The following is a 57671-nucleotide window of genomic DNA, read 5'->3' on the forward strand; positions in this document are numbered from 1 at the left end:
CGATGGTACTGCAGGGGGGACCCTGTGGGAGAGTAGGACACCGCCGAACAATTTTTGAGAAAGGGCTCACACCTTACGGTGTGGGCCCTTTCTGCATTTCCGGACCGTGTGTCAGGCCCTTTCTGGTGTCAGAAAGGGCCTTTTCTCTTTTTTCTTTGCCGCTGTCGGCTACAGGCGGCCGGCTGTTTTGAGGGCCAGGTAGGCGTCGGCAAGGGCCGGGGCCAGGTCGTCCGGTGTCGCGTCCACGACGGTCACGCCGTGGCGGCGTAGTTGTTCCGCCGTGCGGTGGCGTTCGGTCTGGGCCTGGGCCGCCGACGCCGCCTCGTAGACGGCGTCCGTGCGACCGCGGGCTTCCGCCATGCTCGCGATGTGCGGGTCGGCGACGGAAGCGAGAAGGACCGTGTGGCGCCGGGTCAGTTGAGGGAGGACCGGGAGCAGGCCCTCCTCGATGGGGGCCGCGTCGAGTGCCGTGAGCAGCACGATCAGGGAGTGGCGGGGAGCCGTACGCAGGGCTGTGGACGTGAGTCCTCGGGCGTCGGTCTCGAGCAGTTCCGGCTCCACCGTGGCCATCGCGTTGACCAGGGCGGGGAGGACGTCTCGGGCTGTGCGGCCCTGGACGAGGGCGCGGACCCGGCGGTCGTAGGCGAGGAGGTCGACGCGGTCGCCGGCGCGGGAGGCCAGGGCGGCCAGCAGGAGGGCGGCGTCCATGGAGGCGTCGAGCCGTGGGGCGTCGCCTACGCGGCCCGCCGACGTGCGGCCGGTGTCCAGGACGAGAAGGATGTGGCGGTCGCGTTCGGGGCGCCAGGTGCGGACGGCGACCGCGGAGTGGCGGGCGGTGGCCCGCCAGTCGATGGAGCGGGTGTCGTCGCCGGGGACGTACTCGCGCAGGCTGTCGAACTCGGTGCCCTCGCCGCGGGTGATCAGGCTGGTGCGGCCGTCGAGTTCGCGGAGGCGGGCCAGCTTGGAGGGCAGGTGCTTGCGGCTCGTGAAGGGCGGGAGCACCCGGACGGTCCAGGGGACCTTGTGGGCCCCCTGGCGGGTGAACAGACCCAGGGGGCCGTAGGAGCGGATGGTGACGCGGTCGGCCTGGCGGTCGCCTCGGCGGGTGGGGCGGAGGCGGGTGGTCAGGCGCCGGCGTTCGCCCGCGGGGATCCTCACCTGGTGGCGGGAGGACGTGACCTCGGTGCCGGGCTGCCAGCTGCTCGGGGGCCAGGCGTCGCGGAGGTGGGCGCGGAGCGGGCGGTTCGACGGGTTGGTGACCGTCAGGGTGACGTCGGCCGTGTCGCCCAGGCGGACGGAGGTGTCGCCCGAGCGGGTCAGGCGCAGTCGCCGTACGGGGGCCGCCAGGGCGAAGTCGCAGGCGCAGGCGGCGGCCAGGGGGGCGTTGACCGCGAGGATGCCCGTCCAGCTGGGGTCCCAGATGCCGACGGGGAGCGAGGCCAGGGCCGCGAGGAGCGCGGCGCGTCCGGTGAAGGCCATCAGCGCGGGACGGGGACGTGGGCGAGGATCGCGTTGATGACGGAGTCGGCGGTGACGCCCTCCATCTCGGCCTCGGGGCGGAGCTGGACGCGGTGGCGGAGGGTCGGCAGGGCCAGGGCCTTGACGTCGTCGGGGATGACGTAGTCGCGGCCGGTGAGCCAGGCCCAGGCGCGGGCGGTCGCGAGGAGGGCGGTGGCGCCGCGCGGGGAGACGCCGAGGGCCAGGGAGGGCGACTCGCGGGTGGCGCGGCAGATGTCGACGACGTAGGCGGTGATCTCGGGGGAGACAGCGGTCTTGGCGACGGCCGCGCGGGCGGCTTCGAGGTCGGCGGGGCCGGCGACGGGGCGTACGCCGGCGGCGCGCAGGTCGCGCGGGTCGAAGCCCTCGGCGTGGCGGGTGAGGACGTCGATCTCGTCCTGGCGGGACGGCAGCGGGATCGTCAGCTTGAGGAGGAAACGGTCCAGCTGGGCTTCGGGGAGGGGGTAGGTGCCCTCGTACTCGACAGGGTTCTGCGTCGCGGCGACGAGGAACGGCTCCGGGAGGGGGCGGGGGGTGCCGTCGACGGTGACCTGCCGTTCCTCCATGGCCTCCAGGAGGGAGGACTGGGTCTTCGGCGGGGTGCGGTTGATCTCGTCGGCGAGCAGGAGGTTGGTGAAGACCGGGCCGGGCTGGAAGGAGAACTCGGCGGTGCGGGTGTCGTAGACGAGGGAGCCGGTGACGTCGCTCGGCATGAGGTCGGGGGTGAACTGGACGCGCTTGGTGTCGAGTTCGAGGGCGGACGCGAGGGCCCGGACGAGCAGGGTCTTGGCGACGCCGGGGACGCCTTCGAGGAGGACGTGGCCGCGGCACAGGAGCGCGACGACGAGGCCGGTCACGGCGGGGTCCTGGCCGACCACGGCTTTGGCGATCTCGGCGCGCAGGGCCTCCAGGGAGGTGCGGGCGGTGCCCTGGTCCCCGGTGCTCCCGGCGTTGTCAGTGGTCGGGTCCATCATGGACGGCGTACCTCTCTTTCGAGGGTGTCGAGTTGGTCGGCGAGGGAGACGAGTGCCGCGTCGTCGCCGGGCGGCGGGCCGAAGAGGAGCGTGTGCAGGGTCTGTCCGTCCCCGTGCCGGCGCAGGTGGGCGGAGAGTGCGGGGAGCAGTGCCTCGGGCGCGTGCGCCTGGGTGAGGGGGACACCTACGAGGGGGGCGAGGCGGATGCGTGTGGTGGAGCGAAGAGCGGTGGCCGCGCGGTCGCGTGCGTTCGCCTTGCGGTAGAGGCGGGCCCGGCCTTCGACGGTCTCGGAGGCGCGGATCGCGACGGGGAGTTTCTCGGGGACCAAGGGGCCGAGCCGACGTGCCCGCCACAGGGCGGCGACGGCCGCGGCGATGAAGAGCTGCAGGGTGCCCCAGAGCCAGCCCGAGGGGAGCAGGTCGAAGAAGCTGCGCCGGTCGTCCGGGTCGGCGGCCGAGGTGTCGGAGAGGGTGGGGAGGTACCAGACCAGATGGGGGCGGGAGCCGAGGAGTTGGAGGGCGAGCGAGGCGTTGCCCTGCTCGTCGAGGCGGTCGTTGAAGAGGATGTCGGGCGCGCCGATGACGACGGTGTCGCCGGTGCCGGCGCCGTCATTCTCCGGGATGCGCAGGAGGGTGGCGAGGCGGTTGCTGGGGTAGCACTCGTCGGCGTCGAGGTGGGTGGTGGTGTAGCGGATGCCGCCGGTGTCGGCGGTGCCGGCCCGGCGGGCGGCGGGCAGCGCGCAGTCGGGGGAGAGCGTGGAGTCGAGGCTGTTCGCGGGGTCCGCGGTGACGCCGGGGGCGAGCCGTTCGACGGACGGGCTGCCGGGCGCGACGAGGAGGGTGCGGCCTCCGGTGTCGGCGGTCGCCGTGCGCAGTGCCCTCTGCTGGGCGGGGGTGAGCAGGTCGGGGGCGGCGACGAGGAGGGTGGTGTCGGCGTCGGCGGCGGCGCGGGCCCCGTCGAGGGTGGTGACGACGGTCGTGTCCACCCCGCGGTCGGCGAGGAGTTCGGCGACGGCCCTGCTGCCCTGGCGGTCGGCGGAGCGGGGGTCGAGGGTGCCGTGCCGGGCGTCGGAGCGGATCACGGCGATCGCGACGGCCGCAGCGAGGAGGAGGACGACGCCGAGGGCGATGCCCCGCGTGCGGGTCCACACATGGCGGGCGGTGGGCGAGGCCGAGGTGGACGGGTGCGTGGCCTCGGTCGTCATCCGGCGGCTCCCTGGTGGTCCTGGGGGCCCGTGCCGGAGGCCTGGGCGGCGAGCTGCGGCTTGGTGTTCTCCAGGTCGCGGTCGAGGGTCGCCAGGTTCTGGTACGTCTGCCGGGTCGCGGTCCGCCCGCCGTATGCGACGTCGTCGAAGGCGTGGGCGGCGGCCCGCAGCCGGTCGGCGTGGGAGGGCAGGGGGCGGCCGGCGTCGGCGGCGGCCTCGTCGGCGGTGCGGCCGGGGCGGACGTCGAGGAGGGCGCGTTCCTCCAGGGCGCGGACGATGGCGCGCATGCGTTCCTGGACGGCTCGGTTCCAGTGGCCCTGGGCGGCGTGGGCCTCGGCGGCGGAGCGGTGGTCGGCGGCGCTGCGGGGGCGGTCGTCGAACAGGGCGGCGGACGAGACGGGTTCGCGGCGCGGGGTGCCCAGGCGCCACCAGAGGAGGCCGATCACGGCGAGGACGACGAGGATGACGACGACCAGGCCGAGCGGGCCGCCGGGGGTGGCGGTCGCGGCGCCGTCGAACAGGTCCTCGACCCAGTCCCAGAAGGTGTCCAGCGCGCGCTGGAACCAGCTGGGGTCGTCCTCGTGGTACATGCTCTTGGACAGCTCGCGCCGGGCCGCCTCCCGGGCGGGGTCGCGCGGCGTGGTCAGCGGCGGCGCGTCGTCCGAGGCCGCCGCCGACGCGCGTACGGCGGTGTCACCGGCGCGCGCGAGGGCGCGTGCGGCTGCTCCCGGCAACCCCGGTACCGCTGTGAGAACTCCCCCCGTCGGACTCACCGATTCAGCTCCCCGGGGTGCCGGTGCCGGAGCTCTGGACGCCGGCCGCGCGGGCCAGTTCGAGGTCGAGTGCCTCGCGGCGGATGCGCTGGTCGATGTAGAGCAGCACGGTCACGCCGGCCGTGATGGGCAGGGTGATCATGGAGCCGATCACCGAGCCCACCCCGCTGACGATGAGGAACGTCCAGCCGAACTCGGTGGTGCCGTCGAGGATGCCGGCGGCGCCCTGGCCGCTGACCGCGCCCGCCAGGAACGTGAAGGGGATGACGACGATCGCCGCGACGACGTTCGCGATGATCATGGCGAGGAGCTGGATGCCGAACACCCGCCACCAGGCGCCCTTGACCAGCTTGGCGGAGCGGCTCAGCGCCTTCCTGATGCCCTGCTTCTCCAGCATCAGCGCGGGGGAGGCGAGGGAGAAGCGGAACCACAGCCACAGCGCGACGACGAAGCCGCCGATCGATCCGAGGACGACGAGGGCGAAGCCCGCTTCCCCGGCGCCCGAGGCGGCCAGGACGATGCCCGGGACGGCGCCCGCGAAGGCGACGCCCGCGGTCATGAGGAGCAGCAGGAACAGCAGGCCGAACAGGCGCGGCACCTGCGCGCGGGCGTCACGCCACGCCTCGCCGGTGCTGACCGGCTTGCCGAGCACGGCGCGGCTGGTGACGGTCGTCAGCAGGGCGGTGGCGATGACCGTGCCGATCGCCGAGATCAGGAAGATCACGCCGGAGTTGAGCAGCGAGTCGCCCATGGCGCGGGTGAGCTCGTCGAGGGTGGCGCTCGGGTCGTCGAGGGCGTCGGTGTTGACGCGCTCGTCCAGGAGGAAGCCCTGGACGAGGATGACGAGGATCTCCGTCACGACGGCGACGGTGAGGGAGATGCCGAGGACCGTGCGCCAGTGGGCGCGCATGGTGGAGACGGCGCCGTCGAGGATCTCGCCGACGCCCAGGGGGCGCAGCGGGATCACGCCGGGCTTGGCGGCCGGCGGGGGTCCGCCCCAGCCACCGCCCCAGCCGCCGTATCCGCCGGGCGGCCCGTAGCCCTGGGGGGCGCCGCCCCAGCCGCCGGGCGCGCCGGGGCCGGCCGGGGGCCTGGCGCCCCAGCCCGGGCCGGGCGGTGGGGGCGGGGCCTGGCCGGGGGCCTGGGTGCCGGTGGGCGCGGACCACTGGCCCGCCGGGGGCTGCTCCTTGGACCACTTCGGGCCGGGGGCCTGCTGGTCCGCCGGTGGCTGCTGCGCGGAGTCGGCGCTGTCCGAGGGCTCGGCGGGACCGGACGCGCCGGGTTCCTGCCCGTCGGACGGGGCGGATCCGGGCGAGGCCCAGCCCGGAGTGTCGTTCATCGTCGCTCCTTCACGGTGCCCGTCCGCGGTCGCGGCGGCAGTTCGGCAGCCATCGTGCCATGGGGGCACCGGGGAGGTACCCGCCGAGGTATGGCCTGCTTCCCTTCAATGGTCCGCCGGATGCGGGGCAGACTGACGGCATGGCTGATCAGTACGCGCATTCCGGTGAGGACGACAGGCCGGCCGAGATACCGGCGATCCGGTGGGACGAGCCGCCCGAGGGTCCGGTGGTGGTCCTGCTGGACCAGACGAAACTGCCCGCGGAGGAGGTCGAGCTGGTGTGCACGGACGCCTCCGTGCTGGTGGAGGCGATCCGTTCGCTGGCCGTGCGCGGGGCGCCGCTGCTCGGGATCGCCGGGGCGTACGGGGTCGCGCTCGCCGCCGCGCGCGGGTTCGACGTGGACGCCGCGGCCGACGAGCTGGCGGGTGCCCGTCCGACCGCGGTGAACCTGGCGCTCGGGGTGCGCAGGGCGCGGGACGCCTACCGTGCCGAGCTCGCCGCGGGCGGGGACGCTGAGCGGGCGGCGTCGGCGGCGCTCGGGGCGGCGCGGGCGCTGCACGCGGAGGACGCCGAGGCGAGCGCCAGGATGGCCGAGCGGGGACTGGCCCTGCTGGACGAGCTGCTGCCCGGCGGTGGGCACCGCATCCTCACGCACTGCAACACCGGGGCGCTGGTGTCGGGTGGTGAGGGGACCGCGTTCGCGGTGGCGCTCGCCGCACACCGGGCGGGGCGGCTGAGGCGGCTGTGGGTGGACGAGACGCGGCCGCTGCTGCAGGGGGCGCGGCTGACGGCGTACGAGGCGGCGCGCACCGGGATGGGGTACACGCTGCTGACGGACAACGCGGCGGGTTCGCTGTTCGCGGCCGGTGAGGTGGACGCGGTGCTGATCGGGGCGGACCGGATCGCGGCCGACGGCTCGGTGGCGAACAAGGTCGGGAGCTATCCGCTCGCGGTGCTGGCGCGCTACCACCATGTGCCGTTCATCGTGGTGGCGCCGCTGACGACGGTCGATCCGGCGACGCCGGACGGGGCGTCCATCGAGGTGGAGCAGCGTGCCGGGTCCGAGGTGACGGAGCTCGCGGTGCCGCAGGCGCCGGTCGTGGGCGGGCCGGGCAGCGGTATCCCCGTCGCGCCGCTGGGGACGCAGGCGTACAACCCGGCTTTCGACGTGACGCCGCCCGAGCTGATCACGGCGATCGTGACGGAGGAGGGCACCGCGTCTCCTGTGACGGCAGAGGCGCTGGCCCAGCTGTGCGCGAGGGCGGGGGCGACGGCGCGAACGGCATGATCCAGCCGCGGTGACAGGGTGGGCAGAGGGGGTCAAACCCCTCCAAAGGTGACGCACTGTGTGGGGGACGAGGGCAGACAGTGCGGATGACCTACGACTAAGGTCGCTGGTCGGTGACCTATCTCACCACTGCCTTCGCCACCGTTATGAGAATGGGATGATGTCGTTTATGAAGGGACGAGTCCTTGTCGTCGACGACGACACCGCACTGGCCGAGATGCTCGGCATTGTGCTGCGTGGTGAAGGTTTTGAGCCGTCTTTCGTAGCCGACGGCGACAAGGCGCTGGCCGCATTTCGCGAGACCAAGCCCGATCTGGTGCTGCTCGATCTGATGCTTCCCGGCCGGGACGGCATCGAGGTCTGCCGCCTGATCCGGGCGGAGTCCGGCGTGCCGATCGTGATGCTGACGGCGAAGAGCGACACGGTCGACGTGGTCGTCGGCCTGGAGTCCGGCGCCGACGACTACATCGTGAAGCCGTTCAAGCCGAAGGAGCTCGTCGCCCGCATCCGGGCGCGGCTGCGGAGGTCGGAGGAGCCGGCGCCGGAGCAGCTCGCCATCGGCGACCTGGTCATCGACGTGGCCGGGCACTCGGTGAAGCGGGAGGGGCAGTCCATCGCGCTGACGCCGCTGGAGTTCGACCTGCTGGTCGCGCTGGCCCGCAAGCCGTGGCAGGTGTTCACGCGCGAGGTGCTGCTCGAGCAGGTCTGGGGCTACCGGCACGCGGCCGACACCCGGCTGGTCAACGTCCACGTCCAGCGACTGCGTTCCAAGGTCGAGAAGGACCCCGAGCGCCCGGAGATCGTCGTGACCGTCCGTGGCGTCGGATACAAGGCAGGGCCGAGCTGACATGTCCCAGGACAGTGCCGCTACGGCCCCCGGTCGGACCGGGACCCGTCGGGAGCGGCCTGTCGGCCGGAAGACGGCGGGTTCCCGCTGGGGGCGGTTTCTGGAAGGCGGGCTGCTGCAAGGAGGGGTCCAGGGCAGCCCGGTCCTCCGTCTGCTGCTGCGCTGGGTGCGCCGGCCGTTGCTGCCGGTCATGCGGCTGTGGCGGCGCAACATCCAGCTCAGGGTCGTCGTCTCGACCCTGGTGATGTCGCTGGGCGTCGTCCTGCTGCTGGGGTTCGTCGTCATCGGGCAGGTCCGCAACGGCCTGCTCGACGCCAAGGTCAAAGCCTCGCAGAGCCAGGCGACCGGCGGGTTCGCGGCGGCCAAGCAGCGGGCCGACGAGTCCGCCGCGGGCTCCGCCGACGACGGTGCCCCGACGGACGAGCGGTCCCGGCAGAACGTCATCCAGTGGATGAGCGACACCGTCTCCTCGCTCTCCAGCGGTGGTCAGGGCGCCTTCGAGGTCGTGACGCTCCCCGCCGCCGCGGGCAGTGAGACCGGAGGGCGCGGCCGGCGTGCCTCCGGCGGCGTCGACCCGACCGCGAGCGTGCCCGAGGCGCTGCGGGAGCGGATCGACGGCACCACCGGCGTCTTCCAGAGCTACACCCGGATCGTCTACCAGCCGAGCGCCCACAAGGAGTCCCAGCCGGGCCTCGTGATCGGCAAGCAGGTCAGCGACCCCAACGGTGACCAGTACCAGCTCTACTACCTCTTCCCGCTCACGCAGGAGGAGAAGTCGCTCAGCCTGGTCAAGACGACGCTCGCGACCGCCGGGCTGTTCGTCGTCGTCCTCCTCGGCGCCATCGCGTGGCTCGTGGTGCGCCAGGTCGTCACCCCCGTCCGCATGGCGGCGGGCATCGCCGAGCGGCTGTCGGCCGGGCGGCTCCAGGAACGGATGAAGGTCACCGGCGAGGACGACATCGCCCGCCTGGGTGAGGCCTTCAACAAGATGGCGCAGAACCTCCAGGTGAAGATCCAGCAGCTGGAGGACCTGTCGCGGATGCAGCGCCGGTTCGTCTCCGACGTGTCGCACGAGCTGCGCACCCCGCTGACGACCGTCCGCATGGCCGCCGACGTCATCCATGAGGCGCGCGAGGACTTCGATCCGGTGACCGCGCGGTCCGCGGAGCTGCTGGCGGACCAGCTGGACCGGTTCGAGTCGCTGCTCGCCGACCTGCTGGAGATCAGCCGCTTCGACGCCGGTGCCGCCGCGCTGGAGGCCGAGCCGATCGACCTGCGGGAGGTCGTGCGGCGCGTCGTCAGCGGCGCGGAGCCGCTCGCCGAGCGCAAGGGCACCCGGATACGGGTGGCCGGGGACCAGCAGCCCGTCGTCGCCGAGGCGGACGCCCGCCGGGTGGAGCGCGTACTGCGCAACCTCGTGGTCAACGCCGTCGAGCACGGCGAGGGCCGGGACGTCGTGGTCAAGCTGGCCTCGGCCGGCGGAGCGGTCGCGGTCGCGGTCCGCGACTACGGCGTCGGGCTCAAGCCCGGCGAGGCGACCCGCGTGTTCAGCCGTTTCTGGCGGGCCGACCCGGCCCGCGCGCGGACCACGGGCGGTACCGGTCTCGGCCTGTCCATCGCGCTGGAGGACGCACGGCTGCACGGCGGCTGGCTCCAGGCATGGGGTGAGCCGGGCGGCGGTTCGCAGTTCCGGCTGACGCTGCCGCGTACGGCCGACGAGCCGCTGCGGGGCTCGCCGATACCCCTGGAACCGAAGGACTCGCGGCGCAACCGCGGCCTGGACGACGCCGGTCTGCCCTCCGGAGGCAAGTCGGCGACCGTGCCGGCCCAGCCGCAGGGCGAGCAGGGAGCGCTGCGGCCCGGGCGCGACCCGATCGCGTCGCGGCAGAGCGCGGCGCCCAAGGCCGACCCGACGGCGTTGCCCGGCAACGGGGCCCGGGTGGTGCCCCGGCCCGCGTCGGGCACACGGCGGCTGGAGGACACCATCGGTGAGCAGCCCGGCGAGAAGGACGTGCCGGGCGAGGGGGCCGGGAAGGCCGAGGAGCGGGACAAGCAGGGGGAGACGACTCGTGGGCGCTGACCGCAAGCGGGCCGTCCGGCGGCACGGACCGGGACGCACGGCGGCCTTCGCGGCCTGCGGCACCGTCCTGCTGGCCGGGTGCGCCTCGATGCCTGACAACGGTGATCTGCGCGGGGTGGAGTCCACACCGCGGCAGGAGGCCCAGGTGCGGGTCTTCGCCGTGCCGCCGCACGAGGACGCGTCGTACTCCGAGATCGTCACGGGCTTCCTGGAGGCGCTGACCAGCGACGACCCGGACTACGAGATAGCCCGCAAGTACCTGACCCCGCAGGCGTCGGCCAAGTGGCACCCGCTGCGGTCCACGACCGTGCTCGCCGACGGCCCCGGCGCCCAGCCCGACCGGGTCAGCCGGGAGGAGACGGACAGCCTGTCGTACACGCTGACCGGCACCCGCGTCGCCACAGTGGACGCGGAGCAGTCGTACGCGCCCGCCGACGGCGACTACCGCGAGAGCATGCATCTCACCCGCGACAAGAAGACCCGTCAGTGGCGCATCGACGTGCCGCCGCGCGGGGTCGTCATGGGCCGGTCGGACTTCCAGCGCAACTACCTGTCGGTCGACCGCTACTACTTCGCCACGGGCACCAGTGCCGGGACGGCCCCGCACACGGCGGCCGTCGCCGACCCCGTCTACGTGCGCAGGAACGTCGACCCGGTGACCGAGGCGGTGCGCTCGCTGCTGCGCGGCCCCACGCGCTGGCTCGACCCGGTGGTCCGCTCCAGCTTCCCGACCGGCACGGCGCTGCGGAACGCCTCGGAGTCGCTGACCCCGGACGACCAGAACAAGCTGACGGTGCCGCTGAACGGCAGGGCGGCGCGGGTCGGCGTGGACAAGTGCCAGGAGATGGCCGCCCAGCTGCTGTTCACCCTGCAGAACCTCACCCCCACCATGGACGAGGTCGAACTGCGCGCGGGCGACCGGCAGTTGTGCCACCTCACCGCGGAGGACGCCGAGGAGATCGCCGTGCGCGGCTCGGTGAAGCGCGCCGACTATCTGTACTTCCTCAACGACAAGCACCGGCTGGTACGGCTGGCGGCGGCGACCGCCGACACCGAGCCCACCCCGGTGCCGGGAGCCCTCGGGGAGGACGTGCAGCTGGGGTCGGCGGCCGTCGCGCGCGACGAGGACATGGCCGCCGGGGTCGGACTCGACGGCAAGAACCTGTACGTCGGGGCGCTGGTGTCGGGCGGCCCGCTCGGGGAACCGGAGCTGACCAGCGCCGGTCCGTCCGCCGGGAAGCGGCTGTCGGCGCCCAGTTGGGACGCGCAGGGCGACCTGTGGGTGGCCGACCGAGACCCCGGCAAGCCGCGCCTGCTGCTGCTGAGGAAGGGCGTCGACGACCCGGTCGAGGTGAAGACCCCGCCCGGCCTCGAGGGCCGGATCGAGTCGGTCCGTGTGGCCGCCGACGGTGTGCGCATCGCGCTCGTCGTGAAGGACGGCGAGAAGTCCTCCCTGCTCATCGGGCGGATCGAGCGGGGCGACGACGGGGCAGGCGACGGTTCCGGGGTCTCCGTGCACGAACTGCGCTCCGCCACGCCCGAGTTGGAGGAGGTCACGGCCATGTCGTGGGCCGGGGACAGCCGGCTCGTCGTGGTCGGCCGCGAGAAGGGCGGCGTGCAGACGATGCGGTACGTGCAGGTGGACGGCTCCACGCCGGAGGGGCCCGCGCCGGCGGCCCTCAGCGGCGTCAAGGAGATCACCGCGTCCGAGGACGCGCGGCTGCCGCTGGTCGGGTACTCGGAGGACGGGATCGTACGGCTGCAGTCCGGGACGCAGTGGCAGAAGGTCACCGCGGACGGGACGGCGCCGGTCTATCCGGGCTGAGCCGCCGCGTGCCCCGCTCGGTTTTCCGGGCGGGCGGCGGGGCAGGGGACCGGTGCGGTGTTTTGAGTTCGGGGCGGTGGCTTTCGCCCCGGGCGGATTGGTCGCGTCCCCAGCCGGTTTTCGGAGGCGCGTCCCCGGGTGTTTCCCGCGGCGCGCTCCGGCGGGTTGCCAATTCCGATTCGGTGTGGGGTGAACGGAATTCGGGTCGGGCCGGTGGAAACCGGTTCCGGAAGGAGCCCTTGTTTTTCCACAGGCCGTTATCCACAGGGGTGGCCGGTCGCTGCCCGCCTTGGCAGAGTGGAGGCCATGCGGGGGTGGTGGCAGGACCTCACGGATCTGGTGCTGCCGGCCGAGTGCGGAGGCTGTGGGAAGCCTCGTACGGTGCTCTGCCCGGAGTGCCGTGCCGTCCTGACCGGGACCGCGCCGAGCCGGGTGCGACCGGTGCCGGAGCCGCCCGGACTGCCGGACGTGCACGCGGCGGCCCGGTACACCGACGAGGTCCGGGCGATGCTGCTGGCCCACAAGGAACGCGGCGCGCTGGCTCTGGCGGCACCGCTCGGAGCGGCGCTGGCGCGGGCCGTGCGGGCGGGGCTGTGCGAGAGCCAGGACGCCGACGGTCCGGGGGCGTCCGTCCGCGCCGGCGGGGACGGTTCCGTGCTGCTCGTGCCCGTCCCGTCCGCGCGGGCGGCGGTGCGGGCGCGGGGACACGATCCGGTGCGCCGGATCGCGCTCGCGGCGGCGGGTGCGCTGCGGCGGACCGGGACGCCGGCGCGGGTGGCCGCCGTCCTGCGGCAGGCGCGCGGGGTGGCCGACCAGACAGGGCTCAGCTCCCGGCAGCGGCTGGTCAATCTCGCAGGCGCGCTCTCCGTCGTCCCCGGCGGCGGGCGGCTGCTCGCCGGTGGCGGGACCGTGGTGCTCGTGGACGACCTCATGACGACGGGGGCGTCCCTGGCGGAGGCGGCGCGTGCCGTCCGGGAGGCGGTGGTGGCCGGGCCGGTGGGCGGCGACCTGGGAATCCGCGTGGCCGGCGGCGGCTCCGGCCGAACGGAGGTCGGCTCGCGCGCGTATGGAGGAGGGAGCGAGGGCAACGGGGAGGTCGGTGAAGCGTCCACGGCTGTGTATCGCGTGGGAAGCCGGGAAGGCAGAGGGGAAGACAGTGCTGGATCGACGGAGGGTGCGGTGCGGCGAACACGAGTCACGCCGGGAATCGACGGCCGCGGACGGGCCGGTTCCACGATCCGCGCAGCGGTGATCGCCGCCGCCGCTGATTCTTTCGAAATAAACCGGAACTGACAGGGAAGTTGCATCGTTGCAGGTGACGCGAGGATCAATTCACCTGAACGGAGGTACACCGTAGTAGAGGGTGACGACATCCCTCCGGGCGAGATATGTTCGGTTGTGAGGGAAAGCCGCAGGCCATCCCCGCAGTATCCGAATGCCGTGCCGTGGGTTTTCAACCATCACCCTCGGCCATGGGGTGGAGATCTTGCCCATGGGGGAGGAGGAGGTGGAAGTCGCCGAGTCCGAGGTTCCGGGGCCTACCGGAGCCTGGTGCAAAAGGGAGATGCTCCGCCGTCGGAGCGGAGCGATCCGGGAACGGAGTTCTGCGTGGACATCGTCGTCAAGGGCCGCAAGACCGAGGTGCCCGAGCGGTTCCGCAAGCACGTGGCCGAGAAGCTGAAGCTGGAGAAGATCCAGAGGCTCGATGCCAAGGTGATCAGCCTCGACGTCGAGGTGTCCAAGGAGCCCAACCCGCGACAGGCCGACCGCTGCGACCGGGTGGAGATCACCCTGCGTTCCCGCGGTCCGGTGATCCGGGCGGAGGCAGCGGCCAGCGACCCGTACGCGGCGCTCGACCTCGCGGCGGAGAAACTGGACGCCCGGTTGCGCAAGCAGCACGACAAGCGGTTCTCGCGCCGGGGCGCACGCCGGATCACGGCGGCCGAGGTGCCCGACCATGTCCCCGGTGCCGCCACGCTGAACGGCAACGGGCAGACCTTCGAGACCGAAGAGCCGGACGCGATTCCCACCAAGAAGATCGGCTCGCTCGAGGTGAAGGGCGAAGGCCCGCTCGTCGTGCGCGAGAAGACGCACGTCGCCTCCCCGATGACTCTCGACCAGGCTCTCTACGAGATGGAGCTGGTCGGGCACGACTTCTATCTGTTCGTCGACTCCGAGACGAAGGAACCGAGCGTCGTCTACCGGCGCCACGCCTACGACTACGGCGTCATCCATCTGAGCACGGACCCGATGGTCACCGAGGCGCAAGCACCAGCGGCCGGTGGCACGCTGGGCGGCTGACCCACCCGGCCGACGGCTGAGCGGTGCCCCTGGAGCGCGTGTGCGCCCCCAGGGGCACCGGTGTGCGACCACTTCGCGCCCCGCACGTCACCGCACTGTCGGCCAGGCATGGAATCATGACCGGACGGCCCAACCGATGGGCCACTGCCTTGGGTTGGCGATGGCATGCGACCAGCCACAGCCTCAGGGGGAGGAACCATGACGGACAGCTTCGGACCGATGCGGGACGAGGACGCCGACGGTCATGTCGTCGGCGCGGACCCGGACGCGGGCTCTCCGCGCAAGGAGCCGATCAGAGTCCTCGTCGTGGACGACCACGCCCTGTTCCGCCGTGGACTGGAGATCGTGCTCGCCGCCGAGGAGGACATCCAGGTGGTGGGGGAGGCGGGCGACGGCGCCGAGGCCGTCGACAAGGCCGCCGACCTGCTGCCCGACATCGTGCTGATGGACGTCCGCATGCCCCGGCGGGGCGGCATCGAGGCCTGCACCTCCATCAAGGAGGTGGCCCCCAGCGCGAAGATCATCATGCTGACGATCAGCGACGAGGAGGCCGACCTCTACGACGCCATCAAGGCGGGCGCGACCGGCTACCTCCTCAAGGAGATCTCCACGGACGAGGTCGCCACCGCCATCCGCGCGGTGGCCGACGGGCAGTCCCAGATCAGCCCGTCCATGGCGTCGAAGCTGCTCACCGAGTTCAAGTCGATGATCCAGCGGACGGACGAGCGCCGGCTCGTGCCCGCGCCTCGGCTCACCGACCGGGAGCTGGAGGTGCTCAAGCTCGTCGCCACCGGGATGAACAACCGGGACATCGCCAAGGAGTTGTTCATCTCGGAGAACACCGTGAAGAACCACGTGCGCAACATCCTGGAGAAGCTGCAGCTGCACTCCCGGATGGAGGCCGTGGTGTACGCGATGCGCGAGAAGATCCTCGAGATCCGCTGACCCGGGCGACCGGCGGCCTCCCGGCTCACGCCATCAGGAGGGCGAGCTCCCTGGCGAGCGGTTCGCGCAGCTCCGGGGTGTCCACCCGCTCCACCCGCGCGTCCGTGCAGCCGACCCAGCCCGCCGCCTCGACCAGCGCCTGCGCCACCGCCGGAACCGCCTTCGGGCCCGCCAGCGAGACCTGCTTCGCCACCAGGGTGCGGCCCTCCCGGGCCGGATCGACCCGGCCGACCAGACGGCCGCCGGCCAAAACCGGCATGGCGAAGTACCCGTGGACGCGCTTCTGGCGGGGGACGTACGCCTCCAGACGGTGGGTGAAGCCGAAGATCCGCTCCGTGCGCGCCCGCTCCCAGATCAGCGAGTCGAACGGCGACAGCAGCGTCGTACGGTGACGGCCGCGCGGCGGTGTGCCGAGCGCCGCCGGGTCCGCCCAGGCCGGTTTGGCCCAGCCCTCCACCGTCACCGGCACCAGCCCCGAGTCGGCGATCACGGCGTCGACCTGCTCGCCCTTCAGCCGGTGGTAGTCGGCGATGTCCGCCCGTGTGCCCACCCCGAGCGCCTGACCGGCCAGGCCGACCAGTCGCCGCACGCACTCGGTGTCGTCCAGGTCGTCATGCAGCAGGGACCCGGGGATGGCGCGCTCGGCCAGGTCGTACAGACGCTTCCAGCCGCGGCGCTCGACGCAGACCACCTCGCCGTACATCAGGGCGCGCTCGACGGCGACCTTCGCGCCCGACCAGTCCCACCACTCGCTGGTGCGCTTGGCGCCGCCCAGCTCGGTCGCGGTCAGCGGGCCCTCCGCGCGCAGCTGCTTGATCACCTGGTCGTAGGCGCCCTCGGGGAGTTCGTGATGCCACTGCGGGCGGGCGCGGTAGGCGCGGCGGCGGAACGCGAAGTGCGGCCACTCCTCCACGGGCAGGATGCACGCGGCGTGCGACCAGTACTCGAAGGCGTGCGTGTCGGTCCAGTAGGCGGCCTCGACCGTCTTGCGGCCGACCGCGCCCAGGCGGGCGTACGGGACGAGCTCATGGCTGCGGGCCAGCACGGAGATCGTGTCGAGCTGGACCGCGCCGAGGTGCCGCAGGACGCCGCGGACGCCGCCCCGGCGGTCGGGGGCGCCGAGGAAGCCCTGCGCGCGCAGCACGATGCGACGGGCCTCGTCGGCCGAGAGGTGGAGGGTGGGGCGCGGGGTCGTCATGGTCCGCACCTTAGGACGTGGCACTGACACTCGGGCGTGAACTGCGGCTTCGTCCAAGGCGGCCTCGTCGCGGCTACGACGACGGCCGCCGCGCGGGCAGATAGGGGGCCGCGGACGGCAGGCCCAGGTCGGACGGGAGCAGGGAGCCCACCCAGCAGTCGCGGCGCACGCCCTGGTGGATCAGGGCGGAGCGCAGGGTGCCCTCGACGGTGAACCCGGCGCGCTCGGCGACCGCGCGGGAGGGCCCGTTGCCCGCCTCGGCGCGCCACTCGACACGGTCCACGAGCAGGTCGGAGAAGGCCCAGCGGGACACGGCGAGCACCGCCTCGGTGACGTAGCCGTAGCCGCGGTGCTCCTTGGTGCCCCAGTAGCCGATCTCGGCGGAGCTCATGGAACGCATCGTGAGGCCGATCATGCCCACCAGGTCCCCGTCGCGGGGGAGGAACAGCCCCCAGGTGAACATCGAGCCGTTCCGCCAGCCCTCCGGGACCAGTTCGTGCGTGAAGCTGTGGGCGTGCTCGCGCAGATAAGGGGACGGGATGGTGGTCCAGCGCTGGATGTCGGGATCCTGGGCGGCCTCGTACACGGCATCGGTGTCGCCCGGGCCGACGGTGCGCAGCAGAAGGCGGCCGGTGGTGAGCGTGACGGGTTCCATCGGCCGATTCTCCTCAAGGGCGCCCGCGGCGCGCCAGCCGATATGCGGCGAAGGGGCGGAACACGGCAGCGGGGAGTGAGCACGCGACCGCGTTCGGCACAATTCGTCGGCGGAACGCGGCACCATCCGCCACCCCCGGCCGTTGTCCCTTTGACGGACATTTGAAGGAGCGGTGGCCCGGCGCCCCCGGCAGGCTCCCGGCGCGGCGGGGTCCTCGCATACGATGGCCGTTGCTCAGTCACGTCAGAAGGAAAACCGACCGTCCCAGGCCCGACCGGCAAGGAGACCAACCCCCGTGTCCGTCCTCTCGAAGATCATGCGTGCAGGCGAAGGCAAGATCCTGCGCAAGCTGCACCGCATCGCGGACCAGGTCAACTCCATCGAAGAGGACTTCGTCGACCTCTCCGACGCCGAGCTGCGGGCCCTCACCGATGAGTACAAGCAGCGCTACGCCGACGGCGAGACGCTGGACGATCTGCTGCCCGAGGCCTTCGCCACCGTGCGCGAGGCGGCCAAGCGCGTCCTGGGCCAGCGTCACTACGACGTGCAGATCATGGGTGGCGCGGCGCTCCACCTCGGCTACGTGGCCGAGATGAAGACCGGTGAGGGCAAGACGCTCGTCGGCACGCTCCCCGCGTACCTGAACGCGCTGTCCGGCGAGGGCGTCCACCTCATCACGGTCAACGACTACCTGGCCGAGCGCGACTCCGAGATGATGGGCCGCGTCCACAAGTTCCTGGGCCTGAGCGTCGGCTGCATCCTCGCCAACATGACGCCGGCCCAGCGCCGTGAGCAGTACGCCTGCGACATCACCTACGGCACGAACAACGAGTTCGGCTTCGACTACCTCCGCGACAACATGGCGTGGTCGAAGGACGAGCTGGTCCAGCGCGGCCACAACTTCGCCATCGTCGACGAGGTCGACTCCATCCTCATCGACGAGGCCCGTACGCCGCTCATCATCTCCGGCCCGGCCGACCAGGCCACCAAGTGGTACGGCGACTTCGCCAAGCTGGTCACGCGCCTCAAGCGCGGCGAGCCCGGCAACCCGCTCAAGGGCCTCGAGGAGACCGGCGACTACGACGTCGACGAGAAGAAGCGCACCGTCGCCATCCACGAGTCGGGCGTCGCCAAGGTCGAGGACTGGCTGGGCATCGACAACCTCTACGAGTCGGTCAACACCCCTCTGGTGGGCTACCTGAACAACGCCATCAAGGCGAAGGAGCTCTTCAAGAAGGACAAGGACTACGTCATCATCGACGACGAGGTCATGATCGTCGACGAGCACACCGGACGTATCCTCGCCGGCCGCCGTTACAACGAGGGCATGCACCAGGCCATCGAGGCCAAGGAGGGCGTGCCGATCAAGGACGAGAACCAGACCCTCGCCACGATCACCCTCCAGAACTTCTTCCGCCTCTACAAGCGGCACGACCACAGCGGCAAGGAGATGCCGGGCCTGTCCGGCATGACCGGTACGGCGATGACCGAGGCCGCCGAGTTCCACCAGATCTACAAGCTCGGCGTGGTGCCCATCCCGACGAACCGGCCGATGGTCCGCAAGGACCAGTCCGACCTGATCTACCGCACCGAGGTCGCGAAGTTCGAGGCGGTCGTCGACGACATCGTCGAGAAGCACGAGAAGGGCCAGCCGATCCTCGTCGGCACGACGTCGGTCGAGAAGTCCGAGTACCTGTCGCAGCAGCTCAGCAAGCGCGGTGTGCAGCACGAGGTGCTCAACGCCAAGCAGCACGACCGTGAGGCGATCATCGTCGCCCAGGCCGGGCGCAAGGGCGCGGTCACCGTGGCCACCAACATGGCCGGCCGTGGTACCGACATCAAGCTCGGCGGCAACCCCGAGGACCTCGCCGAGGCCGAACTGCGCCAGCGGGGCCTCGACCCCGAGGAGCACATCGAGGAGTGGGCGCACTACCTGCCGGCCGCGCTGGAGCGGGCCGAGCAGGCGGTGAAGGCCGAGAAGGAAGAGGTCGAGAAGCTCGGCGGCCTCTACGTCCTCGGCACCGAGCGGCACGAGTCGCGCCGGATCGACAACCAGCTGCGCGGTCGTTCCGGCCGTCAGGGCGACCCGGGCGAGTCCCGCTTCTACCTCTCCCTCGGTGACGACCTGATGCGCCTGTTCAAGGCCCAGATGGTCGAGCGCGTGATGTCCATGGCGAACGTGCCGGACGACGTGCCGATCGAGAACAAGATGGTCACGCGCGCGATCGCCTCCGCCCAGTCGCAGGTCGAGACGCAGAACTTCGAGACCCGTAAGAACGTCCTGAAGTACGACGAGGTCCTCAACCGCCAGCGCGAGGTCATCTACGGCGAGCGCCGCCGCGTCCTGGAGGGCGAGGACCTGCAGGAGCAGGTTCAGCACTTCATGGACGACACCATCGACGCCTACGTCGCCGCGGAGACCGCCGAGGGCTTCGCCGAGGAGTGGGACCTGGACCGGCTGTGGGGCGCCTTCAAGCAGCTCTACCCGGTGAAGGTCACCATCGAGGAGCTGGAGGAGGCGGCCGGCGACCGTGCCGGGCTCACCGCGGACTTCATCGCCGAGTCCATCAAGGACGACATCCGCGAGCAGTACCAGGCCCGTGAGGCGCAGCTCGGCTCCGAGATCATGCGGGAGCTGGAGCGCCGGGTCGTGCTGTCGGTCCTGGACCGCAAGTGGCGCGAGCACCTCTACGAGATGGACTACCTCCAGGAGGGCATCGGCCTGCGCGCGATGGCGCAGAAGGACCCGCTGGTCGAGTACCAGCGCGAGGGCTTCGACATGTTCACCGCCATGATGGAGGGCATCAAGGAGGAGTCCGTCGGCTACCTGTTCAACCTGGAGGTCCAGGTCGAGCAGCAGGTCGAGGAGGTCCCGGTCGAGGACGCCAAGCCGGTGGCGGACCTGGAGAAGCAGGACGCGGTGCCCGCGCAGGCGGGCGCGCGCCCCGAGATCCGCGCCAAGGGCCTGGAGGCGCCGCGCCGTCCGGACCGGCTGCACTACACCGCGCCCAAGGTCGACGGCGAGGGTGACATCGTCGAGGGCGACTTCGACAACGGCGACGAGCCGGTGCGGTCCGAGGCCGACGGCCTCACGCGCGCGGAGCGCCGCAAGCAGGCGCGCGGCGGGCGCCGGCGCAAGAAGTAGCCGGGACGCGCACAGACGGGCGCGACGGTCGGCAGGGCCGGGCCTCCTTCGGGAGGGCCCGGCCCTTCGCCGTGTCCGGCCCCAGGGCCGCCGGCGGGCGCGGGGCGCCGGTGTGATGCCGGGCGCTCACCACGCGCCGGGCGGCGCCTGGCTGTCGCTGCGCGTACCGCCCGGCTGCGCTGCGTGTACCGCCCGGTCGCTCGCGCTCCGTCGCCGCGGCTGCCCCGGCCCTCCGTTCAGTCGTCCGTGGAGTGAGGACCGCGAGGCCCGCCCAGTTCGACCGCTGTGCAGCGCCAGCGGAGGTCGGGGCCCTGTTCCAGGCGGAAGGCCATGGCGCGGAGCTGGTCGCCGGCGCCGATGCGCGCGAAGACCTCGACGGCGCCCGGGCGGGGCTCGAACCAGCCGAGGTCGCGGACCACCGGGCGGGTGCCCCGGGTACGCAGCGGGCCGCGTTCGGCGAGGTGGGCGAGGTCGTCGTAGGCGCGGCCCGCGGTGTGGCGGAGCATCGAGTGCACGGGGCGCTGGCCGCTCAGGACGAGGAGCAGGCGGTCGGCGAAGACGTCGGTGGGCCGGGGGTGGGGGAGTGGCCCGGCGGCACCGGCCGTTCCCCGGCTCGGTGCGGTGGCCGGGCGGCTGTCCGCGGGGCGGGTGCGGGACCGGGGCGGGGTGCCGCCGGGGGAGCCGGGGGGCCGGGCGCCCGGGGACGTCGTACGGGAGGTTCCGCCGCTCGGGGTGCGAGGTGGGGAGCCGGCGGGGCGGCGGGTGTCACGGCGGGCCGACGGGCGGCTGCCGGGGCGGTGCTGGGCGGCCCTGGTCATGACCTTGTTCATGGAGTCCCCGATCGGCGGGCCCGGCGCATACCGGGCGGTAACTTCGTGCTCGCTGATCTTGTACGGGGTCGCCCGGGGCGGCGGCAAGGAAGCGGGAGGCCGGGTCGGGGCGGTCGGAAGGTTCACCTATCAGGGTGAGAGGCGGGCGCTCGGGCCCGTGCCGGCGGGGCGGCACCGGGTGAGTCGGCGGACGGAGGTGGACGCCTGGGGAAGAGGTGACGGGGACTCGAAGGGGGACGCCCCCACGTATCCTGAAGGCCGCCTCGGACGGCGCGGAAGCGCCCGCGCGAGGTGCTGTCGAGCCACATGAGCGAGTACGAGAAAGCGGTCAGTCATGCGCGTCTACGTCCCCCTGACCCTCCCCGCTCTCGCCGAGGCGCACAGGACGGGTGATCTGGGGACCGGGCTCGTCGCGTACGCGGTCACCCCGGCGTTGCGCGAGTGGTATCTCTCCGACGACATCGAGGAGCTGGAGTACGCCGCGCTGAACCGGGCCGCCCTGGCCTCGCTGCGGCTGCTCGCGGCGGACCCCGGCGCGCGGCGCCGCCGGGTCGTGGTCGCCGTGGACGTGCCCGACAAGGCGGCCGTCGCCGACCCGGACCGCGGGCTGGACCCGTCGGCGCTGGGCGAGGTGCGGGTCGCCGGGAGCATACGGCTGGCCAAGGCCGCCGCGGTGCACGTGGACGCCGACGACGCCGAGGCGGATGTGGCGGCGGCCGCGGCGGCCCTGGAGGCGGCGGACGGCGGGGACGACGACGCCCAGTTCGTCGTGGACGGCGCGGAGGACCACGAGCTGCTCTGGTACGCCACCCAGGAGATCCCGAACCTGGTCGGACAGCCGGACTGACCTGGCCCTCTCTTGATTGTCGGTGCGGCCGGGTACGGTTTTCGACATGGGGATGCAGGCAGGGGCGCACATCGTCTGGGACTGGAACGGGACGCTGTTCCACGACAACGACGCGATCATCGGGGCGACGAACGCGGCCTTCGGGGAGCTGGGGCTCGCCCCGATCACGATGGAGCAGTACCGGGCGCTGTACTGCGTACCGGTGCCGAAGTTCTACGAGCGGCTGCTCGGACGGCTGCCGACGGACGCCGAGTGGGAGGTCATGGACGTGACCTTCCACCGGCACTACGCGGAGCACCGGGTGTCGTGCGGGCTGACCGAGGGTGTGGCGGAGCTGCTGTCGGGCTGGCGGTCGGCGGGGCGAAGCCAGTCGATCCTCAGCATGTACGTGCACGACGAGCTGGTGCCGCTGGTGCGGCGGTTCGGTATCGAGGGGCACTTCCTGCGCGTCGACGGCAGGGTCGGGCCGTCGGGGGGCAGCAAGGCCGAGCACATGGTGCGGCACATCGAGGCGCTGGCGGGCGTGGACCCGACGCGCACGGTGGTGATCGGGGACGCCGCCGACGACGCGGTGGCCGCGCTGCACGTCGGGGCGCGGGCCGTGCTCTACACCGGCGGCTCGCACAGCCGGGCGAGCCTGGAGACGGTCGGCGTGCCGGTCGTGGACACGCTCGCGGAAGCCGTCGCGGAGGCGGAGCGGCTGGCCGCCTGAGGCGGGACCGGCGCGGGCCCCGCCCCGAAGCGGTGGCCGGTCTCAGCTCACCGGCGCCTTCGCCCGCAGCACCGTCAGGAACTCGCGCATCCACGCGGAGTGGTCCGGCCAGGCGCGCGACGACACCAGGGTGCCGTCGACGACCGCCTCGGCGTCCTGGAAGGTGGCGCCCGCGGCCTGCATGTCCAGCTCCAGGGCCGGATAGGCGGTGACACGGCGGCCGCGCAGGGTGTCGACCGCGGCGGTGAGCAGGGGGCCGTGGCAGATCTGCGCGACCGGCTTGTCCGAGTCGAAGAACGACTTCAGGATCTTCCGCAGCTCCGGGTCGTTGCGCAGATACTCGGGCGCCCGGCCGCCGGGGATCACGACGGCCACGTACGCGCCGGGGTCCACCTCGGAGAAGGCGAGGTCGGCTGGCCAGGTGTAGCCGGGTTTCTCGGTGTAGGTGTCGAAGCCGGGTTCGAAGTCGTGCACGACGAACCGCAGCTTCTTACGGGTGGGCGCCGCGATGTGGACCTCGTAGCCCTCCTCGCGCAGACGCTGGTAGGGGTAGAGGACCTCCAGCGACTCCGCTGCGTCGCCGGTGACGATGAGGATCTTCGCTGTCATGCCGGGCTCCTCTCCTTGCCGGGCCGGTGGCTCCGTCCGGCCGGTCTGTGGGCAACGTGCCGCCGCGCGCGGGACGTGGCAAGACCGTGCGGCGGGGAGGCGACCGCTGTTTTCGGACACGGAGCGCGTACGGACGGCCGGATTCCGGTGCCGTCCCGCGGCTCCGGTGCCGCCGCGTCTGCTCACCAGGCTGCCCCCGGGTGCCCCGCCCCGCCAGTTACGCCCCGCCCGCCCGGTTCGCCCCTGTGCAGAACGTCAAAGTTCACCCCCCGGTTTTGTACACATACGGCTCATGACGGGCCCCCTGTGCGGGGCGATAGCCTGGGTGGCGTGATCAGCGCGATAGCTCGCGGGGGCGACGATGCCCCTGCCCCGCGCCCGGCGACCACGGAGGACATCCGTGACCGGGCGGCGCTCGCTGGTCTTCATGGGCGGGAGGGGGGCGTACGGGCCCCCGGGACACGATCGGTCCCCCGGGCCCGGGTGCCGCGGAGAGCGGCGTCACACCCCTTGGGCAGCTCAAGAATGGCTCATATACCCCCGCTCATCTCACCTCTCGGCATAGCGTCGAAGCAGACCGGACACCCCGCGTCGCGGCGTCACGCCGGAGGGGAAGAGACCGTACTTCCTTCAACGTCACGCAACGGCGCGCGACAGGAGCCAGAGGACAATGCAGACCAAGCTGGACGAAGCCAAGGCCGAGCTGCTCGAACGGGCCGCCCGGGTAGCTGAGAACAGCCCGGTCGGGGGGCACCTACCGACCGGGACCAAGGGCGAGGGCGGTTCCGGCACCCCGGACCATGACACGGTGCTCTCGTTCCTCCAGCGCTACTACCTGCACACCGCCCCGGAGGACCTGCTCGACCGCGACCCGGTCGACGTCTTCGGTGCCGCTTTCTCGCACTACCGGCTGGCCGAGAGCCGCCCGCAGGGCACGGCCAACGTCCGGGTCCACACGCCGACGGTCGAGGAGAACGGCTGGACCTGCAGCCACTCGGTCGTCGAGGTGGTCACCGACGACATGCCGTTCCTGGTGGACTCCGTCACCAACGAGCTGACCCGGCAGGGGCGGGGGATCCATCTGGTCATCCACCCCCTGGTCGTCGTCCGCCGCGATCTGACCGGCAAGCTCATCGAGGTGCTGCCCGCGGCGCCCGCCGGGGACCTGCCGCACGACACGCACATCGAGTCCTGGATCCACGTCGAGATCGACCGGGAGACGGACCGCGGCGACCTCAAGCAGATCACCGCCGACCTGCTGCGCGTCCTGTCCGACGTCCGCGAGGCCGTCGAGGACTGGAGCAAGATGCGGGACGCGGCCCTGCGCATGGCCGACGAACTGCCCCACGAGCCCCACTCCGACCTGCGCGAGCAGGAGATCGAGGAGGCCCGCGAGCTGCTGCGCTGGCTGGCCGACGACCACTTCACCTTCCTCGGCTACCGCGAGTACGAGCTGCGCGAGGACGACTCGCTGGCCGCCGTGCCGGGCACCGGCCTGGGCATACTGCGCTCGGACCCGCACCACTCCGAGAGCGACGCCCACCCCGTCAGCCCGTCCTTCGAGCGGCTGCCCGCCGACGCCCGCGCAAAGGCCCGCGAGCACAAGCTGCTCATCCTCACCAAGGCCAACAGCCGGGCCACCGTCCACCGGCCGTCGTACCTGGACTACGTCGGTGTGAAGAAGTTCGACGAGAACGGCGAGGTCGTCGGCGAGCGCCGTTTCCTGGGCCTGTTCTCCTCGGCCGCCTACACCGAGTCCGTGCGCCGCGTCCCCGTGATCCGCCGCAAGGTCGACGAGGTGCTCAGCGGCGCCGGCTTCTCCCCGCACAGCCACGACGGGCGCGACCTGCTCCAGATCCTGGAGACCTACCCGCGCGACGAGCTCTTCCAGACCCCGGTCGACGAGCTGCGGACCATCGCCACCTCGGTCCTCTACCTCCAGGAGCGCCGCCGGCTGCGGCTGTACCTGCGCCAGGACGAATACGGCCGCTACTACTCGGCCCTCGTCTACCTGCCTCGCGACCGCTACACCACCGGTGTCCGCCTGCGGATCATCGACATCCTGAAGGAGGAGCTCGGCGGCATCAGCGTCGACTTCACCGCCTGGAACACCGAGTCGATCCTCTCCCGGCTGCACTTCGTGGTCCGCGTCCCGCAGGGCACCGAGCTGCCGCAGCTCTCGGACGCCGACAAGGAGCGCATCGAGGCCCGGCTGGTGGACGCCGCGCGGTCCTGGGCCGACGGCTTCTCCGACGCGCTGAACGCGGAACTCGGCGAGGAGCACGCCGCCGAACTGCTGCGCCGCTACGGCGACGCCTTCCCCGAGGGGTACAAGGCCGACCACGGGCCGCGCTCCGCGGTCTCCGACCTCGTCCACATCGAACAGCTCACCGAGGAGAAGGACTTCTCGCTGAGCCTGTACGAGCCGGTCGGCGCCGCCCCCGAGGAGCGCCGCTTCAAGATCTACCGCAAGGGCTCCGCCGTCTCGCTGTCCGCCGTCCTGCCGGTGCTCAGCCGGCTCGGCGTCGAGGTCGTCGACGAGCGGCCCTACGAGCTGCGCTGCTCCGACCGCAGCGTCGCCTGGATCTACGACTTCGGCCTGCGCATGCCGAGCCAGGCGGCCGCCGCCGACTACGCGGGCGACGACGCGCGCGAGCGGTTCTCCGAGGCGTTCGCCGCCACCTGGACCGGCAAGGCCGAGAACGACGGCTTCAACGCCCTCGTGCTGAGCGCCGGGCTGACCTGGCGGCAGGCGATGGTGCTGCGGGCGTACGCCAAGTACCTGCGGCAGGCCGGGTCGACCTTCTCGCAGGACTACATGGAGGACACCCTCCGCCACAACGTCCACACCACCCGCCTCCTCGTCTCCCTGTTCGAGGCGCGGCTGTCGCCGGACCGCCAGCGCGCGGGCCGCGAGATCGTGGACGCGCTGCTCGAGGAGCTGGACGCGGCCCTGGACCAGGTGGCGAGCCTGGACGAGGACCGGATCCTGCGGTCCTTCCTCACCGTCATCAAGGCGACGCTGCGCACCAACTTCTTCCAGGAGGCGGCCGCGGGCGAGCCGCACGACTACGTCTCCATGAAGTTCGACCCGCAGGCCATCCCGGACCTCCCGGCGCCCCGCCCGGCGTACGAGATCTGGGTGTACTCGCCGCGGGTGGAGGGCGTGCACCTGCGCTTCGGCAAGGTCGCGCGCGGCGGTCTGCGCTGGTCCGACCGCCGTGAGGACTTCCGCACGGAGATCCTCGGCCTGGTCAAGGCGCAGATGGTGAAGAACACCGTGATCGTGCCGGTCGGCGCCAAGGGCGGCTTCGTCGCCAAGCAGCTGCCCGACCCGGCCGTGGACCGGGACGCCTGGATGGCGGAGGGCATCGCCAGCTACCGGACGTTCATCTCGGCGCTGCTCGACATCACCGACAACATGGTGGCCGGCGAGGTCGTGCCCCCGGCGGACGTCGTCCGGCACGACGGGGACGACACGTACCTCGTCGTCGCCGCCGACAAGGGCACCGCGAAGTTCTCCGACATCGCCAACGAGGTCGCCGAGTCCTACAACTTCTGGCTCGGGGACGCGTTCGCCTCCGGCGGTTCGGCCGGCTACGACCACAAGGGCATGGGCATCACCGCCCGCGGCGCCTGGGAGTCCGTCAAGCGGCACTTCCGCGAGCTCGGCGTCGACACGCAGAGCGAGGACTTCACGGTCGTCGGCATCGGCGACATGTCCGGTGACGTGTTCGGCAACGGCATGCTGCTCAGCGAGCATATCCGGCTGGTCGCCGCCTTCGACCACCGGCACATCTTCATCGACCCGAACCCGGACGCGGCGACCTCCTACGCCGAGCGCCGGCGCCTGTTCGAGCTGCCGCGCTCCAGCTGGGAGGACTACGACACCTCGCTGCTGTCGGCCGGTGGCGGCGTCTTCCCGCGCAGCGCCAAGGCCATCAGCGTCAACGCGCACATCCGCGAGGCCCTGGGCATCGAGGGCAAGGTCTCCAAGATGACCCCGGCCGAGCTGATGAAGGCCATCCTCCAGGCCCCGGTGGACCTGCTGTGGAACGGCGGCATCGGCACCTACGTCAAGGCCAGCACCGAGTCGAACGCCGACGTCGGCGACAAGGCCAACGACGCCATCCGCGTCGACGGCGCCGACCTGCGCGTCAAGGTCGTCGGCGAGGGCGGCAACCTGGGCCTGACCCAGCTCGGCCGGATCGAGTTCGCCCGGGGCGGCGGCCGGATCAACACCGACGCCATCGACAACAGCGCGGGCGTGGACACCTCCGACCACGAGGTGAACATCAAGATCCTGCTCAACGGCCTGGTCGCCGACGGCGACATGACGGTCAAGCAGCGCAACAAGCTGCTCGCCGAGATGACCGACGAGGTCGGCCGCCTGGTCCTGCGCAACAACTACGCGCAGAACACGGCGATCGCCAACGCCCTCGCCCAGTCCAGCGCCATGCTCCACGCCCAGCAGCGCTTCATGAAGCACCTGGTCAGGGAGGGGCACCTGGACCGTGCGCTGGAGTTCCTGCCCACGGACCGGCAGATCCGCGAGCGCCTGAACTCCGACCACGGCCTGACCGGCCCGGAGACGGCCGTGCTGATGGCGTACACGAAGATCACGGTCGCCGAGGAGCTGCTGCACACCTCGCTGCCGGACGACCCGTACCTGAGCACGCTGCTGCACTCCTACTTCCCGACGGCGCTGCGCGAGCGGTTCCCCGAGCACCTCGTCAGTCACCCGCTGCGCCGTGAGATCACCACGACCGTGCTGGTCAACGACACGGTCAACACGGGCGGTACGACGTATCTGCACCGGCTGCGCGAGGAGACCGGGGCCTCCCTGGAGGAGATCGTCCGGGCGCAGACCGTGGCCCGCGCGATCTTCCGCTCGGCGGAGGTGTGGGATGCGGTCGAGGCGCTCGACAACAAGGTCGAGGCCGCCGTCCAGACCCGGATCCGGCTGCACTCGCGGCGCCTGGTCGAGCGCGGCACGCGCTGGCTGCTGAACAACCGGCAGCAGCCGCTCGCCCTCGCCGACACGGTCGACTTCTTCTCCGACCGGGTGGAGCAGGTGTGGTCGCAGCTGCCGAAGCTGCTGCGCGGCGCCGATCTGGACTGGTACCAGCAGATCCACGACGAGCTGACCGACGCCGGGGTGCCCGTCGAACTGGCCCAGCGGGTCGCCGGATTCTCCTCGGCCTTCCCGACGCTCGACATCGTCTCGGTGGCCGACCGGATGGGCAAGGACCCGATGGACGTCGCCGAGGTCTACTACGACCTCGGGGACCGGCTGCACATCAGCCAGCTGATGGACCGGATCATCGAGCTGCCGCGGTCCGACCGCTGGCAGTCCATGGCCCGCGCCTCCATCCGCGAGGACCTGTACGCCGCCCACGCGGCGCTGACCTCGGACGTCCTGGCGGTCGGCGACGGCACCGCGACGCCCGAGCAGCGCTTCGAGGCATGGGAGCGCAAGAACACCGCGATCCTGAGCCGGGCGCGCACCACGCTGGAGGAGATCCGCGGCTCGGACTCGTTCGACCTGGCCAACCTCTCGGTGGCGATGCGCACCATGCGCACGCTGCTGCGGTCGCACACCTGAGCCGCCCGGCCGCCTGAGGCGGACGCGCGGCAGAGCGCCCCGGACCCCACCGGTCCGGGGCGCTCCCGCATATGGGGCGAAACGGGAATTACAGTGCGGGTGTGAGCACGATCCGGGCCATGCCGCCGAGGGCGGCGGCCGTCGCGGGGGCCGCCGTCGCGCTGGTCCTCGTCCTGCTGCTCCTGGTGATCGTCCGGCTTCCGTGGGCCGGTGACCTCGGCATGCACGCGGCGACCGTCGAACGGCTGCGCCACAGCCTGGCCGACCCCGGCAACCCGCTGGTCGACGCGGACACGCCCAGCCCCTACTACTCGCCGTGGATGCTGGTCCTGGGCGGTGTGGCGCGGGTGACCGGGCTGTCGGTCTTCGTGGTGCTGCGGATCGGCGCGCTGGTGGGCCTGGCGCTGCTGGTCACCGGCGTGTGGCGGTACGTGCGGACGCTGACCGCCGACCGGGCCGCCCCCGCGCTCGCCCTGCTGTGCGTGGTGTTCCTGTGGGGGACGTCCCTGTTCGCGTGGAGCGGCTTCCTGGGGCTGAACTCGCTGGCGCTGACGGTGTCGTACCCCAGCGTGTTCGCGCTGGGGCTGGCCTTCCATCTGTGGGCGTGGCTGGCCGGGGCCGTGCGGGCGGGGGCCGGCTGGGGGGTGTGGCTCGGGCTCGGGGTGCTGTGGGCGGTGATCCTGCTGTGCCACCAGTTCTCCGGAGTCGTCGCCTCGCTCGGCGCGCTGGCCACGGTGGTCGCCGGCCGGCCGGGACGCGCGATGGCGGCACGGCTCGCGGGTGCCCTCGCGGTCGGCGCGGTGGTCCTGTGGGCGTGGCCGTACTACGACTTCTTCGCCCTGTTCGGGGCGGGCGCCGACCTGGAGTCGGTGCACCGGGGCCTGTACCGGGACCTGCTCGGGCGGTACTGGCTGGTGCTGCTCGGGGTGGCGGCGCTCGTGCCGAGGTGGCGGCGGGACCGGCTCGATCCGCTGGTGCTGTTCTTCGGTCTGGGGGTGCTGGTCGTCGCGGCCGGCTGGCTGAGCGGGCACTACTCCTGGGGCCGGGCGCTGCCCGCCGTGGTGATCCCGGCGCAGCTCGCCGCCGCGCTCGCGGTGGCCGGCGCCCGGCCCGGCCGCCGGCGCACCGCATGGGCGGCGGCCCTGACGGCTGCGCTGCTGGCCGGCGCGTGGACGCAGGCCGGCACCCTGGGCTACGTCGTGCCGCGCACCGCGCTGCCGGGGGCGGTCGCCGACAAGTACCGGGAGCCGTGGAGCGGGTACCACTGGCTGACCCCGTGGGTGCGGTACGGGGACGTCGTCATGGCCCGCACCCTGCCCGCCCGCCAGATCCCGGCGTACGGGCCGTACACCGTGGCGCCCGGCTACCCCGACTTCTTCCTGCCGGACGAGGACCGGCGAGCGGCGGCCGTGCGCACGTACTTCGCGCCGGGCACCCCGCAGGAGGCGCGGCGCGCGATCGTGCGGGCGTACGGGGTGCGCTGGGTGGTGGACCGGGGAAGCCCGGCCGGGGCGGGCCTGCGCAGGGTGGCGGCGGGCCCGGACGGACAGGTGCTGTACGAGGTGCTGCCGTCCCCGGCCGGCTCGGACACCCCCTAGGTCGCGTCCGCATAGTCCCGCCTGCCGCCTGCCGCCCGGCACGCACCCTCGGCCACGACCTAGCGCAGCACGGTCCGCACCAGCCGGGCCGCCCTGCGCACCCTCGGCCGGTCGAGGCGCCGCACCACCGGGCGCACCAGCCGGGCCGTCACGCCGACCGGTTGCCACCGGATCTGCAGGCGCCCCGGCCCGCGGTTCTCCGGTTCGATCGTCACCCGGTGCGGGGCGGTCCCGGAGTGGTGGTCGATCCGGGTGGTCAGGACGGGGAAGGACAGGGGGGCCAGCAGGACGGCCGAGTGGGCGAGGCCCTGGTGCTCGACACGGAGCAGGGGGTGGCGGACGCCCGCGAAGCCGTGGCGGGGGATCGGCGCCGACGTCAGGTCCAGATGGACCCGGCCCTCGAAGACGCCGGGGCGCACCGGGGTGAGCCGGAAGGGCACCTTGAGGCGGCGCCGGCCCGGGGCGACGACGAGGCTCGCCCGGACCGGCCCGACGGGCAGGCGCAGCCCCGGGTCGTAGGTGCGCACGGCGAGGTCGACCGAGGCGCCGGGGCCCCGGGTGAGCTCGGTGATCTCGTGCCGGAACAGAGCGCCGCGGAAAGGGCGTGTGTCCAGCTCCAGGTCGGTGACGTCGAGCTCGCGGCGGGCCCGGTCCTCCGTGGGGACCGTGCCGCCCCAGTAGACGTGGCCGTCGGCGTCCGGGGTGACCTGCCGCGGTGCCACCCCGTGGCCGAGGCCGCGCGCGGCCAGCCGGGCCTCGGGGAAGCGGCGCTCGCGCACCAGCTGGAGCACCACGCGCTCCGGCCGGGGCAGCCGGGCGTAGGCCGCCGGGGAGAGGGTGTCGAGGTAGGGGGTCATGAGGTCGGCGAACGAGGCCAGCCAGGGGTCGTCGCGATAGGGCAGATCGCCCGCGTACATCCGGAAGTCGTGCTTGAGGAACTTGTAGTCCTTGTCCTCGCGCAGGCTGCCGTGGCCGCTCTCGGTGAGGAAGTCGTCGATGAGCCGCTGGACGGCGACCCGGTCGCGGACGTTGTCGAGCCGGTCGCGCTGGTTGGAGATGGAAGCGGTGTCGGCGGCCGCGAAGGGCGCGATGTGCCAGCGGTACACCGGCTCCGGGATGATCGTGAACTCCTTGGCGAGGCAGTACGCCTGCGTGGTGAACAGCTGGTCCTCGTAGTGGATGCCCTCGGGGAACCGCAGGTCGTGCCGGTCCAGGAAGGCACGGGCGTACATCTTGCTCGTCGACAGGTGCTCGAAGAGCAGGCGGGGTTCGGACTCGATGCCGAGGACCGTGCGCCGCTCGGCGACCAGGTGCGGCATCCACCGGGTGCGGCGGCCGCTGTCCTCGCGGACCCGGACGACCGCGCCCATCGCGAAGTCGATCTCCCGCTCCCGGTGGGCCGCGAGCAGCAGCGCGACGGCGTCCTCGGTGAGTTCGTCGTCGCTGTCGAGGAACATCACGTACGGGGCCGTCGCGACGTCCAGGGCGCGGTTGCGCGGGGCGCTGCACCCGCCGCTGTTCTCGGGCAGCCGCAGATGCCGGACGCGGGGGTCCCGGGCCGCGAACTCCCGGGCGACGAACGGCGTCCCGTCGGTCGAGTGGTCGTCGCTGATGATGATCTCGATGTTGCCGTGGGTCTGCCGGAGCACCGACTCCACGGCCCGGGGGAGACGGTCGGCGTCGTTGTAGACGATGACCGTCACCGTGACGTCCGGAGTCATACGGCCTCCCGGGGGCTCGGCGCGGGCGTGCGGTCCTCCAGCGGGACGACCGGCGGCAGGGCGTCCTCGCTCTCGCCGAGGAAGACCCGGCGGACGACCCGTTCGGCGGCGTGCCCGTCGTCGTACTCGCAGAAGCGGCGGCGGAACGCGGCCCGTGCCTTCGCGGCGCCCTCGTCCTGCCAGGCCTCGGTGGCGAGGATCTCCGTCAGCTCCGCCTGGGTGCGGGCCACCTGGCCCGGCGGCTCGGCCATCAGGTCGAAGTAGACCCCGCGGGTGGAGCGGTACGTCTCCCAGTCGTCGGCGTACACGACGATCGGACGGTCCAGGTTGGCGTAGTCGAACATGATCGACGAGTAGTCCGTGACCAGCGCGTCGGCGGCCAGCGCCAGGTCCTCGACCGGGTCGTAGGAGGAGACGTCGATGATCCGGCCGGTGCGGCGCAGGGCGGTCAGCGGGGAGGGCGTGCCGTCGTAGAAGTAGTGGCCGCGCACCAGCAGGACGGTGTCCTCGCCCAGTCGGTCGGCGAGGGTGGCGAGGTCGAGGCGGGGGGTCCAGCCGGCCTCGTAGTCGCGGTGGGTGGGGGCGTAGAGGATCGCCCTGCGCTCCGGGGCGATGCCCAGGCGGGCGCGGATCGCCCGGATGTCGGCGGCCGTGGCGCGGTGGTACACGTCGTTGCGCGGATAGCCGTGGTCGAGGGAGACGAAGCGGGACGGGTAGGCGCGCTCCCACATCCGGGTGGAGTGGCTGTTCGCGGAGACGCTGAAGTCCCACTTGTCGATCCGGGACAGCAGGGCCGGGAAGTCCAGTCCCTTGGCGGCGGCCGGGAAGTCCATCTGGTCCACGCCCATGCGCTTGAGCGGGGTGCCGTGGTGGGTCTGGAGATGGACGGCGTCCGGGCGCTTCACGACGGCGTTGGGGAAGTTGACGTTGTTGACCAGGTACTTCGCGGTCGCCAGCACCTCCCGGTAGCGGGGGGTGCCGGGGAGCACGTGGTCGGTGTGCGGGGGCAGGAGGGCCGCGTTCTCCGGGGTCACCACCCACACCGGGTGGATCTGCGGGGCGAGTTCGGTCAGCTTGGCCGCGATCGCCGCCGGGTTGCAGGCCACGCCCCGGTACCAGTACGCGGCGAACACGGCGAGGCCCGGGTCGACGGGCCGGGACAGGGCCGCCCGGTACCGCCGGTCGCCGAGCGCGCCCGCGATCCGGCGCCGGGTGGTCCGTACGGCCGTGCGCGTGGTGCGGCGGGCCCGGTTGGCGGCCTGGAACGCCCGGTACCCGCTGTACGCGCCGTCCTCCAGCAGGGCGCGGCGCATGCCCTCGGGCCCGGAGGGACGGCGGTACCCGGGCGGCCGGTACCGGACGGCCGCGTCGGCGGCACGGCGGAAGAACTCCCGCGCCACGGCGTCCGGCAGGGACGTGCGGGCGAAGGTGCGCAGACAGGTGCGGACCATGACGTCGTACAGCACGGCGTACGGCACCCGGGCGGCCGCTCCGGGGCGCGCGTCGGCGCGGTCGCGCGCGAGGTCCAGGAGTGCCGTGTACCTCTCGACGAGGGCGTAGCGGTCCTCGGGGGCGACCGGGGGCAGGCTCTCGGGGCGCAGTTCGTGGTGGTGGTACGCCACCTGGTCGCAGGCGGCGACCTGGTCGGCGAGCAGCAGGGTGGCGTACGCCGCGAACGCCTCGTCGCCGGTGGTGAGCCGCTCCTCGTGCGCCCGCCAGAAGGAGGCGCGCAGCGCGCGGTTGCCGAGCAGCGGTATGACGCGCAGCGCGCTGCGGGCGATGTCGTCCAGGAGGCGGGGCGCGCGGCCCGCGCGGGCGAGCAGGCGGCCGTCGGGGGAGGGCAGTCCGGTGGTCTCCCAGGTGGAGCGGACGTGGTCGAAGAGGAACACGTCCACCTCGTCCGGCAGCTCCGCGACGCGTTCGGCGACCAGACGCGGGCCGCCCGCGGGCAGACCGTCCGACGCGTGCACGAAGTGCAGCCAGCGGCCCGAGGCGCGGGCCGCCCCCGCCGCGCGGGCCGCCGCGTCGCCGGTCCCCTCCGGCAGCGGCAGCACCAGCAGGTCCGGGGCGTGCCGCCGGGCCGTCTCCTCGGCCCAGGCGCCGACCGCGGCGACGACCACCTCGACATCGCCGTGGGGGTGGCCGGCGAGGGAGTCCAGGAGCCCGGTCAGCCGGTCCTGCGTGTTCGGACCGTGGACGACGACGCTGAGCTCGGGCATCGCAAAGACTCCTTCACCTTCGTCATCGCTGTGGGGCACCCTGCTCGGCCATAGTGGCACTTATAGGACGAAAGGGTGAGCCCGGACTGCGCCTCACGAGGGAACGGGAGCCGCCGTCCGGGGCTTCGGCTTCGGCTTGGCCGCCTTGTCGCCGGTGAACGCCTCGTACTCCTTCAGGACCTCGTCGGTCGGCCCGTCCATGCGCAGCTCGCCCCGCTCCAGCCACAGCACGCGCTCGCAGGTGTCGCGGATCGACTTGTTGTTGTGGCTGACCAGGAACACCGTGCCGGCGCGCTTGCGCAGTTCGCGGATACGGGCCTCGGAGCGCTTCTGGAAGGAGCGGTCGCCGGTGGCCAGCGCCTCGTCGATCAGCAGCACGTCGTGGTCCTTGGCGGCGGCGATCGAGAACCGCAGCCGGGCGGCCATACCGGAGGAGTAGGTCCGCATGGGCAGCGTGATGAAGTCGCCCTTCTCGTTGATGCCGGAGAAGTCGACGATCTCCTGGTAGCGCTCCTTGACCTGCTCGCGGGACATGCCCATCGCGAGCCCGCCGAGGTGGACGTTGCGCTCGCCGGTCAGGTCGTTCATCAGGGCGGCGTTCACACCGAGGAGGGAGGGCTGGCCGTCGGTGAAGATCCGGCCGTTCTCCACGGGCAGCAGACCGGCGACCGCCTTGAGCAGCGTCGACTTGCCCGAGCCGTTGGTGCCGATGAGACCGATGGCCTCACCCCGGTACGCCACGAAGGACACGTTCCGCACGGCGTGCACCGTGCGTACGCCGGCCGCCTTCTCGGCCTTGCCGCGGCGCAGGATGCGGTTGAGCGCGGCGGTGGCCGAACCCCGGCCCGCGCCCGTGCCGTTGACGCGGTAGACGATGTCGACGCCGTCGGCGACGACGGTGGGGATCTTCTCGGTGTGCTCAGCCACGGCCGTACGTCTCCTCAGCCTTCCAGAAGTAGATGAAACCGCCGGCGCCGGCGAGCAGGGCCCAGCCGGCCGCGAGCGCCCAGACGTGCGGCGGGAGCTGGCTCCCCTGGAAGCTGTCGATCAGGGCGAAGCGCATCAGGTCGATGTAGACGGCGGCCGGGTTGGCCTGCAGGACCGCGGTCAGCCAGGAGGGCGCGTCCGTGTGCTTGCTCATGATGTGGCTGATGCTGAACATCACGCCGGACGCGTACATCCACGTCCGCAGCACGAACGGCATCAGCTGGGCGATGTCCGGTGTCCTGGCGCCCATCCGGGCCACGACCAGGGAGACGCCCGCGTTGAAGGTGAACTGGAGCAGCAGGGCCGGGAGCGCCAGCAGCCAGGACGCGGCGACCGGGATGCCGAAGCACAGCAGGATCACGACCAGTGCCGCCATGGAGAACAGCAGCTGCTGGAGCTGCTGGAGGCAGAAGGAGATCGGCAGCGCGGCCCGGGGGAAGTGCAGGGCGCGCACCAGGCCCAGGTTCCCGGAGATCGCGCGGGTGCCCGCCATGATCGAGCTCTGTGTGAACGTCCAGACGAACACGCCGGTGACCAGGAACGGGACGAAGTCCGGCACGCCCCGGCTGGTGCCCATCAGCTTGCCGAAGATGAGGTAGTACACCGCCGCGTTCAGCAGGGGCGTCAGCACCTGCCAGACCTGGCCCAGCTTCGCCTGGCTGTACTGGGCGGTGAGCTTGGCGGTGGAGAACGCCGTGATGAAGTGCCGCCGCGCCCACAGCCGGCGGACGTACTGCGGCAGCGTGGGGCGGGCGCCGCTGACCGACAGCCCGTGCCGGGCGGCCAGGGCCGCGAGGTCGGTCCCGGGCGGCGCCTCGGCCGTCCGGGGCGGTGTGTGCAGGGCTTGGGTCACGTCCGCTGCTTTCACTGGGAAGTCACTGGGCGAGTCGCGTCTCCGTCACGTCGGGACGGGACCGTTTCGTCGCAACGTGAGCGTAAGGCGATCGGGCGACGGAACGCAACCGTTCCGTCGTGACGCCCTATGCTGGTCCGCATGAGCACCGACGCCGATCAGTCCTCGACGCCGCCGCGCCGCCGGGCCCCCGCCGGGGCGGCCGTGCTCCGGGAGGACGTGACCGAGGCGATCCGGGCGGCCGTCTTCGAGGAACTGGCGGCCGTCGGCTACGCGCGCATGTCGATCGAGGGCATCGCGCGCCGCGCGGGCGTCGGCAAGACGGCCGTGTACCGGCGCTGGCGTTCCAAGCTGCACCTGGTGCTCGACGTGGTGTCCGCGGTCGCGGTGCTGGGCCTGCCGGTCCCGGACACCGGCACCCTGGAGGGCGACCTGCGGCTGCTCTACGAGGTGACCGCGCGGGCCCTGCGGCACCCGCTGGCCTCGCAGGTCCTCCCCGACCTCCAGGCCGAGGCCGCCCGAAGCCCGGAGATCGCCGAGGCCGTGCAGAAGGCGCTGCGCGACGGTCAGGCGAGCGTCGCCAGCACCATCGTGCGGGCCGCCGAGCAACGCGGGGAGGTCCGGTCCGGCCTCGACGAGGAGCTGGCCCTCGATCTGATCTCCGGCCCCCTGTACTGGCGCTCGGTCGTCATCCGCAGCCCGAAGCTGCCCAAGGGCCACCTCGACGCCCTGTCCCGCGCCACCTCGGCGGCCCTCAAGGCACTCTGACCGCGCCCGGCGGCCCGGTCCCGGATGCTCAGTCCCGGGCGGCCTCGGGGTGACTGCGCACCCAGCCGGCCCAGGCCGACGTGATCATGTCCCGGACGTCGTACTTCGCCTTCCAGCCCAGCTCGGTGGCGGCGCGGTCGGCGGAGGCGACCACGCGGGCCGGGTCTCCGGGGCGGCGCGGGGTGACCGTCGGCGGGTGGTCGTAGCCGGTGACAGCGTTGACGACGTCGATCATCTCGCGCACCGACACGCCCTCGCCCCGGCCGATGTTGAGGGTGAGGGAGTGGCCCGGCGAGGACTGCAGGGCGCGGGCGGCGGCGACGTGGGCCTCGGCGAGGTCGGCCACATGGATGTAGTCGCGGACGCAGGTGCCGTCCGGGGTCGGGTAGTCGTCGCCGAAGATGCGCGGCGCCGCGCCCTGCGTCAGCTTCTCGAAGACCATCGGGACGACGTTGAGGACACCGGTGTCGGCGAGCTCCGGTGCGGCGGCGCCCGCCACGTTGAAGTAGCGCAGCGACGCCGTGGACAGGCCCGTGGCCCGGCCCGTCGCCCGTACCAGCCATTCGCCCGCGAGCTTGGTCTCGCCGTACGGGGAGATCGGCGCGCACGGCGTCTCCTCGGTCACCAGGTCGACGTCCGGGGTGCCGTAGACGGCCGCCGAGGAGGAGAACACGAAGGAGCGCACATGGGAGGTGGCCGTCACCGCCTCCAGGAGGACGCGCAGCCCCTCGACGTTCTCCCGGTAGTACAGCAGCGGCCGGTCGACCGACTCACCGACCTGCTTCTTCGCCGCCAGGTGGACCACGCCGGTGATCCGGTGGGCGGCGAGGGCGCGGGCGACCCGGTCGCGGTCCAGGGTGGAGCCGACGACCAGCGGGACGCCGTCGGGCACCCGGTCGGCGATGCCGGTGGACAGGTCGTCGTACACCACGGCACGCTCGCCCGCCCGGTTCATCGCCCGTACCACGTGTGCTCCGATGTAACCGGCGCCGCCGGTGATCAGCCAGGTCATGTGCGGCCGTCCCCTCATCAGTGGCCAGTGCTCGTGCATGGTCGGTGCCGCTGTCAGTGAAGCAGGCGGCGGAGTCTGCCGCGCAGGACGGACAGAACTCCCCGCAGGCCCGGGGCGACGCGGACGGCGAGCGCCCCGGAGTGGGTGGCGTAGGGCTGGACGAGGACCACGGTGTGCCCGGCGCCCAGCACCGCGCGGCGGCGCAGCGCGCCGGTGCCCGTGACGGCGTGCGCGGTGACCTCGCGCTCGGCGCCCTCCCGGAAGCGCAGGCGCAGCCGCAGGTCCCAGGTGCCGGCGCCGAACGCGGCCCAGCGCACCGGGCATTCGGCCCGCCAGCTCTCCCCGTCCGGCTCCGGCGGCACCGGCGTGGGCGGCCCCGCCGTGCGTCCCGTCTCCCGGCACCGCCACTCCACCTCCAGTGCCTCGGGCCCCGCGCGCGCCACCCGCCCGTACAGCTCGTGCAGGCGCAGCCGCAGGACGGCGGTCCGCGTGCCGGGGCGCAATCGCGCGTCCACGGCGAGCGGGAGGACGTGGACGGGCCGGGTCAGCAGCGGCTCCAGGGTGACCTGGGGGAGCCCGGCCGACCAGACCGGGGTGCCGTCGGCGGCCCGCGCGTACGGGGGCAGCAGACGGGCGGGGCGGGAGGCCAGGTCGCGCAGCCGGGGCAGGTCGAGCGGCTCGGGCGAGGCCAGCACGATCCGCCCGATCAGGCGGCCGGGTGCGGTCGGGTTGTGCGCCCAGTCCGAGGCGTCGTAGTCGGTGAGGTACGCGCGGGTGTGCGCCCACCAGTCGCGCCGGTAGCGGGCGTCGCGCAGCCCCAGTTCGCGGGCGTACATCCGCAGCTCGTGGTCGAGGAACTTGGCGCGGGCGGCCCGGGCCAGCTCCTTCTGGCCGGAGCCCAGCAGGATCTCGTGGGCGAGCCGGCTCGCCTCGAGACGGGCCCGCCAGTTGGAGACGTCCGCGCGGTCCAGGGAGATCGACGGCCGCCCCGTCGCGCGGCGCACGTGCCAGACGTAGACCCGGTCGGGGACGACGGCGATCCGCGGGCGGGCGGCGAGGACGCGGGCGGTGAACACGAAGTCCTCGTAGGGGAAGCGGCCCTCGGGGAAGCGGATGCCGTGGGCGCGCAGGAAGTCGGTGCGGTAGAGCTTGTTCACGCAGAGGGTGTCGTGGACCAGCCGGGGGCGCTGCGCGGGGTGCTCGAGCACGGCGTGCGCGGCGTACAGGGACGGCTCCCAGGGCACCTCGCGCCCCCCGGGCAGCTCCCGCCGTACGCACAGGCCGCCCGCGACCTGCGCCCCGGCGCCGTCCGCCGCCGCCCACAGGGTCCCGGCGGCGCCCGCCGGGAGGACGTCGTCGCTGTCCAGGAACATGACGTAGGGCGCGGTCACCCGTTCCAGGCCGGTGTTGCGGGGGCTGCCGCAGCCGCCGCTGTTGACCCGCCGCCGCACCACGCGCAGACGCGGCTCGTCCGCGGCGAGGGCGGCCAGCCGGGCCGCGCTGTCGTCGGTGGAGCAGTCGTCGACGGCGATCACCTCCCGCACGACGGGACCCTGGGCCAGCGCCGAGCCGACGGCGGTCGTCACATGGGCGGCGTCGTCGTAGCCGATGACGACCACGGCGACCTGCCGGTCGGGCGCGAGGGGCGGGGGCGGTGGGTGCATGGGGCCACGGTCCGGGTCGGAGGGATGGTGCGGCAGATCCCGTGGGGCGGGAGGTGCGGCCCGTGGCGGAAGACGACGGCGACCGCGGGCCGGTTCAGTGCGCGTCACCGCGGATCGTAGGACGGACAAAAGGCATCCGGGCGGAGATACGCCGCATATCCGTCATGAATGTCATCTAATAGTACGAATACTGCCCACCGGCAGCCGTGGGCTATGCGTCCCGTGCCGCCGTGTCCAGTGCGGAGGTGAGCCGGTCGAGCCGCTCGCGCAGCTCCCGGATCTCGTCCACGTCGAACCCGGTGGCCGCCGAGATCCGGCGCGGCACCTCGAGCGCCCGCTCGCGCAGGGCGTCACCCTCCTCCGTCAGTCGCACCTCCACCGAGCGCTCGTCGCGGGCGCTGCGCTCCCGGCGCACGAGGCCGGCCGCCTCCAGTCGCTTGAGCAGCGGCGACAGGGTGCCGGAGTCGAGGCGCAGCTGCTCGCCGAGCCGCTTCACGGGCAGTTCGCCCTGCTCCCACAGCACCAGCATCACCAGGTACTGCGGATAGGTGAGGCCCAGATCCTTCAGGACCACGCGGTAGACGCCGCCGAAGGCGCGCGAGGCCGCGTTCAGGGAGAAGCAGATCTGCTGGTCGAGGCGGAGCCAGTCGGCCGTGGGCGTGGTCGTCATGCCTCCAGGGTAGCTCCCCTGTGCACCATTCAGTTGCACGCAATTGAATTGCGTGCTCTACTTGTGGTCGTACGGCGGCCCCGGGACGGAACGGGGCGGACCGCACAGTCACGGACGCCCCGGCGTCCGTCACGACCTACGAGAGGGATGGTTCTCCATGGACGCGCTCTACACCGCAGTCGCCACCGCCACCCACGGCCGCGACGGCCGCGCCGTCTCCAACGACGGCCGGATCGACGTCAAGCTGGCCCCGCCGGTGGAGCTGGGCGGCAACGGCGAGGGCACCAACCCGGAGCAGCTGTTCGCCGCCGGATACGCCGCCTGTTTCGGCAGCGCGCTCGGCGTCGTCGGCCGCCAGGCCAAGGTGGACGTCTCCGAGGCCGCCGTCACCGCCGAGGTCGGCATCGGCAAGCAGGGCGAGGGCTTCGCCCTCAAGGTCACCCTGCGCGTCGAGCTGCCCGACACCCTCGACGAGCCGACCGGCCGCAAGCTCGTCGAGCAGGCCCACCAGGTCTGCCCCTACTCCAACGCCACCCGCGGCAACATCGACGTCGACCTCGTCATCGAGTAGTCCCCGGCCCGTCAGCCGATCCGCGCCAGGACCTCCCCCGTCTCCCGGCTCCACGCCACCACGACCGCCTCCTCCGGCACCTTCTTCCAGCGCGTCAGCAGCAGCCAGCGCGCGTGGTACCGGCGGGCGACGGCCGTACGCGTGGCGCGGGTGGAGCCGGGGGAGAGGTACGCCCGGACATCGGCGAGCCGGCGCTGCCGCTCCCGTTCGTCCAGCGCGGGGTCGGGCCACACCGGCGCGGCGAGGTTCAGCCCGTAGCCGGGCAGGGAGCGCGGGGCGTAGTGCCCGTCGGAGACGACCACCTCGCCCTTCGCCACATGCCGCGCCACCCAGGCGTACGACGGCCAGTGCGACGGCTGCTCCAGGCCCAGCGGATCCAGGGCGCGCGGCAGCACCGCCCCGCCCTGCACGGTGAGGAACCCGGCGCAGGCACCGGCCGCGGCGGCCAGGCCCAGCGCCCGGCGCGCCGCGCCCCACGGCCGGGGCGCCGCCAGCTCCACCGCCAGCGCGAACTGCAGCGGCACCAGGGTGAGCCCGAGGATCCTGCCGTACGTGTAGCGGCCGCCGACCCAGCCGTACGCCACCAGCAGGCAGTCCAGGGCGAACAGCAGCACCAGCGGGTCCCGCCAGGACGAGCGGCGCCCGCGCAGCCACAGCGCGGGCAGGCCGAGCAGCGCCAGCCAGAACTGCCCGCCCAGGTGCTCGTACAGCTGCCGGTGCATCGCGTCCACGCTGCCGTCCCCGGCCAGTGCGAACACGTCGTAGTACGGCCAGGACCCGGCGACGAGCACCGCCACGGCCGCCGTCAGGCCCCAGCGCGCCACGGCGGCGGCCCCCCACGGTCGCTGCCGGCCGGCGACGAACGCCACCGCGCCCAGGGCCGCCGCCACCGCCGTGATCGGATGGACCAGCAGGATCAGCCCGTAGAGCACCCCGAGCCCGGCGTACCCGGCCCAGCCCGGCAGACCGCTCGGCCCGACGTACCGGACCGCCCGCCCGCCGCGGGCGCGCGCCCCGGTCAGCGCCCAGGCCCAGAAGGTGAGCCCGATGGCGAACGCCGACGGGTATCCCAGGTTCCCCGTCATCGACATCAGGTTCAGATAGCCGCTCCACCAGGCCCGCTCCGTGCCCCACAGCAGCGTCATGGCGCCCAGCGCCAGCACCGGCGCCCACGGCCGCGGTGTCAGCACCCGCGTCAGCCGGCCGATGCCGGTCAGCAGGACCAGCAGGTTCAGCACCCCGGCCAGCCGCACCACCTCCCAGCCGCCCAGCCCGGTCAGCAGCGCGAAGACCGCCTCCGCGACCGCGTACGGGGAGTAGTAGGGGCTGCCCGCGCCCGGCAGGTCCGCCATCGGGTGCCGCGGGTGGAACAGGTCCGCCCGCAGCCGCTCCACGACCGCCGCGTGCTGCCCCGCGTCGCAGCACAGCGGCACCGCCCAGTACGCCAGCAGCATCACCAGGCAGAACACGAACCCGACGGCCTGGTACGGCGTCGGGCGCGGACCGCGGCCGCCGCGCAGCGCACTCGCGCCGCGCACGGACCTCCGCGCGAGGGCCCCCGCGGGGGCACCCGCGGCTCGGGTCGAGGAGGGGGTGGGGGTTCCAGGCATCTGCCGAGTCTCCTTGCTCGGGGCAACGGCTCCGACGCTCTTCACCCCTTCAGGTGAGTCCCGTGCTGCGGATGCCGGTCAGTACGCGTCCAGCAGCGACCGGGGGCCCGCCGGACCCGGCACCCGCCCCGTCCCCGCCGCCCGTCCCGGCATCGGCTCGCCCAGCATCAGCGTCCGCACGACCCGCTCGGCGGCCAGCCCGTCGTCGAACTCGCAGAACCGCTCGCGGAACCACCGCCGCGACCGCGCCGACTCCCCGTCCCGCCACGCCCCGGACGCGAACAGCTCCACCAACTCCCCGTAGGAGCGCGTCACATGCCCCGGCGCCTCGGCCGTGAGATCGACGTAGGCGCCCCGGCTCGCGGTGAACGCCCCCCAGTCGTCCGCGTGGACCACGAGGGGCCGGTCCAGCAGGGCGTAGTCGAACATCAGGGACGAGTAGTCCGTGACCATCACGTCCGCCGCGAGCAGCACGTCCTCGGCCCGCAGCACGTCCGTCGCGTCGACCAGCACGCCCCGGCGGTGCAGGTCGGCCAGGCCCAGCCCGCGCGCGACGCCCTGCGCGAGCGACGGGTGCAGCCGCACCACCAGCGTGCGGCCCTCCCCGAGGTCGCGGGCGAACCGCGCCAGGTCGATCCGGTCGACGTGCCCGCCCTTGCGGTAGTCGCGGCGGGTCGGCGCGTACAGCACCACGGCGTTCCCGGGCGGCACGCCGAGCCGCGCCCGGGCCGCCTCGGTGGCCTCCGGACCGGCGGTGACCAGCACGTCGTTGCGCGGGCTGCCCGTCCTCAGCGAGGTGTAGTGACAGGGGTAGGCCCGCTCCCAGGCCAGCTCCGCGTGCCGGCTCGCCACCAGGCTGTAGTCCCAGCGGTCCGCCCGCCACAGCATCTTCGGCACGTCGAAGCCGTGCCGGGCGCCCGGCTTGGTCAGCAGGTCGGCCCCCATGTACTTCAGCGGGCTGCCCCGATGGGTCTGGATGTGCACGCTGCCCGGCCGCTTGGCCAGCGTGCCCGGCCAGTTGACGTTGTTCACCCAGTACGTGGCCCGTGCCATGACCTCGTGGAAGCGCCGCGAACCGGGCGTCACGAAGTCCGTGCCGGGCGGCAGGTCCGCCACCGCGTCCTCCCGGACCACCCACACGCCCCGCAGCTGCGGGGCGATCTCCCGCGCCTTGGCGTGGATCGCCGCCGGGTCGCCCAGCACGCCCCGGTGCGAGAACGCCGAGTAGACGGCGAGATCCGGGTCCAGGGGACGCCGTGAACAGGCCGCGTACCAGGCGCGCTGCGCCCGCCCCGACACCGTCCCCGTCACCTTCTTGGCGCCGCCCCCGGCCACCCGCCGCAGCTCGCGCAGCCCACGGACCGCCGCGTACGAGGCGTAGGGCGCCGACGCCAGCAGCCGCATCTCGGTGCCGCGCCGGCCGTCCGGCGGGACGAAGCCCTCGGGGAGGTGACGGGCGTGGAAGGCGCGGATCTCGCGGTAGAAGTCCGGACGGTCCGCCGGGCGCACCCGGTCCTCCCGGGCGAGCACGAACAGCATGTGGTCCAGCGCGCGTTCGAACAGCAGGGGCCGCGCCCACGCCAGGTCCGGCCGCTCCTCCAGAAAGGAGAACAGGCCGTCGTACTGGGGGAAGATGTCGAAGTGCCGGCGCCCCGGCGTCCTGGTGATCGCGCCCTGGCGGCGCTGCCGGTACTCGACGCCGATCCGCTCCAGGCAGACGATCCGCTCGGCCAGCACCATCGAGCGGTAGGTGACCGGGGCGTCCTCGTACAGACCCGGCGCGTACCGCAGGCCGTGCCCCAGGAAGAAGTCCCGGCGGTACGCCTTGTTCCACGCGACCAGGAACAAGTGCAGGTACTGGGGACTCTCCCGGACGTGGACGACGTCCGGCCCGGCCGCCGCCAGCAGGCCGGCGGCCTCACTGCGGCCCCCGCGGCCCCACCAGTGGGTGCGCACATGGTCGAAGACCAGGATGTCCGGCTCGTCGGCCGCCGTCAGCCGGGCGTCGACCGCCTCCAGCAGACCCGGCGTGTAGCGGTCGTCGCTGTCCAGGAACAGCACGTAGTCGCCGCTCGCCTCCGCCAGCCCCGCGTTGCGGGCCCGGCCCAGGCCCACGTTCTCCGGCAGGTGCAGCACCCGCACCCGGGGGTCGCGCTCGGCGTAGCCGTCCAGGATGGCGGGACAGCCGTCGGGGGAGCGGTCGTCGACCGCGATCACCTCCAGATCGGCGTACGACTGCCCGAGCACCGAGTCCAGGCACTCCCGCAGGAAACCCTGCACCTTGAACACGGGCACGATGACACTGAAGCGGGGCACGTCAGCTCCTGGTGAGGGTCGTCGCGGCGGGGGCGGGGGCGGGGACGCGCCCGTCGAGCGGGACCACCGGGGGCAGCGCCTCGGGCGGCTCGCCCAGCAGCACCCGGCGCACCACGCGCTCGGCGGCCCGCCCGTCGTCGAACTGGCAGAAGCGCTCCCGGAACGCGGCCCGCAGCGCCCGGGCCTCCTCGTCCGCGTACGAGCCGTCCCGCAGCAGCGCCGCCAGTTCGCCGGGGGTGCGCGCCACCCGGCCCGGCGGGTCCTGCATCAGATCGAAGTAGACGCCCCGCACTTCCTGGTAGACGTCCCAGTCGTCGGCGTACACGACGATCGGCCGGTCCAGGTTGGCGTAGTCGAACATGATGGACGAGTAGTCGGTGATCAGCGCGTCCGCGGCCAGGCACACCTCCTCCGAGGACAGATGCCCGGTGACGTCGACGATCCGGCCGGACGCGCGCCGGTCGCCCCGGTCGTAGAAGTAGTGGGCGCGCAGCAGGACGACGTACTCGTCGCCGATCTCCTCGCACAGCGCCCCGAGGTCCAGACCCGGCTCGAAGCCCGACGCGTGATCGCGGTGCGTCGGCGCGTAGAGCAGGGCCTTCTTCCCCTCCGGGACGCCGAGTTCACGCCGGACACGGGCGACGTCCTCGGCGGTCGCCGTGTAGTAGACGTCGTTGCGCGGATAGCCGTACTCCAGCGTCTCGTGGGCGGCGGGGTAGGCGCTCTCCCACATCTCGGTGGAGTGCCGGTTGGAGGTCAGGTTGTAGTCCCAGCGGTCCACGCGGGCCAGCAGCCGGGCGAAACTCCCGGTCGCGGCGGCCACCACCGGGTACGTCGCCTGGTCGGCGCCCATCTTCTTCAGCGGGGTGCCGTGCTGGGTGGACAGGTGCACGCTGCCCGGGCGCTTGACGACCGCGTCCGCGAAGTTGGCGTTGTTGACGAGATACGCGGCACGGGCCAGCACGTCCCAGTACCGACGGGTGCCGATCACCGCGTACTCCACGCCCTCGGGCAGCGTGGCCACCTGCTCCGCCTCCACCAGGAACACCGAGCGCAGGTGCGGGGCCAGTTCGCGGGCCTTGGCGTGGATCGCGGCCGGGTTGCAGAGGTAGCCGCGCCCCCAGTACGCGCAGTACACCACGAGGTTCCGGTCCAGGGGGCGGCGCAGTTCGAGCCGGTAGCGCAGCCGGGTGCGCAGCCCGCGCGGGCGCGGCACCCGAGCGAGCGCCGCGCCCACCGCCCGGTTGGCCGCGCGCAGCGCCCGGAACGCGCCGTACGCGCCGCCCGCCAGCAGCCGGTGCTGCACCCCCAGGCTGCCGCCCGGCGCCCGGAACCCGGCCGGACGGTGCCGCCGGTACAGCAGCCCGGCCCGGCGGAAGAACGCGCGCCGCCCGTGCGGCAGCCGCTGCGGATGGGCGGCCGTCTTCAGCACGGCCGCGAACAACTCCCTGAACAGCGGCGCGTGGCGGTGCGCCGGCAGCTCCTGCTCGGCGGCCCGGGTCAGCACCAGCTCCACCTGGTCCAGCAGCTCGGCGTGGTGCGGGCCCGGCCGGTTCAGCCGGCTGCCCTGCCGTCGCAGCCGATGCCGTACGACGACCCGGCGCAGCACCGCCATCCGCCCCGCGGTGAGAGCGGCCAGTCCGCCGAAGCCGACGTCGGTGAAGTGACCGGCGGGGAAAGTGAGCGCGTGCTCGGTGAGGAAGGCCCGGCGGTAGGCCGCGCTCCAGGCGGGCAGCCCCACACCGGTCAGCCACGGGGCCCGCTCGGGCGGGAACGCCCCGTCGGGGGCGCGGGCCAGCAGGGGCGCGGCCGGTTCGGCCGGCTCGCCCGTCCACCAGGGGATCCGCTCGTGCCCGTAGTACACGACGTCCGCCTCGCCGGTCTCCCGCAGCCGCCCGGCCAGGGCCGCCAGCGCGTCCGGCGCCAGCTCGTCGTCGCCGTCCAGGAACAGCACCCAGTCGCCGGTGGCGGAGCGCAGCCCCGCGTTGCGTGCCCCGGCCGTCCCCTCCGACGGGGGCGCGTGCACCGGCGGCACCACCCGGCGGTCCCGCCCCGCGTACCGCGAGACCACGTCCGCCGCCGGGCAGCCGGGGCCGTCGCAGACCGGGATCAGCTCGACGTCGCCGAAGGACTGGGTGAGGACCGAGTCCAGCGCCCGGGACAGCCGGCCCGCTACACCATGGGACGGAACGATGACGCTGAAGCGGGGCATACTGCTCTTTCTGTCGAGGTGCGGGTGGCTGTGCCGGTGGCGGCCCGGAGCGGGTCAGCGGGCCCGGCGCCGGCCGGGCCGCCCTGCGGGGCGCCAGGTCTGCGGACGGCTCGGCGTGGGCCGGGACGGACTGGACGGCATGCGGACTCCTCTCGGGGACAACGGTGTTCAGCGGCTCTCGGTGACGGTCCGGGGCGAAGCCGGCCGCGGCGCGATCCCCAGCGGGGCCCGCTGGCGCGACGCGGCCGGCGACGGCATCGGGCGCCGGGCGGGCGGCACCCCCGGAAGGCCGCCGGGCTCACCCAGCACCACGTGCCGGACGACCCGCTCGGCCGCCCGGCCGTCGTCGTGCGGGCAGAAACGCCGGCGGAACGCGGTCCGCAGCTCCGCGGAACGCGACCCGCGCCAGTGACCGGACGTGAAGATGTCGATCAGCTCGTCCTCGCCGCGCGCCACCGCGCCCGGCGGACACGCCCGCAGATCGAGATAGGTGCCCCGGACCGCCTCGTGGGCCTCCCAGTCGTCGATCAGCAGCACGACCGGCCGGTCCAGGCAGACGTAGTCGACCATGATCGACGAGTAGTCCGTGACCAGCGCGTCCGAGGCGAGGCACAGCTCCTCGACCCCCGGGTGGCCGGTCACGTCGAGGACCCGGTCCGAGGGGGTGGCGAGCGGGCCGTCGTGGCCGTGCGGGGCGCGGGCCAGCACGACGTGGCGCGGACCCAGGCGGCGCACCACGCGGTGCAGGTCGACGGGGGCGCGGGGGTAGGCGCGGGCCGTCGGCGCGTAGAGGATCACGACGGCGTCCTCGGGCACGCCGAGTTCCCGGCGGACCCGGACCGTGTCCGCCGGGGTCGCCTGCCGGAACACGTCCGCGCGCGGACTGCCGTACTCCAGGACGCTGTACGCGCCCGGGAAGGCCCGCTCCCAGGTCAGGGTCGCGTGCCGGCTGGGGGAGACGAGGTAGTCCCACCGGTCGACCTCCGCCAGCAGTCCGTCGACGTCCGGGTCCGCGCCCGGGCGTCCGCGCAGGTCGAGGCCCGTGCGCTGGAACGGGGTGCCGCGCCGGGTCTGCACCAGCACCTGGCCGGACCGCTTGACCAGCCGGCGGTCGAAGGCCGCGTTGTGCACCAGGTACCGGGAGCGGGCCAGCGCCGTCCAGTAGGCGGCGGTGTCCGGGCGCAGCACGCGCACCCCGGACGGCAGCGCGCCCCGCTCCCCGGCGCCGGTCACCCAGGCGGTGCGGATGTGCGGGGCGTGCGCGCGCAGCGCCCGCTCCAGGGCGCCCGGGTGGCAGCCGTGACCGGGCACGCCGTGCGCGGCGAACACGGCCCGGTCCGCGCGCACCGGCAGCAGGCGCTGCACGCGGTAGTGCAGACGCAGGGCGCCCGCCCGCAGGCCCCGGCGCAGCCGGACGGCCGTCCGCGCGGCGCGGCGGAGCAGGGCCGCCGTGCACCGCAGCACGTGATACGTGCGGTGCAGCCCCATCCGGACCAGGGCGTGGTGCAGCCGCACGCGCGGCGGCAGCGGACCGCCGGGGCAGTGGTAACGCCGGTAGTACGTACGGGCCTTGCGCAGGAACTCGGCGCGGCTGCGGCGCGGCAGCCGGTCCCGGCGGGCGAACACCACGACCAGGTGGTCCACCATCCGCCGGAACAGCAACGGCCGCCAGCGGGCCAGCTCGGGGCGCTTGTCGACGTACGCGAAGACCCGGTCGTACTGCTCGAAGACGTCGAAGTGACGAGGGCTGACCGTGCCGAGGATGCCGCCGCTGCGCCGCTGCCGGTAGTGCACGCACACCCGGTCCAGCGTCGCGATCGACCCGGCCGACATCAGCACCGGATACGTCCAGGGCGTGTCCTCGTAGTAGCCGGTGGGGAAGACCAGCTCCTCGGCCTCGACGAACTCCCGGCGGTACGCCTTGTTCCAGGCGACCATGAGCAGCCGCAGCAGACCGGGCCGGTCCGTCAGCCGGAAGGGCGCCGGTCCCTCCTCGGCGAGGTGGGCCGCGGCCTGGTTGCGCACCGTCTCGCCGGTCCAGAAGGTGCGCGCGTAGTCGTAGACCAGGACGTCGGGTTCGCCGGTCTCCTTCAGCCGGCCGGCGATGGCCTCCAGGGAGCCCGGGGTGAGGGTGTCGTCGCTGTCGAGGAAGACCAGGTAGTCGCCGGTGGCCTCGGCCATGCCCGCGTTGCGCGCGGGGCCCAGGCCGCGGTTGCGCGGCAGGTGCACGGCACGCACCCGGGGGTCGCGGGCCGCGAACTCGTCGATGATCGCGCCGCACGCGTCCGGCGAGCAGTCGTCCACGGCGATCAGTTCGAGGTCCGGGTACGACTGGGTGAGCACCGATTCCAGGCACTCGTGCAGATACGCCTGCACCTTGTACGCGGGGACGATGACACTGAACCTGGGCAAGGCACATCCACTCGGTCGGCCGGGGACGACGGGCGCTGTCGCCGTGCCGGGAACGGCCGATGGAGTGACTTGGTTACGCGATCCGAGGCATCCGGGGGACCGGCCGGGTGAACGGCGGGGGCGGGCCGGCACCGGCCCGCCCCCGCCGAAACGGGCTGTGTGGGCGCCTACTTGACCGCGCCCGCCATCACACCGGACACGAACTGCCGCTGGAAGGCGAAGAACACGAGCAGGGGGATCACCATCGAGATGAACGCGCCGGGCGCCAGGACGTCGACGTTGCTGCCGAACTGCCGTACCTGCGTCTGCAGGGCGACCGTGATCGGCTGGCTGTCGGCGTCCGTGAAGATCAGCGCGACCAGCATGTCGTTCCACACCCACAGGAACTGGAAGATGCCGAGCGCGGCGATCGCCGGACCGCCGAGCGGCATCACGACCCGGAAGAACAGGCGCAGTTCACCCGCGCCGTCGAGCCGGGCCGCCTCCAGCAGCTCCCGGGGGATCTCCGCGAAGAAGTTCCGCAGCAGGAACACCGCGAAGGGCAGCCCGAACCCGACGTGGAAGAGGACCACCCCGATCAGGGAGCCGAAGATGCCGATGTTGCCGAAGAGTTCGGCGATCGGGATCAGCGCCACCTGCACGGGCACGACCAGCAGCCCGACCACGCCCAGGAACCACCAGTCGCGGCCCGGGAACTCCATCCACGCGAACGCGTAGCCCGCGAGCGCGCCGATGACGACGACGAGGACCGTCGCCGGGACCGTGATCAGCACGGTGTTCAGGATCGAGTCCGTGATGTCGCTGTTGCCGAGGAGCTTGTCGTAGCTGTCGAAGGTGAGTTGGGACGGTTTGCTGAAGACCTCCCACCAGCCGCTCGAGGACATCTCGTCGGGCGGCCGCAGCGACGACAGCAGCAGTCCGAGCGTCGGGACCAGCCAGAACAGGCCCACGACGATCAGGAACACCCGCACCAGTCCGCCACTGACGAACGAGACGAGCCGGGCGCCGAGGGAGCGCTCGCCCTCGACGGCGGTGAGCGGCTCGGGCGCCGCCTTGGTCAGCCTGCCGGCGTCCGCACTCATCGCCGCACCTCCCGCCTGAGCCGCCGGACGTTGAACCACATCACCGGGATCACCAGCAGCAGCAGGAACACCGAGATGGCGCTCGCGACACCGGGCTGGTCCTCGGAGAAGCCCTTGCGGTACAGCTCCAGCGCGAGGACGTTCGCGTCGTCCTGCGAGGAGCCCGGGGCGATGATGAAGACCAGGTCGAAGACCTTCAGCACGTTGATCATCAGAGTGACGGTGACGACCGCGAGGACGGGCGCCAGCAGCGGCACCGTGATCCGGCGGAACACCTGCCACTCGTTGGCGCCGTCCACGCGCGCCGCCTCCAGCAGATCACGGGGGATGCCCGCGAGCCCCGCCGCGATCAGCACCATCGCGAAACCGGCCCACATCCAGATGTACGACCCGATGATCGCCGGGGTGACCAGGGACGGGCCGAGCCAGTCCACGCCGTTGTACGGCTCCTTGAAGTTGTCGGCCGGGAGCCGCAGCCGGGCCCCGTCCGCCGCGGCCGGCAGGGTGAACGTGCCGTCGTCGGCGGCCGTCGTGGACGCCACGACCTCGCCGTCCTTGACCGCCTCGATCCGCATCCCGGCATAGCCGAGCTCGGCCGGGTCGATACCGCCGAGGGTGCCGACGCCCTTGCCGCGGGTGAAGTCCTGCCAGGTGGTGCCGGTGACCTTGCCCGGCTCCGCCTTCGCCTGCCCGGCCTTCGCGGCGCTGTCCGGCATCTTGTCGGGCGCCACACCGACGAGGGGCAGGGAGACCGGGGTGCCGGCGCTGACGGGGTCCTCGGTGAGGAAACCGCCGCCCGGCGCGGCCCGCAGCGGCGACTCACGGCCCGGGTGGGCCTTGGGGAACGCCGACGACTGCGCGAACGTGTCGTGCACGCCCACCCACACCGCGTTGGCGACGCCCTTGTCCGGGTCCTGGTCGTACACCAGCCGGAAGATGATGCCCGCCGCCAGCATGGAGATCGCCATCGGCATGAAGACGACCAGCTTGAACGCCGTGCCCCAGCTGACCCGTTCGGTGAGCACCGCGAAGATCAGGCCGAGCGCGGTCGCGACGGTCGGGGCGAACACCACCCAGACGACGTTGTTCTTCAGGGCGGTGCGGATGCCGTCGTCCGTGAACAGCGCCTGGTAGTTGTCGAACCCGGCGAAGCCGTCGCCGGACTGGTCGTAGAAGCTGCGGATCACCGAGTACCCGATCGGGTACACCACGAGCGCGCCGAGCAGCACCAGGGCGGGCAGCAGGAACAGCACCGCCACCGTTCTGCGGGTGCCGGTCACGCTCTTGCGCGACTTCGGAGCGGCGGGAGCCGGAGGGGCCCCCGCCGCCTGTGCCGACGCCATCGCGTCAGTTTCCGTAGGCCGCGGCCGCGTCGGCCTCCAGCTTCTGCTGGGTGCCGGCGACGTCCGACGGGTTCTTCAGGAAGTCCTGCAGCGCCTTCCACTCGCCCTTGCCGGGCGTGCCGCCGAACGCCTGCGGCGCCTGGTCGGACATGTCGAAGCGGAAGTCGTCACCGGCGTCGACGAGGGCCTTCGCCATCGTGCGCTGCACCTCGTTCGGGTACGCCGCGTTGTCCACGCTCTTGTTCGGCGACAGATAGCCGCCGAGCTTCGCCTGGATCGTCGCCGCGCCCGGGGAGGCGAGGAAGGTGGCCAGGGCCTGCGCCGCCTTGGAGTCCTCGAGGATGACGGCCGCGTCGCCGCCGGAGACGACGGGCGCGGTGTCGCCGACCGTCGGGAACGGGAACACCTTGGCGTCGGTGCCGACGTCCGCCTTCGCCTGCGTGATGTTGACCTGTGCGAAGTCGCCCTCGTAGACCATGGCGGCCTTCGGCTGGTCGCCGCCCGTGAAGGTCTGGGTGACCGAGGTCGGGAAGTCCGTCTGGAGCGCGCCCTTGGCGCCGCCCGCCACGTAGTCCTTCTTGCCCCACACCTGGGCGAGCGCGGTCAGCGCGTCCTTCACGGACGGGTCCGTCCACTTGATCTCGTGCTTCGCCAGCTGGTCGTACTTCTCGGGACCGGCCTGGGAGAGGTAGATGTTCTCGAACCAGTCGGTGAGCGTCCAGCCGTCCGCGCCGCCGACGGAGAACGGGGTGACCCCCGAGTCGTACACCGTCTGAGCGGTCGCCAGCAGCTCGTCCCAGGTCTTGGGCTCCGCGGCGCCCGCGTTCTCGAACGCCTTCGCGTTGTACCAGATCAGGGACTTGTTGGCGGCCTTGTAGTAGACGCCGTACTGCTTCCCGTCGACCTTGCCGATGTCCTGCCAGCCCTGGGAGTAGTTCTCCTGGAGCTCCTTGAGCGCCTCGGCGCCGAGCGGCTTGGCCCACTTCTTGTCCACGGCCTGCTTGATGGCGCCGGGCTGGGGCAGCATCGCGACGTCCGGCGGCTGGCCGCCCGCGACCTTGGAGCCGAGGAAGTTGATGATGGGGTCCTGGGCGGGGACGAACTTCACCGTCGCGCCGGTGCGCTTCTCGAACTCCGCGAGGACCTTCTTGAAGTTGGCCTGCTCGGCACCCGTCCAGACGGCCGCGACCTCCAGGGTCTCGCCGTCGAGCTTCGGCAGGGTGACGGTCGAGGCGGGCTCCTTGCCGCCGTCGTCCTGTTTCCCGCCGCTGTCGTTGTCGTCGCCGCCGCAGGCGGTGAGGGAGAGGGCGAGGGCACCGGCGGCGACGGCCGCCGCGGCCCTGGCGGCCCTGCGTGTCCGGTTCTTGCTGCTCGTGCTGTGCATCACTGCCCCGTTCTTCGTGCCTCGTCGAACGTTCGAGCGCTGTCCCGTGCGTCTGGTCTACGCCCTGCCCCAGGGGTCGGCAAGACCGCGTCCTCTGTCAACTCGGGGATCGTGACCGCCTCGTGACCAGGCGCCAGGCTGCGGGCACCAACGGTCGGGATCGCGTCACGGCGGCGGGCCGAGACGGGTACGCACCGGCGCCGCGGATGCCCGGGCCCCGTCAGAGCAGGGAGGGGACCTCCGTGGCCGAGACCTCGCGGGCCGCTCGTTCCAGGGCGCTGGCCAGGAGGGCCAGGTCGGTGGGGCCGTTGCCGAGTTCACGGACGGGTCGCCGGGCCGGGGGGTCGCCCATGCGGTGCCACTCCAGCGGGACGACGGTGGGCCGCAGCGTCGCCGTGCGCGGGATGCGCCCCGTGACCCGGCCGCCCTGGAACGGCACGGTCCGCCCGTCCGCCCGGACCAGCCGGCCCCGCCCGGGCGCCGGGGCGTCCGGGCCGGTCGTCACGGCGTCCAGCGTCACCCGCAGCGTGGCCCGCCGCGCCGGCTCCGACTCCGCCGCCCGGCCCCCGAGTCCGGTCGCGGCCACCAGATGCACGCCCAGCCGCTCGCCGTCCCGGGCGACCGCCTCCAGCGCGCGTATCACCGACCCGGCGGCCGGCCGGCCCGGCGACCCCAGCGAGGGGTGGACCAGGGCGTCCAGGTCGTCCACGACCACCACGAGCCGGGGCAGCGGCGGCACGGCGTCCGCCTGCCGGCGGGCCGCGCCGGGCCGCAGCCGGATCGTCGCGCTGGGCGGCGACTCCAGATCGCCGTCGCCGGCACCCGCCCCGGCCGCCCGCTGCGCGATCATCCGGCCGGTCAGCGCCCGGCCGGTGTGCCACTCGGTGAAGTCGGAACGCCCGAGCAGCTCCGCGCGCCGCTTCAGCTCCGCGCTCAGCGACTGCGCGAACTCCCGCATCCGCACCGGGTCGTTGGCGGTGAGATGCGTGGTGACATGCGGGACGTCCGTGCACACGCCCAGGCCCTCGCCGGGGCCACCGCCCGCGCCCGTGCTGTCGCGGCCGTCGATGAGCACGACGCCAAGCCGGTCCGGCCGCTCGGCCGCCGCGAGCGACGCGACGACGGCCCGCAGCAGTTCGGTGCGCCCGGCGGCGGGCGGGCCCTCCACCAGCAGATGCGGACCCTCGGCGCCGAGGTCCACGCCGACCGGCCCGTGCGGTCCGGCGCCGAGTACGGCGGTCACCCGGCCGCCCAGCGCCTGGGTGTCGTCGGCCGCGTCGGCCCACCGCGCCATCAGGGACGCCGGGGTGGCCCGCGCCAGACCCAGCTCGTCCAGCAGCCGCGCCGACTGGGGCAGCGGCACGGACACCCGCACCTGGCCCTCCCCGGCCGCCCGGTCCGTGCGCAGCGGCGCCAGCGCCCGCGCGAAACGCTCCGCCCAGGCGGCGGACACGGCGTCGACGGTGGCCACCGTGCCGTGCCCGACCGGGCCGCGTACGCCCGGCACCGCGCCCTCATGGCCTGCCCCGGCCCCGCCGGGCGCACCCCCGTCGGGCGCGACCCGCATCAGGCGCAGCGCCGTCGCCACGTCACCGCTGAGCAGCGCGACCGCGCCGCAGGCGCGGAACGCCGGGGCGACCGCGCAGGCCGCCTCATAGGTGTCCGTGACCGGGGAGGCGGGCGAGGCCGACGCCGTCTCGGCGAGACACACCACGTGGATGCCGGCCCGCGGGCCTTCCAGGGCCAGCCGGGCCACCGCCTCGCGCAGATCCGCGCCGCCGGGGTCGCCGTCCACGACGAGGACGGAGTACGGGCCGGTGAACTCCGGTGCGCCGGCGGCCGGATCGTCGTCCCGCGCCCAGGAGGGGCGGTGCCCGGCGGCGCGCGGTGCGGGAACCCGGCCGTCCGCGGCCCGCTCGCCGTCGTCGTGGTCCGTCAGGTCCTCCAGGCGCCGCAGCAGCTCCTCCACGCGCGCGGTGGCCTGTTCGCGGTCGTGGGCCAGCAGCAGCCGGCAGTCCTGGCCGTGGCCCGGGCGGACATGCGGCAACCAGCCCAGCCATGCCCACTCGGCGGTGCGCTCGGACAGCGGGCGGGCCCGGTCCGTGCTGACCAGCACGATCTCCAGGGTGTCCGGCGAGTGCAGCGCGGCGAGCTGGGCGAGCACCGCGCGGGTCAGCCCGGTGAGGCGCTCGCGCGGACCGGCCAGCCCGAGCGCACCGGCCTCCCGCAGATCGGCGGTCACCGGAACGGCGGGCAGCAGGCCCGAGCCGTCGGGCGCGGCCCGGTCGGCGGTGCCGAGCCGCACCGTGAGGGCCTCGGGGTGGCCGGGGCCGCGCTCCCAGAGACGGGGACCGGGGCCGAGGGCGGTCAGCAGCAGCGACGCCGGGTCCGGCCAGGTCTCCGGCAGCATCGCGCCGCGCCCCGCCGCGGTGGGGCCGGTGGGCTCGGCCGGCTCTTCGTCGTACGGCCCCTCGGCGGCGGGCTCCGGCTCGCCGCGTCCGCCGGCCAGCCGCCGTGCCCAGGCCGACAGGCCGCCGCGCCTGCGCGCGCCCGCCGGGGCTTCGGTGCCGCGCGGCTCGGTGCCCGGGCGTGCGGCGTCCGGCACCGGGCGGGGTCCGTCGAGGGGGCCCACCTCGAGGCCGGTGGCGTGGGTGTCGCCGCCGCGCGGGCGGGGGACGGAGCCGTGCGCGCCGGCCCGCTCGGCGTGCGGCGCCCCGCCCTGCGGGGGGACCACGGGCGGTTCGGCCGGGGTGTGCCCCCGGGCGGCCGGGCCGTCGGAGGGGGCCGGGGTGCCGTCCGCCACGCGCGCGTGCGCCGCCGGTGCCGGGCCGGTGCCGTCGCCGCCCCGCGGGCACACCCGGACGTGCCCCTCGCCGTCCGGCTCCGTGGGCACCCGCGCGCCGGGGCCGCCGGCCGGCGCGAGCCGCAGCGTGGACTCGCCGACGCGCAGCAGCGCGCCGGGGACGAACCGCACCGGGCGGGTGGTCAGCCGGGTGCCGTCGAGCGTCGTGCCGTTCGTCGAGCCGAGGTCGGCGACCGCGACCCGGCCGTCCGCGCCGACCGTGACCGCGCAGTGCAGCCGGGAGACGTCCGGGTCGTCCAGCGGGACGTCGGCGTCGGCGGAGCGGCCGACGCGGATCTCGCCGCCGTGCAGCAGATGGACGCCGCCCGCGTCCGGGCCGGCCACGACATGCAGCTGCGTCGGGGCGTCGTCCAGCTCGGGGTGGGGCTCCGGGGCCGCCGGGGCGCCCAGGGACAGCACCGCGCCGTCGGTCAGCGGGGGCTCGCCGAGGGTGCTGCGCCGGTCGTCGAGCCGCTCGGTGCCCGCGTAGAGCACGACCGGGCCGCCGCCGCGCTCGCTCTCCGCGCCGCGGGCGGTGCCGCTCTCGCCGGACACCGCGGAGGCCAGGGCCGACGCGACCGCCGACAGGGCCGTGCCCGCGGGCGCCGTGACCAGCACGTCGCAGCTCGCGGCGGCGCCGCGCGCCGCGGAGGGCGGGGCCAGCGGGTCTACGACGGTCAGCCGGATCTGCATCGGCGTCAGCGGTCCCTTCTGCGCGCGGGCGCGGGCACGGAACCACCCCACCCCACACGAGCACATCGGCCAGTACTCCCCGCATCCTCGCACCTGCCACCGACAACCCGCCCCCCGCCCGAAGGCAAGTGATCTTGATTGGTCGGCTCTGCCCGCAAAAGTGCCGGACAACGGCCCTGCCGGTGATCACTTGAGATCGCTCACGTCCGTTCGCGGCAACCACCGGACTGAGCCGAGCGTCTTTCCTTCGAACATGTACGGGAGGCCGTACGTAAGACGCACAGAATGACGACCGCCGGTGCCCGGGGGCCCGGCACTACAGTGGGTCGGAACGTAGGCAAGCAGCAGGGAGCGCGACGTGCGGCCGGTAGGCAGCAAGTACATCCTCGAGGAGCCGCTGGGTCGCGGCGCCACGGGGACCGTCTGGCGGGCCCGCCAGCGGGAGACCGCGGGCGCCGAGGCGGCCGTGCCGGGCCAGCCCGGCGAGACGGTCGCGATCAAGGTCCTCAAGGAGGAGCTCGCCGGCGACGCGGACATCGTCATGCGCTTCCTGCGCGAGCGGTCCGTGCTGCTGCGCCTGACCCACCCCAACATCGTCCGGGTCCGCGACCTGGTCGTCGAGGGCGAGCTGCTGGCCCTGGTCATGGACCTCGTCGAGGGCCCCGACCTGCACCGCTACCTGCGCGAGAACGGCCCCTTCACCCCGGTCGCGGCATCCCTGCTCACCGCCCAGATCGCCGACGCGCTCGCCGCCAGCCACGCCGACGGCGTCGTCCACCGCGACCTGAAGCCCGCCAACGTCCTGCTGCGCCAGCAGGGCGGCGAGATGCACCCGCTGCTCACCGACTTCGGCATCGCCCGCCTCGCCGACTCCCCGGGCCTGACCCGCACCCACGAGTTCGTCGGGACGCCCGCCTACGTCGCGCCCGAGTCCGCCGAGGGCCGCCCGCAGACCTCGGCCGTAGACATCTACGGCGCCGGCATCCTGCTGTACGAGCTGGTCACCGGACGACCGCCGTTCGGCGGCGGCTCCGCCCT

The 57671-nt window shown here is 73.2% G+C and carries 39 protein-coding genes (1 of these 39 running past the window's edge); 15 read left to right on the plus strand and 24 right to left on the minus strand.

The genetic code is table 11. The features are described 5' to 3' along the window. Positions 1–168: 168 nt before the first annotated feature. Genes ACFV46_RS18310 through ACFV46_RS18330 form a run of 5 tightly spaced genes read right to left on the minus strand, consistent with a single transcriptional unit; the run spans position 169 to position 5788 of the window. Entirely contained in the window at positions 169–1479 is a 1311-nt protein-coding gene (locus ACFV46_RS18310) for a DUF58 domain-containing protein (protein WP_385498869.1), read from the minus strand. Beyond that, positions 1479–2468 (minus strand): AAA family ATPase, encoded by a 990-nt coding sequence (locus ACFV46_RS18315; protein WP_385498870.1) that lies wholly within the window; start codon positions 2466–2468, stop codon positions 1479–1481. Before ACFV46_RS18315 ends, ACFV46_RS18310 begins: the two co-directional genes overlap by 1 nt. Beyond that, positions 2468–3676 (minus strand): DUF4350 domain-containing protein, encoded by a 1209-nt coding sequence (locus ACFV46_RS18320; protein WP_385498871.1) that lies wholly within the window; start codon positions 3674–3676, stop codon positions 2468–2470. The genes ACFV46_RS18315 and ACFV46_RS18320 overlap by 1 nt, the downstream gene beginning before the upstream one ends. Continuing rightward, positions 3673–4410: a DUF4129 domain-containing protein gene (locus ACFV46_RS18325; RefSeq protein WP_385498872.1), complete on the minus strand. Its 738-nt coding sequence runs from the start codon at positions 4408–4410 to the stop codon at positions 3673–3675. Before ACFV46_RS18325 ends, ACFV46_RS18320 begins: the two co-directional genes overlap by 4 nt. Positions 4411–4453: 43 nt before the next feature. Beyond that, positions 4454–5788, minus strand: coding sequence for a glycerophosphoryl diester phosphodiesterase membrane domain-containing protein (locus tag ACFV46_RS18330; protein ID WP_385498873.1), 1335 nt, complete (start codon positions 5786–5788; stop codon positions 4454–4456). Positions 5789–5928: 140 nt separating this feature from the next. Between ACFV46_RS18330 and mtnA the strand changes: the two genes are divergently transcribed. The 7 genes from mtnA to ACFV46_RS18365 all read left to right on the plus strand — a co-directional run bounded on the left by mtnA (position 5929) and on the right by ACFV46_RS18365 (position 15075). Further along, on the plus strand, positions 5929–7077 hold the full coding sequence (gene mtnA, locus ACFV46_RS18335; protein ID WP_385498874.1) for an S-methyl-5-thioribose-1-phosphate isomerase: 1149 nt from the start codon (positions 5929–5931) through the stop codon (positions 7075–7077). Positions 7078–7234: 157 nt separating this feature from the next. Continuing rightward, positions 7235–7924, plus strand: a complete 690-nt coding sequence (gene mtrA / locus ACFV46_RS18340; protein WP_150136091.1) for a two-component system response regulator MtrA — start codon at positions 7235–7237, stop codon at positions 7922–7924. Position 7925: 1 nt separating this feature from the next. Continuing rightward, positions 7926–10004: an MtrAB system histidine kinase MtrB gene (gene mtrB, locus ACFV46_RS18345; protein WP_376729741.1), complete on the plus strand. Its 2079-nt coding sequence runs from the start codon at positions 7926–7928 to the stop codon at positions 10002–10004. After that, entirely contained in the window at positions 9994–11829 is a 1836-nt protein-coding gene (locus ACFV46_RS18350) for an LpqB family beta-propeller domain-containing protein (RefSeq protein ID WP_385498875.1), read from the plus strand. Before mtrB ends, ACFV46_RS18350 begins: the two co-directional genes overlap by 11 nt. Positions 11830–12135: 306 nt before the next feature. Then, a complete protein-coding gene (locus ACFV46_RS18355) occupies positions 12136–13122 on the plus strand; it encodes a ComF family protein (protein ID WP_385498876.1) in 987 nt (328 codons plus the stop codon). A gap of 315 nt (positions 13123–13437) precedes the next feature. Beyond that, complete coding sequence (gene hpf, locus ACFV46_RS18360) at positions 13438–14130, plus strand: ribosome hibernation-promoting factor, HPF/YfiA family (protein ID WP_062668802.1); 693 nt, start codon at positions 13438–13440, stop codon at positions 14128–14130. Between the two features lie 198 nt (positions 14131–14328). Next, a complete protein-coding gene (locus ACFV46_RS18365; protein ID WP_361924321.1) occupies positions 14329–15075 on the plus strand; it encodes a response regulator transcription factor in 747 nt (248 codons plus the stop codon). Between the two features lie 25 nt (positions 15076–15100). Here ACFV46_RS18365 and ACFV46_RS18370 read toward each other — a convergent pair whose 3' ends face one another. Both ACFV46_RS18370 and ACFV46_RS18375 read right to left on the minus strand, forming a co-directional pair. Next, a complete protein-coding gene (locus tag ACFV46_RS18370; protein ID WP_385498877.1) occupies positions 15101–16273 on the minus strand; it encodes a winged helix-turn-helix domain-containing protein in 1173 nt (390 codons plus the stop codon). 73 nt (positions 16274–16346) lie between these two features. Beyond that, positions 16347–16928, minus strand: coding sequence for a GNAT family N-acetyltransferase (locus ACFV46_RS18375; protein ID WP_385498878.1), 582 nt, complete (start codon positions 16926–16928; stop codon positions 16347–16349). A gap of 295 nt (positions 16929–17223) precedes the next feature. Between ACFV46_RS18375 and secA the strand changes: the two genes are divergently transcribed. Continuing rightward, on the plus strand, positions 17224–20073 hold the full coding sequence (secA, locus tag ACFV46_RS18380; protein ID WP_361924327.1) for a preprotein translocase subunit SecA: 2850 nt from the start codon (positions 17224–17226) through the stop codon (positions 20071–20073). A gap of 236 nt (positions 20074–20309) precedes the next feature. Here secA and ACFV46_RS18385 read toward each other — a convergent pair whose 3' ends face one another. Beyond that, entirely contained in the window at positions 20310–20903 is a 594-nt protein-coding gene (locus tag ACFV46_RS18385; protein ID WP_385498879.1) for an Rv3235 family protein, read from the minus strand. A 334-nt stretch (positions 20904–21237) separates the two neighbouring features. Here ACFV46_RS18385 and ACFV46_RS18390 point away from each other — a divergent pair, with 334 nt between their 5' ends. Both ACFV46_RS18390 and ACFV46_RS18395 read left to right on the plus strand, forming a co-directional pair. Then, entirely contained in the window at positions 21238–21750 is a 513-nt protein-coding gene (locus ACFV46_RS18390) for a DUF6912 family protein (protein WP_385498880.1), read from the plus strand. Positions 21751–21796: 46 nt separating this feature from the next. Further along, positions 21797–22462, plus strand: coding sequence for an HAD family hydrolase (locus tag ACFV46_RS18395; RefSeq protein ID WP_361924332.1), 666 nt, complete (start codon positions 21797–21799; stop codon positions 22460–22462). A gap of 42 nt (positions 22463–22504) precedes the next feature. Here ACFV46_RS18395 and ACFV46_RS18400 read toward each other — a convergent pair whose 3' ends face one another. Further along, positions 22505–23071, minus strand: coding sequence for a DJ-1/PfpI family protein (locus ACFV46_RS18400; protein ID WP_361924334.1), 567 nt, complete (start codon positions 23069–23071; stop codon positions 22505–22507). A 670-nt stretch (positions 23072–23741) separates the two neighbouring features. Here ACFV46_RS18400 and ACFV46_RS18405 point away from each other — a divergent pair. Both ACFV46_RS18405 and ACFV46_RS18410 read left to right on the plus strand, forming a co-directional pair. Next, positions 23742–28676 carry an NAD-glutamate dehydrogenase gene (locus ACFV46_RS18405; RefSeq protein WP_361924336.1) on the plus strand — a complete coding sequence of 1645 codons (4935 nt, stop codon included), beginning with the start codon at positions 23742–23744 and terminating at the stop codon, positions 28674–28676. Positions 28677–28795: 119 nt separating this feature from the next. Then, positions 28796–30274, plus strand: coding sequence for a hypothetical protein (locus tag ACFV46_RS18410; RefSeq protein WP_385498936.1), 1479 nt, complete (start codon positions 28796–28798; stop codon positions 30272–30274). Between the two features lie 59 nt (positions 30275–30333). Here the strand turns inward: ACFV46_RS18410 and ACFV46_RS18415 are convergent, their stop codons facing one another. From ACFV46_RS18415 to ACFV46_RS18430, 4 genes are all read right to left on the minus strand, one after another. Further along, positions 30334–31995: a glycosyltransferase family 2 protein gene (locus ACFV46_RS18415; protein ID WP_376729749.1), complete on the minus strand. Its 1662-nt coding sequence runs from the start codon at positions 31993–31995 to the stop codon at positions 30334–30336. Then, the gene (locus ACFV46_RS18420; protein ID WP_385498881.1) at positions 31992–34214 is read right to left on the minus strand and encodes a CDP-glycerol glycerophosphotransferase family protein; all 2223 of its coding nucleotides are present in this window, start codon (positions 34212–34214) and stop codon (positions 31992–31994) included. Before ACFV46_RS18420 ends, ACFV46_RS18415 begins: the two co-directional genes overlap by 4 nt. Positions 34215–34307: 93 nt before the next feature. Further along, positions 34308–35159, minus strand: a complete 852-nt coding sequence (locus tag ACFV46_RS18425; RefSeq protein WP_385498937.1) for an ABC transporter ATP-binding protein — start codon at positions 35157–35159, stop codon at positions 34308–34310. Then, complete coding sequence (locus tag ACFV46_RS18430) at positions 35134–36054, minus strand: ABC transporter permease (RefSeq protein WP_385498882.1); 921 nt, start codon at positions 36052–36054, stop codon at positions 35134–35136. The genes ACFV46_RS18425 and ACFV46_RS18430 overlap by 26 nt, the downstream gene beginning before the upstream one ends. Before the next feature lie 129 nt (positions 36055–36183). On the opposite strand from ACFV46_RS18430, the gene ACFV46_RS18435 reads away from it, so the two are divergent. Continuing rightward, complete coding sequence (locus ACFV46_RS18435) at positions 36184–36822, plus strand: TetR/AcrR family transcriptional regulator (RefSeq protein WP_361924345.1); 639 nt, start codon at positions 36184–36186, stop codon at positions 36820–36822. A gap of 28 nt (positions 36823–36850) precedes the next feature. On the opposite strand, the gene galE is transcribed toward ACFV46_RS18435, so the two are convergent. The 3 genes from galE to ACFV46_RS18450 all read right to left on the minus strand — a co-directional run bounded on the left by galE (position 36851) and on the right by ACFV46_RS18450 (position 40168). Further along, the gene (gene galE, locus ACFV46_RS18440; protein WP_361924347.1) at positions 36851–37834 is read right to left on the minus strand and encodes a UDP-glucose 4-epimerase GalE; all 984 of its coding nucleotides are present in this window, start codon (positions 37832–37834) and stop codon (positions 36851–36853) included. Positions 37835–37887: 53 nt separating this feature from the next. Beyond that, positions 37888–39498: a glycosyltransferase family 2 protein gene (locus ACFV46_RS18445; protein WP_385498883.1), complete on the minus strand. Its 1611-nt coding sequence runs from the start codon at positions 39496–39498 to the stop codon at positions 37888–37890. 211 nt (positions 39499–39709) lie between these two features. Beyond that, on the minus strand, positions 39710–40168 hold the full coding sequence (locus ACFV46_RS18450) for a MarR family transcriptional regulator (RefSeq protein WP_361924351.1): 459 nt from the start codon (positions 40166–40168) through the stop codon (positions 39710–39712). Between the two features lie 157 nt (positions 40169–40325). Here ACFV46_RS18450 and ACFV46_RS18455 point away from each other — a divergent pair, with 157 nt between their 5' ends. Continuing rightward, complete coding sequence (locus ACFV46_RS18455) at positions 40326–40739, plus strand: organic hydroperoxide resistance protein (protein WP_361924353.1); 414 nt, start codon at positions 40326–40328, stop codon at positions 40737–40739. An 11-nt stretch (positions 40740–40750) separates the two neighbouring features. Here ACFV46_RS18455 and ACFV46_RS18460 read toward each other — a convergent pair whose 3' ends face one another. From ACFV46_RS18460 to ACFV46_RS18495, 8 genes are all read right to left on the minus strand, one after another. Beyond that, positions 40751–42349, minus strand: coding sequence for a hypothetical protein (locus ACFV46_RS18460; RefSeq protein WP_385498884.1), 1599 nt, complete (start codon positions 42347–42349; stop codon positions 40751–40753). Positions 42350–42427: 78 nt separating this feature from the next. Further along, complete coding sequence (locus tag ACFV46_RS18465; protein ID WP_385498885.1) at positions 42428–44665, minus strand: CDP-glycerol glycerophosphotransferase family protein; 2238 nt, start codon at positions 44663–44665, stop codon at positions 42428–42430. A 1-nt stretch (position 44666) separates the two neighbouring features. Beyond that, a complete protein-coding gene (locus ACFV46_RS18470) occupies positions 44667–46877 on the minus strand; it encodes a bifunctional glycosyltransferase family 2 protein/CDP-glycerol:glycerophosphate glycerophosphotransferase (RefSeq protein WP_385498886.1) in 2211 nt (736 codons plus the stop codon). A gap of 168 nt (positions 46878–47045) precedes the next feature. Continuing rightward, positions 47046–49289, minus strand: a complete 2244-nt coding sequence (locus tag ACFV46_RS18475; protein ID WP_385498887.1) for a CDP-glycerol glycerophosphotransferase family protein — start codon at positions 49287–49289, stop codon at positions 47046–47048. A gap of 167 nt (positions 49290–49456) precedes the next feature. Then, the gene (locus tag ACFV46_RS18480) at positions 49457–50371 is read right to left on the minus strand and encodes a carbohydrate ABC transporter permease (RefSeq protein ID WP_385498888.1); all 915 of its coding nucleotides are present in this window, start codon (positions 50369–50371) and stop codon (positions 49457–49459) included. Continuing rightward, positions 50368–51714, minus strand: a complete 1347-nt coding sequence (locus tag ACFV46_RS18485; RefSeq protein ID WP_376729757.1) for a carbohydrate ABC transporter permease — start codon at positions 51712–51714, stop codon at positions 50368–50370. The genes ACFV46_RS18480 and ACFV46_RS18485 overlap by 4 nt, the downstream gene beginning before the upstream one ends. Positions 51715–51718: 4 nt before the next feature. After that, positions 51719–53098: an ABC transporter substrate-binding protein gene (locus tag ACFV46_RS18490; protein ID WP_385498889.1), complete on the minus strand. Its 1380-nt coding sequence runs from the start codon at positions 53096–53098 to the stop codon at positions 51719–51721. A gap of 220 nt (positions 53099–53318) precedes the next feature. Further along, complete coding sequence (locus ACFV46_RS18495) at positions 53319–56633, minus strand: FHA domain-containing protein (RefSeq protein ID WP_385498938.1); 3315 nt, start codon at positions 56631–56633, stop codon at positions 53319–53321. A gap of 358 nt (positions 56634–56991) precedes the next feature. Here ACFV46_RS18495 and ACFV46_RS18500 point away from each other — a divergent pair, with 358 nt between their 5' ends. Beyond that, positions 56992–57671: the start of a protein kinase gene (locus tag ACFV46_RS18500; protein ID WP_385498890.1), read on the plus strand. 1027 nt of this gene lie beyond the right edge of the window; the window shows 680 of its 1707 coding nt (coding positions 1–680); it begins with the start codon at positions 56992–56994; its stop codon lies off the right edge, out of view.

Source organism: Streptomyces sp. NPDC059852 (assembly GCF_042731455.1).
Taxonomy (GTDB): domain Bacteria; phylum Actinomycetota; class Actinomycetes; order Streptomycetales; family Streptomycetaceae; genus Streptomyces.

Coding starts and splice junctions, on each gene's coding strand:
- ACFV46_RS18445 (WP_385498883.1), bottom strand. CDS start 39,498: ATGCACCCACCGCCCCCGCCCCTCGCGCCCGACCGGCAGGTCGCCGTG.
- ACFV46_RS18390 (WP_385498880.1), top strand. CDS start 21,238: ATGCGCGTCTACGTCCCCCTGACCCTCCCCGCTCTCGCCGAGGCGCAC.
- ACFV46_RS18420 (WP_385498881.1), bottom strand. CDS start 34,214: ATGCCCGAGCTCAGCGTCGTCGTCCACGGTCCGAACACGCAGGACCGG.
- ACFV46_RS18460 (WP_385498884.1), bottom strand. CDS start 42,349: ATGCCTGGAACCCCCACCCCCTCCTCGACCCGAGCCGCGGGTGCCCCC.
- ACFV46_RS18315 (WP_385498870.1), bottom strand. CDS start 2,468: ATGGACCCGACCACTGACAACGCCGGGAGCACCGGGGACCAGGGCACC.
- ACFV46_RS18490 (WP_385498889.1), bottom strand. CDS start 53,098: ATGCACAGCACGAGCAGCAAGAACCGGACACGCAGGGCCGCCAGGGCC.
- ACFV46_RS18495 (WP_385498938.1), bottom strand. CDS start 56,633: ATGCAGATCCGGCTGACCGTCGTAGACCCGCTGGCCCCGCCCTCCGCG.
- ACFV46_RS18370 (WP_385498877.1), bottom strand. CDS start 16,273: ATGACGACCCCGCGCCCCACCCTCCACCTCTCGGCCGACGAGGCCCGT.
- ACFV46_RS18455 (WP_361924353.1), top strand. CDS start 40,326: ATGGACGCGCTCTACACCGCAGTCGCCACCGCCACCCACGGCCGCGAC.
- ACFV46_RS18405 (WP_361924336.1), top strand. CDS start 23,742: ATGCAGACCAAGCTGGACGAAGCCAAGGCCGAGCTGCTCGAACGGGCC.
- ACFV46_RS18400 (WP_361924334.1), bottom strand. CDS start 23,071: ATGACAGCGAAGATCCTCATCGTCACCGGCGACGCAGCGGAGTCGCTG.
- galE (WP_361924347.1), bottom strand. CDS start 37,834: ATGACCTGGCTGATCACCGGCGGCGCCGGTTACATCGGAGCACACGTG.
- ACFV46_RS18330 (WP_385498873.1), bottom strand. CDS start 5,788: ATGAACGACACTCCGGGCTGGGCCTCGCCCGGATCCGCCCCGTCCGAC.
- ACFV46_RS18385 (WP_385498879.1), bottom strand. CDS start 20,903: ATGAACAAGGTCATGACCAGGGCCGCCCAGCACCGCCCCGGCAGCCGC.
- ACFV46_RS18415 (WP_376729749.1), bottom strand. CDS start 31,995: ATGACTCCGGACGTCACGGTGACGGTCATCGTCTACAACGACGCCGAC.
- ACFV46_RS18395 (WP_361924332.1), top strand. CDS start 21,797: ATGGGGATGCAGGCAGGGGCGCACATCGTCTGGGACTGGAACGGGACG.
- ACFV46_RS18355 (WP_385498876.1), top strand. CDS start 12,136: ATGCGGGGGTGGTGGCAGGACCTCACGGATCTGGTGCTGCCGGCCGAG.
- ACFV46_RS18410 (WP_385498936.1), top strand. CDS start 28,796: ATGCCGCCGAGGGCGGCGGCCGTCGCGGGGGCCGCCGTCGCGCTGGTC.
- ACFV46_RS18435 (WP_361924345.1), top strand. CDS start 36,184: ATGCTGGTCCGCATGAGCACCGACGCCGATCAGTCCTCGACGCCGCCG.
- ACFV46_RS18375 (WP_385498878.1), bottom strand. CDS start 16,928: ATGGAACCCGTCACGCTCACCACCGGCCGCCTTCTGCTGCGCACCGTC.
- mtrA (WP_150136091.1), top strand. CDS start 7,235: ATGATGTCGTTTATGAAGGGACGAGTCCTTGTCGTCGACGACGACACC.
- ACFV46_RS18320 (WP_385498871.1), bottom strand. CDS start 3,676: ATGACGACCGAGGCCACGCACCCGTCCACCTCGGCCTCGCCCACCGCC.
- ACFV46_RS18450 (WP_361924351.1), bottom strand. CDS start 40,168: ATGACGACCACGCCCACGGCCGACTGGCTCCGCCTCGACCAGCAGATC.
- mtrB (WP_376729741.1), top strand. CDS start 7,926: ATGTCCCAGGACAGTGCCGCTACGGCCCCCGGTCGGACCGGGACCCGT.
- ACFV46_RS18310 (WP_385498869.1), bottom strand. CDS start 1,479: ATGGCCTTCACCGGACGCGCCGCGCTCCTCGCGGCCCTGGCCTCGCTC.
- ACFV46_RS18485 (WP_376729757.1), bottom strand. CDS start 51,714: ATGGCGTCGGCACAGGCGGCGGGGGCCCCTCCGGCTCCCGCCGCTCCG.
- ACFV46_RS18365 (WP_361924321.1), top strand. CDS start 14,329: ATGACGGACAGCTTCGGACCGATGCGGGACGAGGACGCCGACGGTCAT.
- ACFV46_RS18470 (WP_385498886.1), bottom strand. CDS start 46,877: ATGCCCCGCTTCAGCGTCATCGTTCCGTCCCATGGTGTAGCGGGCCGG.
- ACFV46_RS18480 (WP_385498888.1), bottom strand. CDS start 50,371: ATGAGTGCGGACGCCGGCAGGCTGACCAAGGCGGCGCCCGAGCCGCTC.
- mtnA (WP_385498874.1), top strand. CDS start 5,929: ATGGCTGATCAGTACGCGCATTCCGGTGAGGACGACAGGCCGGCCGAG.